At 53.9% G+C, this 56,945-nt stretch carries 56 protein-coding genes (1 of these 56 running past the window's edge); 37 read left to right on the top strand and 19 right to left on the bottom strand.

The window, feature by feature from the left end; genetic code table 11:
• Window positions 1-144, bottom strand: the start of a protein-coding gene (coaBC, locus tag INT19_RS05305; protein ID WP_193059985.1) for a bifunctional phosphopantothenoylcysteine decarboxylase/phosphopantothenate--cysteine ligase CoaBC. It extends 1,149 nt beyond the left edge of the window; only the first 144 of its 1,293 coding nucleotides appear in the window; its start codon is at window positions 142-144; the stop codon falls past the left edge of the window.
• A 153-nt stretch (window positions 145-297) separates the two neighbouring features.
• Between coaBC and radC the strand changes: the two genes are divergently transcribed.
• The 7 genes from radC (at window position 298) to ald (ending at window position 5,814) form a co-directional block, all read left to right on the top strand.
• Complete coding sequence (gene radC, locus INT19_RS05300; protein ID WP_193060001.1) at window positions 298-972, top strand: RadC family protein; 675 nt, start codon at window positions 298-300, stop codon at window positions 970-972.
• A gap of 250 nt (window positions 973-1,222) precedes the next feature.
• Window positions 1,223-1,459, top strand: a complete 237-nt coding sequence (gene rpmB, locus INT19_RS05295) for a 50S ribosomal protein L28 (protein ID WP_038481085.1) — start codon at window positions 1,223-1,225, stop codon at window positions 1,457-1,459.
• A gap of 25 nt (window positions 1,460-1,484) precedes the next feature.
• Window positions 1,485-1,640, top strand: a complete 156-nt coding sequence (gene rpmG / locus INT19_RS05290) for a 50S ribosomal protein L33 (RefSeq protein ID WP_009098622.1) — start codon at window positions 1,485-1,487, stop codon at window positions 1,638-1,640.
• Between the two features lie 186 nt (window positions 1,641-1,826).
• Entirely contained in the window at window positions 1,827-2,654 is an 828-nt protein-coding gene (mutM, locus tag INT19_RS05285) for a bifunctional DNA-formamidopyrimidine glycosylase/DNA-(apurinic or apyrimidinic site) lyase (RefSeq protein WP_193059983.1), read from the top strand.
• A gap of 81 nt (window positions 2,655-2,735) precedes the next feature.
• A complete protein-coding gene (locus tag INT19_RS05280; RefSeq protein ID WP_193059981.1) occupies window positions 2,736-3,926 on the top strand; it encodes a class I SAM-dependent rRNA methyltransferase in 1,191 nt (396 codons plus the stop codon).
• A 74-nt stretch (window positions 3,927-4,000) separates the two neighbouring features.
• Window positions 4,001-4,435, top strand: a complete 435-nt coding sequence (locus INT19_RS05275; RefSeq protein WP_193059979.1) for an acyl-CoA thioesterase — start codon at window positions 4,001-4,003, stop codon at window positions 4,433-4,435.
• Window positions 4,436-4,698: 263 nt separating this feature from the next.
• Window positions 4,699-5,814: an alanine dehydrogenase gene (gene ald, locus INT19_RS05270; RefSeq protein WP_193059977.1), complete on the top strand. Its 1,116-nt coding sequence runs from the start codon at window positions 4,699-4,701 to the stop codon at window positions 5,812-5,814.
• A gap of 66 nt (window positions 5,815-5,880) precedes the next feature.
• Here ald and INT19_RS05265 read toward each other — a convergent pair whose 3' ends face one another.
• A complete protein-coding gene (locus tag INT19_RS05265; RefSeq protein ID WP_038481102.1) occupies window positions 5,881-6,129 on the bottom strand; it encodes a SlyX family protein in 249 nt (82 codons plus the stop codon).
• Between the two features lie 110 nt (window positions 6,130-6,239).
• Here INT19_RS05265 and INT19_RS19385 point away from each other — a divergent pair, with 110 nt between their 5' ends.
• Window positions 6,240-6,782: a cold-shock protein gene (locus INT19_RS19385; RefSeq protein ID WP_226924484.1), complete on the top strand. Its 543-nt coding sequence runs from the start codon at window positions 6,240-6,242 to the stop codon at window positions 6,780-6,782.
• Between the two features lie 83 nt (window positions 6,783-6,865).
• Here INT19_RS19385 and INT19_RS05255 read toward each other — a convergent pair whose 3' ends face one another.
• The 7 genes from INT19_RS05255 to map all read right to left on the bottom strand — a co-directional run bounded on the left by INT19_RS05255 (window position 6,866) and on the right by map (window position 14,660).
• Window positions 6,866-7,255: a hypothetical protein gene (locus INT19_RS05255; RefSeq protein ID WP_089039234.1), complete on the bottom strand. Its 390-nt coding sequence runs from the start codon at window positions 7,253-7,255 to the stop codon at window positions 6,866-6,868.
• Window positions 7,252-8,424, bottom strand: coding sequence for a succinyl-diaminopimelate desuccinylase (gene dapE, locus INT19_RS05250; protein WP_193059975.1), 1,173 nt, complete (start codon window positions 8,422-8,424; stop codon window positions 7,252-7,254). The genes INT19_RS05255 and dapE overlap by 4 nt, the downstream gene beginning before the upstream one ends.
• Window positions 8,411-9,436 carry a 2,3,4,5-tetrahydropyridine-2,6-dicarboxylate N-succinyltransferase gene (dapD, locus tag INT19_RS05245; protein WP_193059973.1) on the bottom strand — a complete coding sequence of 342 codons (1,026 nt, stop codon included), beginning with the start codon at window positions 9,434-9,436 and terminating at the stop codon, window positions 8,411-8,413. Before dapD ends, dapE begins: the two co-directional genes overlap by 14 nt.
• A 57-nt stretch (window positions 9,437-9,493) precedes the next feature.
• Window positions 9,494-9,841: a Spx/MgsR family RNA polymerase-binding regulatory protein gene (locus tag INT19_RS05240; RefSeq protein ID WP_038481117.1), complete on the bottom strand. Its 348-nt coding sequence runs from the start codon at window positions 9,839-9,841 to the stop codon at window positions 9,494-9,496.
• Window positions 9,842-9,869: 28 nt separating this feature from the next.
• Complete coding sequence (gene dapC, locus INT19_RS05235) at window positions 9,870-11,066, bottom strand: succinyldiaminopimelate transaminase (RefSeq protein ID WP_193059971.1); 1,197 nt, start codon at window positions 11,064-11,066, stop codon at window positions 9,870-9,872.
• Window positions 11,067-11,193: 127 nt separating this feature from the next.
• Entirely contained in the window at window positions 11,194-13,869 is a 2,676-nt protein-coding gene (locus INT19_RS05230) for a [protein-PII] uridylyltransferase (RefSeq protein ID WP_193059970.1), read from the bottom strand.
• Window positions 13,869-14,660 carry a type I methionyl aminopeptidase gene (map, locus tag INT19_RS05225; protein ID WP_089039230.1) on the bottom strand — a complete coding sequence of 264 codons (792 nt, stop codon included), beginning with the start codon at window positions 14,658-14,660 and terminating at the stop codon, window positions 13,869-13,871. Before map ends, INT19_RS05230 begins: the two co-directional genes overlap by 1 nt.
• Window positions 14,661-14,994: 334 nt before the next feature.
• Here map and rpsB point away from each other — a divergent pair, with 334 nt between their 5' ends.
• From rpsB to tilS, 18 genes are all read left to right on the top strand, one after another.
• A complete protein-coding gene (gene rpsB / locus INT19_RS05220) occupies window positions 14,995-15,744 on the top strand; it encodes a 30S ribosomal protein S2 (protein WP_038481130.1) in 750 nt (249 codons plus the stop codon).
• A 218-nt stretch (window positions 15,745-15,962) separates the two neighbouring features.
• Window positions 15,963-16,832: a translation elongation factor Ts gene (tsf, locus tag INT19_RS05215; protein WP_193059969.1), complete on the top strand. Its 870-nt coding sequence runs from the start codon at window positions 15,963-15,965 to the stop codon at window positions 16,830-16,832.
• Window positions 16,833-16,954: 122 nt separating this feature from the next.
• Window positions 16,955-17,728 (top strand): UMP kinase, encoded by a 774-nt coding sequence (pyrH, locus tag INT19_RS05210; RefSeq protein ID WP_089039229.1) that lies wholly within the window; start codon window positions 16,955-16,957, stop codon window positions 17,726-17,728.
• 4 nt (window positions 17,729-17,732) lie between these two features.
• Window positions 17,733-18,290 (top strand): ribosome recycling factor, encoded by a 558-nt coding sequence (frr, locus tag INT19_RS05205; RefSeq protein ID WP_089039228.1) that lies wholly within the window; start codon window positions 17,733-17,735, stop codon window positions 18,288-18,290.
• A gap of 106 nt (window positions 18,291-18,396) precedes the next feature.
• On the top strand, window positions 18,397-19,182 hold the full coding sequence (gene uppS / locus INT19_RS05200) for a polyprenyl diphosphate synthase (RefSeq protein ID WP_089039227.1): 786 nt from the start codon (window positions 18,397-18,399) through the stop codon (window positions 19,180-19,182).
• Entirely contained in the window at window positions 19,175-19,996 is an 822-nt protein-coding gene (locus tag INT19_RS05195; protein WP_193059968.1) for a phosphatidate cytidylyltransferase, read from the top strand. The genes uppS and INT19_RS05195 overlap by 8 nt, the downstream gene beginning before the upstream one ends.
• Window positions 19,993-21,180: a 1-deoxy-D-xylulose-5-phosphate reductoisomerase gene (gene ispC, locus INT19_RS05190; RefSeq protein ID WP_193059967.1), complete on the top strand. Its 1,188-nt coding sequence runs from the start codon at window positions 19,993-19,995 to the stop codon at window positions 21,178-21,180. Before INT19_RS05195 ends, ispC begins: the two co-directional genes overlap by 4 nt.
• A 52-nt stretch (window positions 21,181-21,232) precedes the next feature.
• Window positions 21,233-22,591: a sigma E protease regulator RseP gene (gene rseP / locus INT19_RS05185; protein ID WP_193059966.1), complete on the top strand. Its 1,359-nt coding sequence runs from the start codon at window positions 21,233-21,235 to the stop codon at window positions 22,589-22,591.
• Window positions 22,592-22,691: 100 nt separating this feature from the next.
• On the top strand, window positions 22,692-25,043 hold the full coding sequence (gene bamA, locus INT19_RS05180; protein WP_442311561.1) for an outer membrane protein assembly factor BamA: 2,352 nt from the start codon (window positions 22,692-22,694) through the stop codon (window positions 25,041-25,043).
• 47 nt (window positions 25,044-25,090) lie between these two features.
• The gene (locus INT19_RS05175) at window positions 25,091-25,597 is read left to right on the top strand and encodes an OmpH family outer membrane protein (protein ID WP_089039223.1); all 507 of its coding nucleotides are present in this window, start codon (window positions 25,091-25,093) and stop codon (window positions 25,595-25,597) included.
• Window positions 25,598-25,648: 51 nt separating this feature from the next.
• Entirely contained in the window at window positions 25,649-26,686 is a 1,038-nt protein-coding gene (gene lpxD, locus INT19_RS05170; RefSeq protein WP_089040909.1) for a UDP-3-O-(3-hydroxymyristoyl)glucosamine N-acyltransferase, read from the top strand.
• Between the two features lie 137 nt (window positions 26,687-26,823).
• Complete coding sequence (gene fabZ / locus INT19_RS05165) at window positions 26,824-27,267, top strand: 3-hydroxyacyl-ACP dehydratase FabZ (protein WP_089039222.1); 444 nt, start codon at window positions 26,824-26,826, stop codon at window positions 27,265-27,267.
• Window positions 27,264-28,031, top strand: a complete 768-nt coding sequence (gene lpxA, locus INT19_RS05160; protein WP_089039221.1) for an acyl-ACP--UDP-N-acetylglucosamine O-acyltransferase — start codon at window positions 27,264-27,266, stop codon at window positions 28,029-28,031. The genes fabZ and lpxA overlap by 4 nt, the downstream gene beginning before the upstream one ends.
• Window positions 28,032-28,092: 61 nt before the next feature.
• Window positions 28,093-29,292, top strand: coding sequence for a lipid-A-disaccharide synthase (lpxB, locus tag INT19_RS05155; protein WP_193059999.1), 1,200 nt, complete (start codon window positions 28,093-28,095; stop codon window positions 29,290-29,292).
• Entirely contained in the window at window positions 29,282-29,899 is a 618-nt protein-coding gene (rnhB, locus tag INT19_RS05150) for a ribonuclease HII (protein ID WP_193059964.1), read from the top strand. Before lpxB ends, rnhB begins: the two co-directional genes overlap by 11 nt.
• Before the next feature lie 38 nt (window positions 29,900-29,937).
• Window positions 29,938-33,441: a DNA polymerase III subunit alpha gene (gene dnaE / locus INT19_RS05145; protein ID WP_193059962.1), complete on the top strand. Its 3,504-nt coding sequence runs from the start codon at window positions 29,938-29,940 to the stop codon at window positions 33,439-33,441.
• 172 nt (window positions 33,442-33,613) lie between these two features.
• Window positions 33,614-34,570, top strand: a complete 957-nt coding sequence (locus INT19_RS05140; protein ID WP_038486504.1) for an acetyl-CoA carboxylase carboxyltransferase subunit alpha — start codon at window positions 33,614-33,616, stop codon at window positions 34,568-34,570.
• On the top strand, window positions 34,551-35,843 hold the full coding sequence (gene tilS, locus INT19_RS05135) for a tRNA lysidine(34) synthetase TilS (RefSeq protein ID WP_193059961.1): 1,293 nt from the start codon (window positions 34,551-34,553) through the stop codon (window positions 35,841-35,843). The genes INT19_RS05140 and tilS overlap by 20 nt, the downstream gene beginning before the upstream one ends.
• On the opposite strand, the gene ppx is transcribed toward tilS, so the two are convergent.
• On the bottom strand, window positions 35,824-37,359 hold the full coding sequence (ppx, locus tag INT19_RS05130; RefSeq protein ID WP_089039216.1) for an exopolyphosphatase: 1,536 nt from the start codon (window positions 37,357-37,359) through the stop codon (window positions 35,824-35,826). The genes tilS and ppx overlap by 20 nt on opposite strands.
• Before the next feature lie 465 nt (window positions 37,360-37,824).
• Between ppx and rho the strand changes: the two genes are divergently transcribed.
• The 8 genes from rho (at window position 37,825) to INT19_RS05095 (ending at window position 44,799) form a co-directional block, all read left to right on the top strand.
• Window positions 37,825-39,084, top strand: a complete 1,260-nt coding sequence (gene rho, locus INT19_RS05125; RefSeq protein WP_038481222.1) for a transcription termination factor Rho — start codon at window positions 37,825-37,827, stop codon at window positions 39,082-39,084.
• Window positions 39,085-39,153: 69 nt separating this feature from the next.
• Window positions 39,154-40,647 (top strand): 4-hydroxy-3-polyprenylbenzoate decarboxylase, encoded by a 1,494-nt coding sequence (ubiD, locus tag INT19_RS05120; protein WP_193059960.1) that lies wholly within the window; start codon window positions 39,154-39,156, stop codon window positions 40,645-40,647.
• A 42-nt stretch (window positions 40,648-40,689) separates the two neighbouring features.
• On the top strand, window positions 40,690-41,469 hold the full coding sequence (locus INT19_RS05115; RefSeq protein WP_193059959.1) for an NAD(P)H-flavin reductase: 780 nt from the start codon (window positions 40,690-40,692) through the stop codon (window positions 41,467-41,469).
• Between the two features lie 67 nt (window positions 41,470-41,536).
• The gene (locus tag INT19_RS19585; protein WP_264298868.1) at window positions 41,537-41,665 is read left to right on the top strand and encodes a hypothetical protein; all 129 of its coding nucleotides are present in this window, start codon (window positions 41,537-41,539) and stop codon (window positions 41,663-41,665) included.
• Between the two features lie 376 nt (window positions 41,666-42,041).
• Window positions 42,042-42,218, top strand: coding sequence for a hypothetical protein (locus tag INT19_RS05110; protein WP_193059958.1), 177 nt, complete (start codon window positions 42,042-42,044; stop codon window positions 42,216-42,218).
• Window positions 42,219-42,221: 3 nt separating this feature from the next.
• The gene (locus tag INT19_RS05105) at window positions 42,222-43,301 is read left to right on the top strand and encodes a 3-deoxy-7-phosphoheptulonate synthase (RefSeq protein WP_226924481.1); all 1,080 of its coding nucleotides are present in this window, start codon (window positions 42,222-42,224) and stop codon (window positions 43,299-43,301) included.
• Window positions 43,302-43,390: 89 nt separating this feature from the next.
• Window positions 43,391-43,903 (top strand): DUF3087 family protein, encoded by a 513-nt coding sequence (locus INT19_RS05100; protein WP_193059957.1) that lies wholly within the window; start codon window positions 43,391-43,393, stop codon window positions 43,901-43,903.
• Between the two features lie 155 nt (window positions 43,904-44,058).
• The gene (locus INT19_RS05095; protein WP_193059956.1) at window positions 44,059-44,799 is read left to right on the top strand and encodes an MliC family protein; all 741 of its coding nucleotides are present in this window, start codon (window positions 44,059-44,061) and stop codon (window positions 44,797-44,799) included.
• Window positions 44,800-44,829: 30 nt separating this feature from the next.
• On the opposite strand, the gene INT19_RS05090 is transcribed toward INT19_RS05095, so the two are convergent.
• Window positions 44,830-45,900 carry a metal-dependent hydrolase gene (locus INT19_RS05090; RefSeq protein WP_193059955.1) on the bottom strand — a complete coding sequence of 357 codons (1,071 nt, stop codon included), beginning with the start codon at window positions 45,898-45,900 and terminating at the stop codon, window positions 44,830-44,832.
• 76 nt (window positions 45,901-45,976) lie between these two features.
• Between INT19_RS05090 and INT19_RS05085 the strand changes: the two genes are divergently transcribed.
• Genes INT19_RS05085 through INT19_RS05075 form a run of 3 tightly spaced genes read left to right on the top strand, consistent with a single transcriptional unit; the run spans window position 45,977 to window position 47,362 of the window.
• Window positions 45,977-46,426, top strand: coding sequence for a DUF411 domain-containing protein (locus tag INT19_RS05085; RefSeq protein ID WP_193059954.1), 450 nt, complete (start codon window positions 45,977-45,979; stop codon window positions 46,424-46,426).
• Between the two features lie 18 nt (window positions 46,427-46,444).
• Complete coding sequence (gene gloA / locus INT19_RS05080; RefSeq protein WP_193059953.1) at window positions 46,445-46,885, top strand: lactoylglutathione lyase; 441 nt, start codon at window positions 46,445-46,447, stop codon at window positions 46,883-46,885.
• A 45-nt stretch (window positions 46,886-46,930) separates the two neighbouring features.
• Entirely contained in the window at window positions 46,931-47,362 is a 432-nt protein-coding gene (locus INT19_RS05075; protein ID WP_193059995.1) for an META domain-containing protein, read from the top strand.
• Between the two features lie 29 nt (window positions 47,363-47,391).
• Here INT19_RS05075 and INT19_RS05070 read toward each other — a convergent pair whose 3' ends face one another.
• The 8 genes from INT19_RS05070 to INT19_RS05035 form a co-directional block, all read right to left on the bottom strand.
• Window positions 47,392-48,582 carry an FAD-dependent oxidoreductase gene (locus INT19_RS05070; RefSeq protein ID WP_193059952.1) on the bottom strand — a complete coding sequence of 397 codons (1,191 nt, stop codon included), beginning with the start codon at window positions 48,580-48,582 and terminating at the stop codon, window positions 47,392-47,394.
• A complete protein-coding gene (locus INT19_RS05065; RefSeq protein ID WP_193059951.1) occupies window positions 48,579-50,723 on the bottom strand; it encodes an FAD-dependent oxidoreductase in 2,145 nt (714 codons plus the stop codon). The genes INT19_RS05070 and INT19_RS05065 overlap by 4 nt, the downstream gene beginning before the upstream one ends.
• A 76-nt stretch (window positions 50,724-50,799) precedes the next feature.
• Complete coding sequence (locus tag INT19_RS05060; RefSeq protein WP_193059950.1) at window positions 50,800-51,432, bottom strand: TIGR04282 family arsenosugar biosynthesis glycosyltransferase; 633 nt, start codon at window positions 51,430-51,432, stop codon at window positions 50,800-50,802.
• Window positions 51,422-52,150: a TIGR04283 family arsenosugar biosynthesis glycosyltransferase gene (locus tag INT19_RS05055; RefSeq protein ID WP_193059993.1), complete on the bottom strand. Its 729-nt coding sequence runs from the start codon at window positions 52,148-52,150 to the stop codon at window positions 51,422-51,424. The genes INT19_RS05060 and INT19_RS05055 overlap by 11 nt, the downstream gene beginning before the upstream one ends.
• Window positions 52,116-52,751 (bottom strand): ATP-binding cassette domain-containing protein, encoded by a 636-nt coding sequence (locus INT19_RS05050; RefSeq protein ID WP_193059949.1) that lies wholly within the window; start codon window positions 52,749-52,751, stop codon window positions 52,116-52,118. Before INT19_RS05050 ends, INT19_RS05055 begins: the two co-directional genes overlap by 35 nt.
• Window positions 52,748-54,430 (bottom strand): ABC transporter permease, encoded by a 1,683-nt coding sequence (locus tag INT19_RS05045; RefSeq protein WP_193059948.1) that lies wholly within the window; start codon window positions 54,428-54,430, stop codon window positions 52,748-52,750. Before INT19_RS05045 ends, INT19_RS05050 begins: the two co-directional genes overlap by 4 nt.
• Entirely contained in the window at window positions 54,431-55,648 is a 1,218-nt protein-coding gene (locus INT19_RS05040) for an ABC transporter substrate-binding protein (protein WP_193059947.1), read from the bottom strand.
• A 24-nt stretch (window positions 55,649-55,672) separates the two neighbouring features.
• Entirely contained in the window at window positions 55,673-56,707 is a 1,035-nt protein-coding gene (locus INT19_RS05035) for a phosphotransferase family protein (protein ID WP_193059946.1), read from the bottom strand.
• Window positions 56,708-56,945 lie beyond the last annotated feature (238 nt).

Raw genomic sequence — 56,945 nt, 5'->3', positions numbered from 1 at the left:
CATTACCACGCGAACCTCACAGCCAGCTTGCTTGAGTAACCGAACAATCAGCGCGCTTTTATAAGCCGCAATGCCGGCGCTAATGCCAAGCAGCAGGCGCTTTCCAGCAAGTGGCGTTAGCGGGGATGGCGATAATAAGGCCATGATGGGTAGTCCCATGTAGCGTTTGTTAAAGGTGAGTACCATACCATTTGACGGGTTATTTTGGCATGCTCAAGCAGCAGTTGGAAAAGCCAGTTTGGGTGGGCGCAGTAGCAAATGCTGATGGTGCTATCAGGGGTGGGCAAGGAGGCGGCGATGGGGATTAATCACTGGCCGGAAGGTGAGCGGCCACGCGAGAAGTTATTGAATATGGGAGTGCAGACGCTTTCAGACGCCGAGCTACTGGCCATTTTTTTGCGAGTAGGCGTGCAGGGGCGCTCTGCGGTGGATCTGGCACGGGACCTGTTGGCCAGTTTTGGTGGTTTGAGGCAGCTTTTGGAGGCGGATCAGGATCAGTTTTGTGCGGCTCGAGGGCTTGGTAGTGCGAAATTTGCCCAGCTTCAAGCGACCCTGGAGCTTTCTAGACGTCATTTGGCGAGCCAGCTTGCCCGTGGCAATGCGCTCACATCGCCGTCGCTTGTGCGTCATTACTTAAGCTCCCAGCTTCGTCATCTGGGTCATGAAGAGTTTGCCGTGCTTTTTTTAGATACACAGCATCGAATTATTCGCTATGAATCCCTATTTCGCGGTACCCTAGATAGCGCATCCGTTTACCCCCGCGAAGTAGCCAAGCGTGCGCTTGAATTACACGCTGGTGCTGTCATCCTGGCTCACAACCACCCATCGGGTGTTGCTGAACCAAGCGATGCTGATCGACGTATTACTGAACGTCTAAAAGATGCCCTTGCACTCTTCGATGTGCGAGTGCTTGATCATTTCGTGGTGGGGGACGGTAACGTGGTTTCGTTTGCCGAGCGCGGTTGGCTATAGCAATTAATGAAAAGGGTGCGACGACAAAATCTCGTCGTTTACCTAAGTAAATTGTCCAAAAGATGCCTTTTTTGGCATTTTGGGGCGTTTTTGCTTGCTGGTAGCCGGGTGCTCTGGTATAAAGTGCCACCTTTAAACTTGGGTTGAATAACGGATTTGGGTACAGCTAGGCAGTTCACTGCGTCGACTCCCTCCCTGCTCCGGTTTGCCCGACAGTTTTGAACAACTCGCCAAGCGGTTGGAGGCTCTCATGTCCAAAGTATGTCAGGTTACCGGCAAGCGTCCGGTAACTGGTAATAACGTTTCTCACTCCCAGCGTAAGACACGTCGTCGTTTCTTGCCGAACCTGCACACCCATCGTTTTTGGGTTGAATCTGAAAACCGCTTCGTCAAGCTGCGCGTTTCCTCTAAAGGAATGCGTATCATCGACAAGAAAGGTATCGAAACGGTTCTGGCTGATATCCGCAAACGCGGCGACGCCATCTAAGCTAGCATTTTGGGAGAGTTAAACCATGCGCGATAAGATCAAGCTGGTGTCTAGTGCCGGTACAGGCCACTTCTACACCACTGATAAGAACAAGCGGAATACACCGGATAAGTTCGAATTCAAGAAATACGACCCGGTCGTCCGTAAGCACGTTATCTACAAGGAAGCTAAGATCAAGTAATTGCGATTACAATGATCGGCTTTCACCGCAGGCGAGCGCCTGTTGAAAAACCCGGCCCTAAGCCGGGTTTTTGCATGCCCGGTATTTAGCCGCTTACTTTGTAGGTTGGCGGTATCTGTCCCTACGCTTCGGCACCGCTTAGGCGACAGAGTGGTTGTCACGGTGCTGTCATCATAGACTTTCATCATGCCCGAATTGCCTGAAGTTGAAACGACGCGACGCGGCATTGCCCCCTATTTAGAAGGGCAAGAGATTACCGAGGTGCTGGTGCGCCAGACTCGGTTGCGCGTGCCGGTGCCCGAAGATCTAGCCGAGCGGCTAGTAGGAGCTCGGGTTGGCGTATTAAAGCGCCGCGCTAAGTACCTCCAAATTCCCGTGGCGACTTTCGAAGGTGAGGCCACGCTGTTGTGGCATCTAGGCATGTCGGGCAGCCTAAGGATTGCAAACGTCGGCGATTTGCCTAAAAAGCATGATCATGTTGACGTGGTGACGGCCAAGGGGCATGTGCTGCGCTACCATGACCCGCGCCGCTTTGGTTTTGTTGACTGGCAGCAGGGCGATGGCAGTTTGGATACGCGCCTTGCGCACCTTGGTCCTGAGCCGTTGGATGACTCGTTTAACGGTCGCTGGCTCTATAACGCATCGCGTAATAAACGCGTTGCGGTAAAGCCTTTTTTAATGGATAACCGCGTGGTGGTCGGTGCAGGTAATATTTACGCTGCCGAAGCGCTATTTATGGCGGGTATTGATCCCCGACGTGCCGCTGGGAAAATTTCCCTGGCCCGTTATCAGCAGCTAGCCGAGGCGGTTAAAGAGGTGCTGGCGGCAGCGATTACCCAAGGTGGCACGACGCTGCGGGATTTTGTCAGTGGGCAGGGCGAGCCAGGTTACTTTGCCCAGCAGCTGAATGTATATGGGCGCCATGGGCAGCCTTGTCTGCGCTGTGGCGTTGAGCTGCGTCGTATTACTCTAGGCCAGCGGGCCAGCGTGTTTTGCCCTGGTTGCCAGCGTTAGCGGCCGCTCTTTGATATTAACTGTTTTGCCTATGCTTTCAGAGTCTATGTGCTTTGTAAGATTGCTCTTTTGGAGATTGTTGTGACTCAACGCCTGCGCCTGAATAAAAATGCCGATCGCCGCCTGAAAGCGGGCCATCTGTGGATCTACTCCAATGAGGTAGATATCAAAGAGACGCCACTAAAAAACTTTGCTGCTGGTGAGCCTGCGTTAGTTGAGGCTTCCAATGGCAAGACCCTTGGCGTCGCCTACATTAATCCGCACTCGCTGATTTGTGGTCGGGTAATGTCGCGTGACCCAGAAATGCGTCTAGATCGCTCGTTATTCGTACACCGCTTCAACCAAGCGCTAGCGCTGCGTGAGCGTCTGTTCGATAAACCTTTTTACCGTTTGATTCACGGTGAAGGCGACCTGTTACCGGGCTTGGTGATTGACCGCTTCGGCGATGTGCTGGTGGTACAGCTGAATACCGCAGGTATGCAAGCGTTGGCGGAAGATATTGTCGATGCGCTGGAAAAAGTCGTTAAGCCCAGTGCCATCGTGTTCCGCAATGATACGGGCGGCCGTCGCCAGGAAGGTCTAGAAGCCCACGTCGAAGTGGTAAAGGGTACTCTTCCTGATGAGGTTCTGCTGGAAGAGAATGGGGTTACCTTTGCCGTGCCTGTGCTGAATGGCCAAAAGACAGGGTGGTTCTACGACCATCGCGTCAATCGCGCATGGCTGAACAGCCAAGTGGCGGGTAAGCGCGTGCTGGATGTATTCAGTTACGTGGGCGGTTGGGGTGTTCAGGCGGCTGCGAGCGGTGCCTCAGAAGTGTTGTGTGTCGATGCTTCTGCCCCAGCGCTGGATCAGGTGGCACGCAATGCTGAGCTAAATGGTGTGCAGGAGCAAGTAGCGGTAGCCGAAGGCGATGCCTTTGAAGCGTTAGCAGCATTGAAAGCTGACGGCGAGCAGTTCGATGTGATTATTCTTGATCCGCCTGCGTTTATCAAAAAGCGCAAGGATATCCCTAATGGTGAGCGCGCTTACGCACGACTAAACCGTGAAGCGATGCGGCTATTGGGCCGCGATGGCTTGCTGTTGTCGGCCTCGTGTTCTATGCACCTCGCGCCTGAGCGTTTGGTGGATGTGGTTCGTGGTGCCGTTCGCCATCAAGACCGTCATGGCCAGGTGATTTTTCAGGGGCATCAGGGCTCCGATCACCCCGTTCATCCGGCTATCCCGGAAACCTCGTATCTGAAGGCACTGGGCGTGCGGGTATTCCGCGACTAAGCCAAGGACGCTGCTTGACGAACATTGGCAAGACAAAAAAATAGCATCAAGGAGTAACCACAAGGAGTTGCATTATGGAGTGGGCACTACCAGATCCTTTTGTGATCAACCTTCAGGTGACGCCGGAGGCCATTGACGCTTACCGGCATGTCAATAACAGCGAGTATTTACGCTGGGTTGAGCAGATCAGTTGGGCCCACTCTGAAGCCTTGGGGCTATCCCTTGAGCGCTATCAGTCCCTTGACCGTGCCATGGTCGTCCATCGGCATGAGTTGGACTATCTGGCTCCCGCCTTTGTCGATGATAAGTTGCAACTGGCGACGTGGATTGTTGCCTGCGATGGCCGTTTTAGTTTGACCCGCCGGTTTCAGCTTAAGCGTGCGGAGAATGGCAAAACACTGCTAAATGCCCGCACCAGGTTTGCCTGTGTGGCGCTTAGCAGTGGGCGGCCCACGCGGCTGCCTGATGAGTACCAGCGCATTTACGGTGGTGCGGTGGTGGCGGAGTAGCTAATGCTGAAATGCCGTCGATTTTTTTGCTGATTTTCGTTAAACGCTAGATTATTCTCCCAAAAAACGCCTTAGCCGGCGTTTTTTTTGTTTTTCTTGCTTGGGGTGGTGGTTAGTGCCAGCTGTGCTGTAATTTGCTTAATAGCGCTTATTGATGGCCTGGCTCTAACGGCTAGGTGGTAAAGATAGGTAGTAAAGATGAGGCTCTGACGATTTAGCAGTTGAGATTTAGCACTAACAATCAATAGAGAAGGAAAACGCTAATGAAAATCGCCGTCCCAAAAGAGATCAAAAACCATGAGTATCGGGTGGCACTCACTCCGACAGGCGCGCGGGAGCTAGTAGGGCGTGGCCACTCGGTAAGCGTGCAGGCAGCTGCAGGAGAAGGAGCCGGATTTAGTGACAGTGACTATGAAGCCGCAGGCGCCCAGGTGGAAGCTAATGTAGATGCGTTGTGGCAAAACGCCGAGCTGATTCTCAAGGTAAAAGAGCCTCAGGCCGAAGAAGTGGCGCGTCTAACCGCCAACCAAACGCTGTTTACCTATTTGCACTTGGCCGCTGAGGAAAAATTAACCCAAGGGCTGATGGCCAGCGGTGCTACCTGCATTGCCTATGAAACCATCATCGATGCAAAAGGTGGGCTACCGCTGCTCGCACCGATGAGCACGGTCGCTGGGCGCATGGCCGTTCAAGCGGGCGCGCATAGTCTGGAAAAAGCCCAGGGTGGCTCCGGCGTGCTATTGCCCGGTGTGCCAGGCGTTGCGCCGGGTAAAGTTACCGTGATTGGTGGTGGTGTGGTCGGCGAAAACGCCGCCCGTATGGCGTTAGGGTTGGGGGCCGAGGTGACCATTCTGGACAAGTCGATTGCTCGTTTAGAGGTGCTGGACGACCGTTACCAGGGGCGCATCAAAACTGTCTACTCAACGGCGGACGCCCTTGATCAGGCAGCTAAAGAGTCCGATATGATCATTGGCGCCGTACTTATCCCCGGAGCCGCCGCTCCCAAGTTGATTACCCGTGCCATGCTGGCCGATATGAAGCCGGGCAGTGTATTGGTAGACGTAGCCATTGATCAGGGCGGCTGCTTTGAAACCAGCAAGCCTACGACGCATGCCGAGCCGACCTATATTGTGGATGGCATCGTTCATTACTGTGTGGCCAATATGCCTGGCGCGGTAGCGCGGACATCTACTTTGGGTCTTACCAATGCCACCTTGCCGTTTGTACTGGCGCTGGCTGATAAAGGCTGGCAACAGGCGCTTAAAGACGACCCACACTTCCTGCCCGGGCTCAACGTCCATAATGGTCAAGTGACTTATCAGGCTGTTGCCGATGCTTTTGGACTCAAGAGCATCGACCCAGCGAGTGCAGTGGCATGATAATCGGTACGTCAATTAGTAGTAGGTGATACTACTGTTACCCGGGTGGTGCTGCTAGTGGTGGTGCTAATAGTGAGGAGGCACTTCGTCTTCTGGGCGGGTATCACCCTGTGAGTCACCCGCCTGGAGCGCCTGATACTGCTCGCGCAAGCGGTCACGCATCAGCGTGCTCAGTTGCTCCAGCTTTTCTAGCCGACGCTCTTGCTGAGCAACCGCTTGGTCAAGGGTGTCTAGCCAATGCTCTTGGTAAGCCAGTCGACTCTCTAAAGATTCAAGAAGTTGAGTTAGCTCTGCAGGCGATAATTCGTTTGTCATGATAACATCGTGACCTTGTGTAGTATGCTCGGTACTGTTAGGAATGGGCCTAGTTGGCCGAGTATTGTCCTTCGTCTGTTACCCATACAACAAGAGAGCTTTTATCATCTATGAATCCAAAAGTTGTTTTTCGCTGTTTCTTCATCAGTGTTTTACTTGCCGCCCCCACGCCACTTCTTCTGGCGGGGATTGTTCATTTAACGAATGCACCGCTTGCTGAGCAGTGGCTGGCTGAGCTTGCCATCAGCGGGGTAAGTGGTGTGTATATTGCCGCTGCTCTGGGATGTTTTATTGCGTTATTTATAGGTACTTTAGCCGCTGCTGCTCTGGCGCCGCCTATGGTAGTGAAAGCTGATGTTTCTCGAACTAAATCTGCGCCGCGTCAGCCTCAAACGGTACCTGAAGTGGAAGATGATGAAGAGGAAGATATCATCGACCCCAATGATGGTCGCGAAGAGGGCGAAGTAAAGTGGTTTAACACCAATAAAGGTTACGGCTTTATTACCCGGGATAATGGCGAGGATGTGTTTGTTCACTTTCGTGCTATTCGTGGTCGTGGCCCGCGTATGCTTGCTGAAGGACAGATTGTTCGCTATCACGTGATTAAGAATGACCGTGGCCTTCAGGCAGACGACGTTAGTATTATTGAGTAGCTTCGATTGAATCGCTTTTATTGAATCGCGCTAGCATCCCAACTGCTGAAAAACAAGACCCCGCTAAGCGGGGTTTTGTGCGTTTAACGGCCTGAATCAGGCCATTCAATGGCTTTTTCCTGTCCCCCTGGCAATACCTGCCAGAAGCGGTCAGGGTCATCGCCGGGGTGCCAGCCACCTAGCGAGCAGCGAACCTCAGTCTGTAAAGCTTCGGCGGCGTGCTGAGCGCACTCTTGGTCGGTGTGCCACGGGGTGTGGTGGCTATCAAACCACAAGCTGGCAAAACCATCGGCCGCTTTGTCCACCAATAGTACGGGTACAGCTTCACCTTGATGGTGGCCGCGAGTCTTCCATTTGCCCTTGCCGGCTGGGCTAAGGGGCGGTGCATCGAGAGCTTCGCTTAGCCACGCATTGAGCTTATCTATCGCTACGCTGGCAAGGTATACCTCGATATCCGGAAACCGCTCCATCATACGCTCACCTCGTCGTCCGTTAACAAGGCTTGAAGCGTTGCCTCATAAATGCGGCTTAGTTCATCCAAGTCACTGGCGCGCACGCGCTCATTCACTTTATGAATAGTGTCGTTAAGCGGACCAAGCTCGACCACTTGGGCGCCAAGTGTGGCGATGAAGCGACCATCCGAGGTACCGCCGCTGGTCGAAAGTGCAGGGCGCTCGCCGGTAACGGCTTCTACACCGCGAATGGCAGCATCGACTAATTCGCCTTCTGCGGTCAGGAATGGTTCGCCGTTGAGCGTCCAATCAATATGGTACTCAAGGCCATGCTTATCCAAAATCGACTCGGTGCGGCTTCTTAGCATCTCGTGGGTAACTTCCGTGGAATAGCGGAAGTTAAACACGACTTCTACTTCACCTGGAATGACGTTAGTGGCCCCGGTGCCCGCGCGAAAATTAGATATCTGGAAGCTGGTGGCAGGGAAAAAGTCATTGCCTGCGTCCCAGTGCTCGTTAACCAACGCATCCAGTGCGGGCATCGCTTGGTGAATAGGGTTGCGCGCAAGGTGTGGGTAGGCCACATGACCCTGAATCCCTTTGAGATGTAGAACGCCGCCCAATGACCCGCGGCGTCCGTTTTTAATCATATCGCCCAGTCGTGAGGTCGACGAGGGTTCACCGACAATGCAGTAGTCCAAGCGCTCGTTGCGTTCGCGTAAATGCTCAACCACTGCGCTGGTGCCATCGATGGCTGGGCCTTCCTCATCGGATGTGATTAAAAACGCTATCCGGCCATCGTGCTCTGGATGAGTAGCCACAAAGCGCTCAACAGCAGTGAGCATCGCCGCTAGGCTGCCCTTCATATCTGCTGCGCCTCGCCCACAGAGCATGCCGTGCTCATCAATACACGGCTCAAACGGTGGGAATTCCCAGTTCGTGTGGGGGCCGCTGGGCACAACGTCGGTGTGGCCAGCAAAGGCCAATACGGGGCCATGATGGCCTCTTATTGCCCAGAAGTTTTTGACATCGCCAAACGGTAGTTGCTCGATATGAAAACCGAGCGCCGTTAAGCGCTCGATCATGAGTTCCTGGCAGCCTTCGTCATCCGGCGTTACTGACGCCCGGCTAAGTAGCTCAAACGCGAGCTGCAACGTGGGCGACAGCGTTTCAGGCTCAGTTATGGGCATGCAGTGCCTCGTTCAGCGCAATGGCGCTTTTATTCGTCAGGCACTCAATACGGCCATTTTGTGAATTGCGACGCAGTAATAAGTCATCTTGGCCTGCTAACTCGCGTGCTGCCACGGTGTTAACTTCTTGTTTCTGATCGTCGAGCAGGGTAACTTTCGAACCCGCGGTAATATACAAGCCCGCTTCTACGGTGCAGCGGTCACCTAGCGGAATACCGATGCCTGCATTAGCGCCAATCAGGCAGCCTTCGCCTACCTTGATAATGATATTGCCGCCGCCAGAAAGTGTTCCCATGGTGGAGCAGCCGCCGCCCAGGTCGGAGCCTTTGCCGACCATGACGCCAGCAGAAATGCGCCCTTCAATCATGCCGGGGCCTTCAGTACCTGCGTTGAAGTTGACGAAGCCTTCATGCATTACCGTGGTGCCTTCACCCAGGTAAGCGCCCAGGCGCACGCGAGCAGTGTCGCCAATGCGGATGCCGGTGGGTACCACGTAATCGGTCATTTTGGGGAATTTATCGACGCAGTCGACTGACAGCGCGCGACCCGCTAAACGCGCTTTAAGACGGCGGGCGGGCAGCTCTTCGATATCAATCGCGCCTTCGTTGGTCCAGGCGATGTTGCGCAGCAGGCCAAACATTCCCGTCAGATCCAAGCCATGGGGCTTCACTAAGCGGTGAGAGAGCAAGTGCAGCTTTAAGTAAACTTCAGGAACGGTTTGCGGTGCCTGATCGCTTTCTAAAAACATCGCGACCAGGGGGCGATGACTGGCGGCGAATGATTCGGCGAGTGCTGCCTGCTCAGAGTGGCCAGCAGCTTCCAACGCTTTGGCCAAGCGCGTGCAATCTTCGGGCAGGAAGCTGATTGCCGTATTGCCAGCGGGGGCGTCTAACGCCTCTTTGGCTGCGGCTACCAAGCTGTCTGCAGGATTAAACAGGGGTGCTGGGTAGTAGATTTCTAACCAGTTGCCCTGGGTGTTTTGGGTGCCGATTCCAAGCGCGAAGCTCAGCATAACGCGTCTTCCTTTAAAGTTTTGAATAACAATCAGTTGTTAGGATTCAGTGGCGTGTTAGCCGCTGAGAGAGTCGTAATCGCCGTCGCGGTAGCCCACTAAAATAGTATCGTCATCAACTTCTAGCAGTGGCCTTTTGAGCAGCGTGGGCTGTTCAAGCACTAGCCTGCGGGCAGACGTAGCATCCAGGCTGTCTTTTTCTTCCTGGGGTAAGTCACGCCATGTTTTGCTGCGCTTATTAAGCGCTTCTAATAGCGGTACGCGCTCAAGAATGTGCTCAAGTAAGCCGGCTGAAAGACCATCTTTACGCAGATCATGGGTCTTGAAAGGGATACCTTTCTCTTCAAGTACGTTGCGTGCTTTGCGGCAGGTGTCGCATGTGTTGATGATATAGAGTGTCAGCATATAACCTCCTTAAACAAGTCTACGGTGTCTAGCCGCGCTCAAGCAGTTGACGAAGTCGCTCAGCTGCTTCGAGGGTGGGCGCAAGCTCCGCCACTAATGCTAAACGTAGTCGACCCGAGCCGGGGTTATGGCCATTTTCCCCTGGGCGACCCATGAGGCTGCCAGGTAACACGCTGACGTGTTGCTCACTAAATAGCCGCTGAGTAAAGGCGATGTCATCGCCGTCGGGCACTGCTGGCCACAGGTAAAAGCTCGCTTCCGGCGTAGGGAAGTCCATTACGGGTGCCAGAACGTTGGTGACAGCGCTAAATTTTTCGCGGTAAGCGTCCCGGTTGGCACGTACGTGGGTTTCATCCTGCCAAGCGGCGATAGAGGCGTGCTGAAGCGGCAGCGACATTGCACAGCCGTGATAGGTGCGGTAGCGCTTAAACGGCGCGAGAAGGTTCGCGTCACCTGCTATAAAGCCGGAGCGTAGCCCGGGTAGGTTAGAGCGCTTAGATAGCGAATGAAACACTACGCAGCGTTGATAATCGTCGCGTCCAAGCTCTGCACAGGCTTGCAGCAGGCCGGGAGGGGGCGTGCTTTCATCCAGGTATAGCTCTGAGTAGCACTCATCGGAGGCGATGATAAAGTCGTGTTCATCGGCCAGTGCGATGAGCTCCTTGAATTCAGAAAGTGGCGTGACGGCCCCTGTGGGGTTGCCAGGTGAGCAAATGAATACCATTTGTACATCGCGCCAGGTTGCCGCGCTCACGGCCGAAAAATCAGGGCGAAAACCGTTGTCAGCCGTGCAATCCAAATAGAGCGGCTCGCCACCTGCCAGTAGTGTGGCCCCTTCATAAATTTGGTAGAAGGGATTAGGGACAGCCACCTTAGCGGGGCGCTGGCGATCCAAGGCGGCTTGCACAAAGGCAAAAATTGCTTCGCGGGTGCCGTTAACGGGGAGTACTTGCTGTTCGGCATCTAGCCCGGCAAGCGAAAAGCGTTGGATTGCCCAGTGGGCAATGGTTTCGCGTAGGGCGGGTAGGCCGTTGGTTGCCGGGTAGCGAGCCATCTCTAATTGATGGGCAACCAGCGCCTCTAACGCCCCTGCGTAAGGGGCGTGTTGAGGCTCCCCAATAGTGAGGGGAATATGTTCAAGCCCCACCGGTGGCACAAGCGCTGCCTTTAGGGCGGCTAGCTTTTCAAACGGATAGGGGTGCAGAAGGTTTAGATCAGGATTCATGGCATGTCCGTTGATAGCCTAAAGGCGGTGCTGGATGTCTGTAAAAACGGCCAACTAAACCGCCGATTATAGGCAACCCCTGGTGCCACCTCAAACTTAACCACCAAGGCGTCGCTCATTTAAGCGCTTACACGCCTAATACTTCGATAAGCCGTTCGCGAAGCTGCTGTTGCCGTTCTGGATCAGTGAGCGGCTCGCCCGCTTTCGTGGTGATAAAGAAAACGTCTTCAACCCGTTCCCCCAGCGTGGCAATTTTCGCAGCCGATAAGGCAATATCCTGTTCCATAAAAATACGCCCGACACGAGCCAGCAGACCAGGGCGGTCTGGGGCAGTTAGCTCTAGCAGCGTACGTTCGTTGGCTGGGTCCTGCTCAATGACCACCTCGGTGGGTACTTTGAAGTGCTTAAGCTGGCGCGGTGTGTGGCGCGTGACGATCTCTGGATAGTCATCCGGATCGTCCAGCTCTTCGACGAGGTGCCGACGCATCTCCTCAATATGCTCAGGGTCACGGATAGGCTGGCCGTAATGATCTAGCACAATAAACGTATTTAGCGTCCAGTCGTTGTGCGAGGTGGCGATGCGGGCGTCATGGATAGATAGACCAAGCTGCTCCATGGCGGCGGCGGTCGCGGCAAATAGGTCGTCTACCGAGCGGGTATGGATAAAGACCTTGGTGCCGCCTTCGGCCATATCGGCGGTGGGTGCGCTAATTAAGACCAGCGGCAAAACAGACGGCTGGTGAGCAAGAATACCTTGGGTCTGCCAGACAATTTCGCTGGGTGCGTACTGAAGGAAATAGTCTTCGCCGAGGGACTCCCACAGTTGATCAATCTGAGCGCTGTCTACGCCGACTGTTTGCAGTAACGAGCGGGCTTCAGTACGGGTTTCGCGCACCCAGTCATCTCGGTCAGGCGGGTTTTTTAGCCCTCGTCTCAGTGCCCGCTTGGTTTCAGCATGAAGCTGGCGCAACAGCGACGCACGCCAGCCGTTCCACAGGGTGGGGTTGGTCGCATTGATATCGGCAACGGTGAGCACGTAGAGATAGTCTAAGCGGATCTCGTCGCGCACCGTTAGGGCGAAGTCGCGAATCACGTCGGGATCACTAATGTCGCGCTTCTGGGCGGTCATAGACATCAATAGGTGATGCTCCACCAGCCAGCGCAGTAAGTTAGTGTCGTGTTGGGAGACGTGGTGACGATGACAGAATTGCTCAACATCACGCGCACCAATCTCAGAATGATCGCCGCCGCGGCCCTTGCCAACATCGTGAAACAGCCCGGCAATCCACAGCAGATCCATTTTAGGCAGTTGATGAATCAGCGTGGCTGCGACGGGAAAGTCATCTTTGGCATCCGGTTTGCGAAAGCCGTGTAAAAACTTCAGTAAGCGCAGGGTGTGGGCGTCTACCGTGTAAATGTGGAATAGGTCGTGTTGCATCAACCCGACCGCGCGACCAAATTCTGGCAGATACTTGCCTAAGATGCCGTAACGGTTCATGCGCCTTAGCTGGCGAGGGACATTGCCGGGAGCCCGCAAAATGGACATGAATAGCCGCTGATGGCGAGGGTCTTCGCGGTAGTGGTCATCAATTTGATGGCGATGATCGCGGATCAGGCGAATGGTGTCGGCGCGTACCCCTTCTATTTCCGGGTGCTTTGCCATCAGCAGAAACAGTTCCAGCATGGCCGCCGGTCGCTCACGAAACAGATTACGTGAGCGCGCTTGGATGTAGCCGCCTTTGGTTTCGAAGCGCTCGTTCAGCTTAACGGTTTCCAAAGCTTCTTTGCCGCGTAGGATAACCTCATCAAAGTGCTGTAACAGCATGTCGTTAAGCCCGGCCAAGGCGGTTACATGCCGATAGTAGCGCTTCATGAACTGTTCAACTGCTAAGCGCTCAGGGGTATCCCTAAAGCCAAACATTTCGGCAATGGTACGTTGGTGATCAAACAGCAATCGATCTTCGGCGCGGCCTGTTAGCATGTGCAGGGCATAACGCACCTGCCATAAAAAGGCTTGGCCCTGGCTTAGAATGCGCAGTTCGGCATCATTCATAAAGCCATTCGCGACAATGTCAGCATAGTGCTCAGTGTCGAAATGGCGTTTAGCTACCCAGCCAATCATTTGAATATCACGTAGGCCGCCAGGGGAGCTTTTTAGGTTTGGCTCTAGGTGGTATTCCGAGTTGTTGTAGCGATAGTGGCGGGCAATTTGTTCTTGCCACTTGGCTTCGAAAAAACGGTCAGCAGGCCAAATATGCTCGGCGCTCAGGCGTTCACGCATCTTTTGGCGAAGATGTTCGGGGCCAGCAATGAGTCGCGATTCCAAGAGGTTGGTCATCACGGTGACATCAGCTTCAGCTTCCCGCTCGCAGTCATTAAGCGAGCGCACGCTATGGCCGATCTCAAGACCGATATCCCATAAGAAGGTAATGAAAGCGCTTAACGACTCGCGATAAGGGGTGTCATCATCATGCGCCAGTAGCAGCAGGAGGTCGATGTCTGAGTGCGGATGTAGCTCGCCTCGGCCGTAACCACCCACTGCCACCAGGGCAACGCCATCGTCAGGCCAGTCGTGCTGCGCCCAGGCGATGGCTAGCAGCTGATCCAGATACCACGCTCGCCCGCGGACTAGGTCGCGTATATCAGCCCCGGAACGAAACTGCTCATCCAGCTTGGCTTGTAGCTCCCGAAGCGCCGCTTTAAACGGCGCAATAGGAGAGCGTGATCCGGCGAGTTCGGTGCGAAACATAGCGAGATCGTACAGCGTGGTGTCCGGCTCGAACCGGTAGTGATGAAGAAGCATCAGCGATTTAGAAAACTGAAGTCTTCGTCGCTGCGTGCAGTCAGCACGTCAACACCGGTTTCTGTGACCAGCAACGTGTGCTCCCACTGGGCAGATAAGCTTCGATCCTTAGTGACCGCTGTCCAACCATCGCGTAGCACCTTGGTTTTATAGCCGCCTACGTTAATCATTGGTTCGATAGTAAAACACATGCCAGCTTCCAGCGGGATGTCGGCATCGGGTGCATAGCCATCATAGTGAAGAAACTGCGGATCTTCGTGGAAATCGGCGCCGATGCCGTGGCCGCAGAAGTCGCGCACTACGGAGTAGCCGTGTGCTTCAGCATGTTGCTGGATAACGCGGGCAAGTTCCGAAAGGTGTACGCCTGGCTTTACTAGCTCAATGCTTTTGTACAAGCACTCTTGAGTGATACGGCATAAGCGCTCGCCCTGGATTGTATCGCCGATGACGAACATCACGCTGGAATCACCGTGGTAGCCGTCAGTTGTTTTGACGGTGATATCCAAATTCATGATATCGCCGTTCTTCAATTTTTTGGCATCATCAGGAATGCCATGGCAGACCACGTGATTGATTGATGTACAGGTTGCTTTCGGAAAACCGTGGTAGTTCAGCGGGGCAGGTGTAGAGCCCAAATTGTTAACAATAAAATCGTGGCACAGGCGATCAATTTCACCCGTAGAGATCCCCGCCTTGATGTGGGGGGTGATCATTTCAATGACGCTGGCGGCTTGGCGCCCGGCTTCACGCATTTTCTCGATTTCAGAAGGCGTCTTGATAGGAACGTTCATGAATTCTCGATGTGGGTTCTAAAGTAAGTGGTGAACGGCAATGGTGAGCGGTAAATTAAGACCGTTACATGCGCTGTGACTTCATCTTGGTAATGATCTATGGTATAAAGCCGCGCGCTTTCCTGCAATCGCCATCCGATGCTTCTTTGTCGGTTGGTCATCTGCAGAAAGGCTATTTAAACGTAATGCAGAAATCTGTGTTACTAAACAGCAAGCCTTGAAAACACACATGCACCGGCACATGGTCCCGGGTGCCGCTGGCAGCGTCTGACGATGCCACTGGTCGGATCCATGGGGTGCGTGGAGGCCTAACCCGAGTTTCAGGAGTTTTATCATGTCTCACGTTAATATGCGTGACCTGCTGAAAGCAGGTGCTCACTTCGGTCACCAAACCAAGTACTGGAATCCGAAGATGGGTAAATTCATCTTCGGCGCGCGCAACAAGATTCATATCATCAACCTCGAGCACACTTTGCCGGCGCTGAACGAAGCGATCGACGTGGTTGAGAAGATGGCGGCATCCAACAACAAAATTTTGTTTGTTGGCACCAAGCGCAGCGCTAGCAAGATCATCAAAGAAGAAGCAAACCGCGTTAACCAGCCGTTCGTCAACCATCGCTGGTTGGGTGGTATGCTGACTAACTTCAAGACCATTCGTCAGTCCATCAAGCGTCTGCGTGATCTTGAAACCATGCGCGAAGACGGCACGTTCGAGAAGCTGACCAAGAAAGAAGTCTTGATGGCAACTCGCGAGCAAGAGAAGCTTGAGCGTTCTATCGGCGGTATCAAGAACATGGGCGGCCTTCCTGACGCGCTGTTCGTTATCGATGTTGACCACGAGCGCATCGCGATCAACGAAGCCAACAAACTGGGTATCCCGGTTATTGGTGTGGTAGATACCAACTCAAACCCAGATGGCGTTGATTACGTTATCCCGGGTAACGACGACTCCATCCGCGCTATTCAGATCTACGTGAAAGCAATTGCTGACGCGTGTGGTCGTGCAAAAGAAGGTCGTCCGGAAGAGTTTGTTGAAGTGACTGAAGAAGCCGCTTCTGCCGACACTGACGCTGCTGCCGAGTAACGGTTGCAGTGGTGCGGCGGCCAGATAAGCCGCATCATGTTTAAGAGGGGGCCTTATGCCCCCTTTTTCCCGCTTTGAGTTCGCTCAAGTGGGCCGATTATGCCGGACGCTTAATGCCGGCGAATGCTCTACAAAGTGATACGCAACGGTCATCTACCGAGCCTATACTCTGTAGCGCGTTTAACTTTCAGCTAGAACCATTTCCGAGGTGAAAACTCATGGCTGCTATCAGCGCCTCTCAGGTTAAGGAACTGCGCGAACGTACCGGTCTTGGCATGATGGAGTGTAAAAAAGCACTTACTGAAGCCGACGGTGATATCGAAGTTGCAATCGAGAACCTGCGTAAAAGCTCTGGCCTTAAAGCCGCGAAAAAAGCGGGCCGTACCGCTGCAGAAGGTGCCGTTGTTACTCGCGTAGCAGAAGACGGCAGCTACGGCGTAATGGTCGAGATCAACTCCGAAACTGATTTCGTTGCCCGTGACGACAACTTCATCGCTTTCACCAACAAGATCGCGGATGCGTTCTTTGCGGCAAAAAATGAAGACGTTGCAGCGGTAATGGCTGGCGACCTCGAGTCTACTCGTGAGCAGCTGGTACAGAAAATCGGCGAGAATATCGGTGTGCGTCGTGCCGTTGTTGTGAACGCTGTTGAAGGTGGCCTTGTAGGCGAATACGTTCACGGCGGCCGTATCGGCGTCTTGACCGTTCTGAAAGGTGGTAGCACGGAAGCTGCTAAAGACGTTGCTATGCACGTAGCAGCGATCAATCCGTCGGTTGCGCACCCCGAAGATATGCCGCAGGAAGAGCTAGACAAAGAAAAAGCGATTATTCTGGCCCAGCCGGACATGGCCGGTAAGCCTGAGCAGATCGCTGAGAAAATGGTTCAAGGCCGTCTGAAAAAGTACTTGGCCGAGAACAGTCTGACCGAACAGCCGTTCGTTAAAGACCCGAACCAATCCGTTGCCGAGTTCGTGAAAGCGGCGGGTGGCGAAGTGGTTAGCTTCACTCGCTTTGAAGTGGGCGAAGGCATCGAGAAAGAAGAAGTCGACTTTGCTAAAGAAGTTATGGAACAGGCTGGCCGTCGCTAAGGTCAGAGGTTTCAGAAAGAAGATGGCGTGCGCGCGAGCGCACGCTTTTGTGTATCCGGCCCCTGTGAAAAACAGGGGTCGTCTCGCCCGCCTGTGTTCAGGTCTGCCTCAGGAGAGATGCCATGTCACGTGAAGTTCAAGAGTCCGCCCCCGCAGTTGCTGCCAGTAAGACTGAAAAGTCGAAATCAAAATACAAACGTATTTTGCTGAAGTTGTCTGGCGAAGCGCTAATGGGTGAGCACGATTTTGGTATTGATCCGAAAGTGCTGGATCGTATGGCGTTAGAGATCGGCCAATTGGTTGGTATTGGCGTTCAGGTGGGGATCGTGATTGGTGGTGGAAACCTATTTCGTGGCGCGGCGCTTAATGAAGCCGGCATGGATCGGGTGACGGGTGACCACATGGGAATGCTGGCAACCGTGATGAATGCGCTAGCAATGCGAGATGCGCTTGAGCGTTCCAATATTCGCTCGCGGGTAATGTCAGCGATTCCCATGAGTGGTGTGGTAGAGCATTACGACCGCCGCACCGCCATCCGCTACTTAACGTCGGGAGACGTGGTGCTGTTTTCAGCGGGAACGGGTAATCCTTTCTTTACGACCGACTCTGCAGCCTGCTTACGTGGTATTGAAGTAGATGTTGACGTGGTGATCAAGGCCACCAAAGTAGACGGCGTGTACAATAAAGATCCGGTTAAACATCCCGATGCCGTGAAGTATGACCAGCTCTCTTACGACGATGCCCTAGACCAAAAATTGGGCGTTATGGATTTGACCGCAATCTGCCTGGTACGTGACCATAATATGCCGGTGCGGGTATTTGATATGAATAAGCCTGGTGCCCTGCTGAATTTGGTAGTAGGGGGCAAGGAAGGCACGCTGATAGACAGAGGGTAATATCGTGATCAATGACATCAAGAAAGATGCAGAATCTCGCATGAAGAAAAGCGTTGAAGCGCTGCACAGCAACTTCAACAAAATCCGTACGGGGCGTGCTCATCCCAGTATTCTCGACGCTGTTACCGTTGATTATTACGGTGGTCAGGTGCCGCTAAATCAAGTGGCTTCTGTTAACGTGGAAGATGCTCGTACGCTGACAGTGGCGCCTTGGGAGCAGGGCATGGTGCCCAAGATTGAAAAGGCAATTATGACCTCTGATCTGGGGCTCAATCCTGCCAGCGCCGGCAATGTCATTCGCGTGCCGATGCCGATGTTGACCGAAGAAACGCGCAAAGGTTACATCAAGCAGGCGCGTAGCGAAGCTGAACATGCGCGCGTGGCGGTGCGTAACGTACGTCGTGATGCCAACGGTGATTTTAAGTCTTTGTTGAAGGATAAAGAAATTACTGAAGACGATCAGCGCCAGGGTGAAGACGAAATCCAGAAGTTGACGGATAAGTATATTGCTGAGGTCGATAAAGCGCTTGCCGCAAAAGAACAAGATCTCATGCAGGTATAGTTATTAGTCTAAAAATAGCTACCTGCTTTCAATCAACCACGGGGGGCTTGGCTGCCCGTGGGTCATCGCTTGGCTTTACTATGACTGATCTTTGGTGCGAGAACCCATGACGTCTCCGCAGCTTCCCCAAGCGCAGCAGGATGGCGCGACGCCTTCTCGGTCCGAGGAGGCGCCGCCAGCCCATGTTGCTATTATTATGGATGGTAATAACCGCTGGGCGCGGGCACGTGGGCTTTCCGGAGTGCGCGGTCACCGAGCCGGTGTCGAAGCCGTTCGAGCGGTTATTGAACGCGCTGCGCAGCGCGGCGTTCAGACACTGAGTCTTTTTGCTTTTTCAAGTGAAAACTGGAAGCGCCCAGCGGCTGAGGTGAATGCCTTGATGGAGCTTTTTTTGATGGCGCTTAAGCGCGAGGTCAAAAAGCTCCATGAGCGTAATATTCGCCTGTCAATTATTGGCGAACAGCGTGGTTTTTCCCATGCGATCCAAAAGCATATTCAGCGTGCCGAGTCGTTAACCGCAGAGAATACCGGTATGCATCTGGTGATTGCGGCCAACTACGGTGGTCAATGGGACCTTGCGCGAGCGGCTAGACAGTTGGCGGAGCAAGTCGCCGCAGGTGAGTTAGCGGCTTCCGATATTGATGAGGCGCGTCTTGATGCGGCGATGAATACGCACAATGTACCGCCGGTAGATTTATGCATCCGCACCAGCGGAGAGCAGCGGCTATCTAACTTTATGTTATGGCAGTTAGCTTACGCAGAACTGCATTTTTCGCCACTGCTCTGGCCAGATTTTAACGGGGCGGCACTTGATGAGGCGCTTGACGATTTTTGCCTACGTCGCCGTCGTTTTGGTATGACCGACGCACAAATAGAGGCGCAAGGTGCTTAAACAGCGGATGATTACAGCAGCTTGGTTAGCGCCCCTGACGCTGACTGGCTTGTTCGGACTACAAGGTGGAGCCTTTGCACTGTTTACAGCGCTAATTGTGCTGCTAGGTGCTTGGGAGTGGACCAACTTGGCCGGTGTCGCCCGTCAGGGAGCGCGAATTGCCCTGGTAGCTGTTATGGCAGTGTTAATGCTGGCAATGTGGCTAGGTGGAGCAGCGTTTGCCGCTTGGCCGCTTTGGCTGGCTGCTGTGGGGTGGGGGATTAATCTTTATTGGGTGACCCACTACCCTGATACTGCCAACCAATGGCAAGCCACTTCTCGGCGGTTGCTCATGGGTGTGTGGGTGCTGCTGCCGTGCTGGGTAGGATTCAATGTGCTCCGCGATAGTGGCGCTGTATGGCTGCTGTTTGTGCTGTTGTTAGTCTGGACCGCTGATATTGGCGCCTACTTTGCTGGCAGGCGTTGGGGAAAAAATAAGCTTGCTCCAAAAGTGAGCCCAGGTAAGTCCTGGGAAGGTGTTTATGGCGGCCTTGCGGCCACGCTATTGCTAGCAATTGTGTTCGCTGTGTGGCAGCCCATTAACCTTATAGGCGGTGTCGCACTGGTAGTGATTACCGGTTTAGTGACGCTGGTTTCAGTGCTTGGTGACCTTCTCGAAAGTATGCTTAAACGCTATCGGGGCATCAAAGATTCAAGTCAGCTCTTGCCAGGCCATGGCGGTGTACTGGATCGTATTGATAGCCTGACGGCAGCAGTGCCTATTTTTGCGCTGTTCTATTTGCAGGTGATCCATCTCCAGGTGAGCGCCCTATGAGCCAACCAGCTGTTCAGCGTATTACAGTGCTTGGTTCAACAGGCTCAATTGGTAAAAGCACCCTTGATGTCATTGCTCAATATCCAGACCGCTATCGCGTTTATGCCTTAACGGCCCATACCTCAAAAGAAGTGCTCTTAGCGCAATGCCGCTTTCATCACCCAGAAGTCGCTGTATTACATGACCCTGAGGATGCGGCCTGGTTGCAGCAAGCACTTTTAACGTCAGGGCTCTCTACTAAGGTTCTTTCAGGAGCTATGGCGCTTTGCCAGGTGGCGCGAGAAAGGCAAGTGGATACCGTGATGGCCGCTATTGTTGGCGCAGCGGGCCTGTTACCTGCGCTAGCAGCTGCCGAGTCAGGTAAGCGCGTACTGTTGGCCAATAAAGAAGCTCTAGTGATGAGTGGCGCGCTGTTTATGGACGCTGTTGCGCGCTCAGGTGCAACCTTATTGCCGATTGATTCCGAACATAATGCTATTTACCAATGTCTACCTACCGAGCATAGAGGTGGACTGCGTCAGCACGGTGTTCGCCAGCTGCTGCTCACCGCCTCTGGCGGCCCTTTTCGTGGCTGGCAGGCAGAAGATATCGCTAAGGTGACCCCTGAGCAGGCTTGTCATCATCCTAACTGGTCAATGGGGCGCAAAATCTCCGTCGATAGCGCGACGTTGATGAATAAAGGCTTAGAGCTTATTGAAGCGTGCTGGCTATTTGATGCAACGCCTGATCAGATACAGGTAGTGGTTCATCCGCAAAGCGTTATTCACTCGATGGTTGCCTATGATGATGGCTCGGTGATTGCGCAGCTGGGTAATCCTGATATGCGTACGCCTATTGCTTATGGATTGGCATGGCCGGAACGGATTGATGCGGGTGTTGAGACGCTGGATCTTTTTCAGGTGGCGCGTCTGGATTTCGAAGCCCCCGATGAAGCGCTTTTCCCCTGCTTGTCGCTCGCCCGTGATGCTATGCACAAGGGCGGCGCTGCACCGGCGATTTTGAATGCGGCGAATGAGGTCGCCGTGGAGGCTTTTCTGGAAGGACAGCTTGGCTTCAGCGCGATTGCTGACGTAGTGGCAAAAGTGATGGCTCTACCGTTTGAAGGGCGTGCCGACACGCTTGAGCGGATATTATCTGCAGATCAGTGGGCACGGGAGCAGGCGGCGCTAATAGTATGCCAGTAGTTCGCTTAGCATCAGCCATCGTTGATCAGCGAGTCGTGTAAAGGAGCGAAGAGTGAGCCTGATACAGAACATATTAGCGGTGATCGTGGTACTGGGGTTGTTGGTAACCTTTCACGAGTTTGGCCATTTTTGGGTGGCGCGGCGCTGCGGTGTAAAGGTGCTACGTTTCTCAGTCGGCTTTGGTAAGCCGCTATGGTCGACCGTTGATCGTCACGGCACAGAGTTCGCGGTGGCGGCCATACCGCTAGGCGGCTACGTAAAAATGCTCGACGAGCGCGAAGCGCCTGTACCTGAAGAGCAATTAGATCAGGCGTTTAACCGCAAGACCGTATGGCAGCGTATCGCTATTGTTGCCGCTGGCCCGATTGCAAATTTTTTACTTGCGATTGTAGCTTACTGGGCGCTATTCGTTGCAGGCACTACAACCGTTGCTCCTATTGTTGGCGATGTTGCTCCTAACTCTCCTGCGGCAGAGGCAGGGCTTTCTCACGGCGCAGAAATTACCTCTATCCAGGGAGATGCTATGCGCTCCTGGGAAGAGATTAATTTAAAGCTTGTCTCTATGATCGGGTTTAATGGCGACCTGGTGCTTGAGGCACAGCCTGAAGGGTCCAATGCCTCTCGGGTTTATCAGCTTCCTGTTGCCAACTACATGGTTCGCCAGGACCCGCCCCAGCCAATGCAGAGTTTGGGCATTACACCTTGGCGCCCGAACGTACCCGCAGTGCTAGGCCAAGTGATTGATGGCCAGGCGGCTGCACAAGCTGGCCTGCGAGCGGGTGATCGTATTGTGTCTCTGGATGGCGAGCCAATTGACGACTGGATGCAGTTTGTCTCGGTTATTCGTGAGAATGCAGGCCAAACCTTAGAGGTGGGTTACCAGCGTGGTGATGAGCAGGGTAGCCTTTCCTTAACCCCTGGACGTAATACGCTGGAGAGTGGCGTCGAGGTTGGGTACATTGGTGCCGGAGCGCAGCAGGTAACATGGCCTGAAGAGTTTCAACGTGAAATTCGTTACGGGCCTGTAGAAGCGGTAGGTCAAGCGTTATCACGTACAGGTGAGATGACGCTGCTGACAGTAGATGCTATCCGTAAGATGCTGGTGGGGCTTATTTCACCGTCGAACCTTTCGGGGCCGATTACCATCGCGCAGATATCAGGTGACTCTGCTCGTGCGGGGATGGAAGCGTTCGTAGGCTTTCTAGCGTATCTTTCTATCAGCCTTGGCGTGCTTAATCTACTGCCAATACCCGTGCTCGATGGTGGGCATTTACTTTATTATTTTATAGAGGTCGTGCGTGGGCGGCCGGTCTCTGAGCAAACGCAAGCAGTAGGGTTGCGTATTGGGCTTGCCATGGTAGGCACCCTAATGTTGATGGCTCTCTATTTTGATCTGATGCGCCTGTGGTAATGACGCGTGTAGGGCGCTGGATGCCTTGTCATCTGCCTGCACAAATGTATATGGTGCCTATCTGGAATGATGGGCAGACCAACGCGAGCGAACTGACTGCATGAAAATCAAGACCCTTGGAATGGCGGCATTGTTGTTGGTAGGTACCAGCACTGCCCAAGCACAATCCTTTGATGTTTCCGACATTCGTGTGGAAGGACTGCAGCGGGTATCTGCCGCCTCGGTCTTTAATGCGTTTCCCGTCAATGCCAATGATCGCGTTAGCGAACAGCAGCTTGCTGCCGCTGCGCGAGATTTGTTTGCCACAGGTTTGTTTGAAGATGTTTCCCTCGCGCGCGAAGGAGATGTGTTGATTATCCAGGTGGTTGAGCGCCCGACGATCGCGCGCTTGAACATCGAAGGGAATCAGCAGATTTCTGATGAGGATCTGCGCAACGGTCTGCGCGAATCAGGTCTTTCTGAGGGGCAGGTGCTCCAACTTTCCACGTTGGAAGAGATTCAGCGTGAGCTTGAAGGGGTTTATCAAGCTCAGGGGCGCTACAGCGCCGGTATCGATGTTGAAGTTGACGAAATTGATGAAGGCCGTGTTCAGGTTAATATCAATGTTAACGAAGGTGAAGTCGCTAAAATCCGCCAGATCAACATCGTGGGCAATGAAGCGTTCGACGATGACACGCTGCGCGACGTATTTGAGCTAAATGATCGGCCAGGGCGTGTTTTTGGTTGGTTCTCTAAAGATGAGTATTCCCGCGAAGCGTTGGCAGGGGACATTGAGCGGTTACGCTCCTTTTACTTGGATCGTGGTTACGTCAATTTTGATGTCACCTCAACACAGGTTTCCATTGGTCCTGAAAAGTCAGAGATCTTCATCACGTTAAATATTGATGAGGGCAACCAGTTCCAAGTAGGCGACATTCGTTTTGCAGGTGACCTGCAAATTAGCGAAAACGAAGCGAACGAGCTACTGACTATTAACCGTGGTGATACGTTCTCTCGTGGGGATCTCAACGCGTCTACCGAGGCGCTTCGTCAGCGTCTTGGGGCGGAAGGCTTTGCGTTTGCTGAAGTTCAAGGTATCCCTGAAATGGCCGGTGATGGTGAAACGGTTGATTTAGTGATCGCGGTCAACCCTGGTCAGCGAACTTATGTACGTCGTATTGAGTTTTACGGCAATACCACAACGCAAGACGAAGTATTGCGTCGAGAAATGATCCAGTTAGAGGGGGCGCCTGCCTCGACTGAGTCGATTACTCAGTCGCGTCAACGCTTGGAGCGTCTTGGCTTTTTCAGCCAGGTAGAGGTTGATACGCAACCGGTTCCGGGGCAGCCCGACTTGCTAGACGTAACGTATAACGTCGAAGAGCAACCGTCTGGCTCGGTATCTGCCAGTGTCGGCTTCTCGCAAAGTGCAGGGGTAATTTATGGTGTCGGTTTGGCGCAAAATAACTTCCTAGGTACCGGTAACCGCGTCAACGTAGGTGCGCAACGTAGTGATACGTTTACCAGCGTTAACTTTGCATTTACGGATCCCTACTGGACACTGGATGGTATTTCGCGCGGTTATAACCTGTTTTATCGGGAAACGGATTACGGCGACTCCGATATTTCGACGTTCTCCACCGATGCTTACGGTGCTGGTATTAACTTCGGTTACCCCATCAGCGAGCTTTCCCGTCTGAACTTTGGCGCCAGTATTGAAGAACTCACGATTAAAACCTATGACGACTCTGCCTCAGAAATCATTCGTTACGTCGAAGATCAAGGCGATGACGCACAAAGCCTGAAGCTAACGGCAAGCTGGACACGTAATAACTTGAACCGTGGCATTATGCCAACAGCGGGTAACTATCAGCGTGTCTCGCTAGAAACAGGTGTCCCTGGTAGTGATGCGGAATACTACAAGCTGCGTGCTCGTGCCCAGCAGCTGTTCCCGATCAACGATGACCAGACTTGGGCGTTGAAGTTTACCGGTAATCTAGGCTATGCCGACACGCTGGGTAGCAATGATCCTTATCCGTTCTATGAGAACTTTTATGCGGGTGGCTTAGGTTCAGTGCGTGGTTTTACATCGAATACCCTGGGACAGCGTACAACACCGACTCGAGATGGCGGACGTGACCGTACGTTGGGCGGTAATATCTTGGTAGAAGGGTCGGCAGAAGTGCTCTTCCCAATGCCCTTTGTGGAAGACCAGCGTGCGATTCAACCGTCGCTCTTCCTCGACGCGGGTAATACCTTCTTGAGTTCTTGCTATGATGTGCAGGAAGCAGATATTGGGCGCCAGCAATGTAGTTCTGGAGTCGACCTGGGTGACTTGCGTTACAGCGTTGGTATCGGCCTTTCGTGGCTAACGCCGGTAGGCCCGTTGACCTTCAGCGTTGCAGAACCGTTAAGCGATAAAAGCGGTGACGATACCCAGTTCTTCCAGTTCTCGCTGGGCCAAACGTTCTAACATGGTGGGATACGTTGGTACCTACCTAATAAAAAGGAGTTAACACGATGCGTAAACTGACAGCAGCTGTGTGCCTATTTGGCGCCATGACGCTTCCCGCCTACGCCATTGCCGCTGAAGTGGCAGTGCTTGATTGGCGTGCTGCGTTGATGAATACACAGTCGGCTCAGTCATCGTTGAGCCAACTGGAAGGCCAAATCGGTAACCAGCAGCGCGAGGCTCAAGCGTTAGGAGAAGAGCTTCAACGCATACAAGAGCGTTTACAGCGTGAAGGTGAGACAATGTCTCAGTCTCAGCGAGATCCGCTAATTGCTGAACTTCAGCAGAAGGGTAGCCGCTTTGAGCAGCTGCGCCGTGAAGTGCTCCAAGCGCAGCAAGCGTCTGAGCAGCGGTTCCTTGAAGGCGCTGAGCCCAAGCTGGAACAAGCGGTAGAGCAGGTGTTAGAGCGTCACAACATTGATGTTCTGGTAGAGCCTCAAGGGGTGTTGCACTCATCAACTGACCTGCCTAATGTGACTAATGAGGTCACACAGATTTTTGATTCGCTAAACTAATTTTAGGACTGTTGGTGCGGCTAGTCCGCACCCATGTTTCTCTGGGCTCCCATGACGCACGCTCCTCATCACCTTACCCTTGCGCAGATTGCACGTCACTTGGACGTCGATTTTGAAGGCGACGCCGAACAGCCGATTCGGGGTCTCGCAACGCTTAAAGAGGCAGCGCCTGATCAAGTCGCATTTCTCGCTAATCGTGCGTATTTAAAAGATCTAGCAACCACAAAAGCAGCGGCAGTGTTGCTTCATCCTGAGCATGGCAAGAATTGCCCTGTTCCGCGTTTAGAGATGGCGAATCCTTATTTAGGTTACGCAAAGCTTTCCCAGCTATTCGATCCGTTACCTGCTCGGGATGTGACTGGTATTCACCCCACAGCGGTTGTAGCGGATGACGCTATGTTGGGCAACGGTGTGTCTGTTCAAGCGCATGCGGTGATTGAAGCCGGCGTCGTGTTAGGTGAGCGTGTGGTTGTTGGTGCTGGCAGTGTGATTGGTGCCGATAGCGTGATTGGCGACGATACGCGGCTACACGCCAACGTTACTGTTTGCCACGGTGTTGTTGTGGGCAAGCGAGTGATTTTGCAAAGCGGCTGTGTGATCGGTGGTGATGGTTTCGGCTTTGCCCATGACGGGGCCGGATGGCACAAAATCGCTCAATTAGGCGGGGTTGTGCTAGGCGATGATGTTGAAGTCGGTAGCTGCTCAAGCATTGACCGTGGCGCGTTGGGAGACACTGTCATTGGCAACGATGTAAAAATCGATAGCCAGGTACAGATTGCGCATAACGTGATCATTGGTGATCACAGCGCATTAGCGGGATGTGTTGGCATTGCTGGCTCCACGACAGTGGGTAAGCACTGTATGCTCGGAGGGGGCGTTGGACTGTCCGGACACCTTTCTATTTGTGACGGTGTGCAGGTAACGGGGATGAGTCTAGTGACCAATTCGATTCATGAACCAGGTGTCTATTCATCGGGTACTGGTGCCATGAATAATACCCAATGGCGCAAGAATGCGGTGCGATTTAAACAGCTAGATGAAATAGCCAAGCGTTTATCTCGTTTAGAGAAAAGCCATCGCAGCAAGTAGAGTTTTGGCAGCAATATAGCTACAGCTAGCTTGAGGCTGCATAGCAGCAGGTTATAATTCACTGCTTTTTAACCAGCAACTTTGCTGGTGCGTGCCTGATATGATTCGGGCCTTTTGTCATTTTAGAGGTCGTTACGATGGTTATGGATATTAACGAAATTCGCGAATACTTGCCTCATCGCTACCCGTTTTTGCTGGTGGACCGAGTAACGCAATTAACCGTGGGTGAATCCATCGTTGCGTACAAAAATGTCAGTATTAATGAACCGTTTTTTAATGGCCATTTCCCGCACCATCCCATTATGCCAGGTGTTTTAGTCTTAGAGGCGCTGGCTCAGGTGTGCGGTATTTTAGGCTTTAAAACGGTCAATAAGCTGCCCGCTGACGGCTATGTGTACTATCTAGTAGGAAGCGATAATGTGCGCTTCAAGCGCCCTGTTATGCCGGGGGACCAGTTAGTCCTGGAAGCCAATGTCATCCGTGGGAAACGTGGTATTTGGAAGTTCGCCTGCCGTGCCACGGTTGATGGTGAATTAGCCTGCGAGGCGGAAATTATTTGTGCTGAGAGGAAGGTCGCTTGATACATCCTACTGCACTGGTTGATCCCAAAGCGCAGCTTGCTGACGACGTTGAGGTTGGCCCGTTTAGTGTTATTGGGCCAGACGTCACGATTGGCGCTGGCTCTGTGATAGGCCCCCATGTGGTGATTAAAGGGCCTACCGTTCTCGGTGAACGTACGCGAATTTTTCAGTTTGCTTCGGTAGGAGAAGACTGCCAAGACAAAAAATACGCCGGCGAGCCAACGCGCTTGGTAATGGGGGATGATAACGTTGTTCGTGAAGGCGTTACTCTCCACCGTGGTACCGTGCAGGATCGCGGCGAAACCACTATTGGCTCGCGTAACCTATTCATGGCGTATGTTCATGTCGGTCATGACTGTGTGATTGGCAACGACTGTATCCTAGCTAACCAAGTCACTTTGGCAGGTCATGTTGTTCTCGGTGATCACGCTATTTTGGGTGGCCTTGCGGCTGTTCACCAGTTTTGTCACTTTGGTGAACATGCGATGGCCGGAGGCGGGTCGATTATTACCAAAGACACGCCCGCCTATGTGATGATCAATGGCAACCCTGCTGAAGCGCGAGGCCTTAATCTTGTTGGCTTGAAGCGCCGTGGCTTTAGTCGAGACGCGATCAATGCATTAAGCAGTGCCTACAAACTGGTATACCGCCAGGGCTTAACTGTCGAGCAGGCGGTTAGCGAAATGCGCAGCCGATTCGACCTGCCCGAAGTCACCACGTTTGCCGACTCTATTGAGCGGTCAACGCGCGGTATCGTCCGCTAATGACATTGATGTCTAGCCGACATCAACGATGGATTCAAATGCCACTACTTCTCCCGTCATCATGACACTTCAGCGCGTCTACATTGTTGCAGGCGAACTCTCCGGGGATATCCTTGGGGCAGGGTTGATGCACGAGCTGAAGCTGCGCCACCCCAACATTGAGTTTCGTGGGCTGGGCGGGCCTCGCATGGAAGCGCAGGGTCTGACGAGCCGCTTTCCCCTTGAAACATTATCGGTGATGGGGCTTGTTGAAGTCATCAAGCACTTGCCAGAGCTCATTCGCGTGCGCCGGATTCTGCGTGAAGAAGCGCTCGCCTGGCAGCCGGATATTATGATTGGCATTGACGCGCCTGACTTCAATATTGGTCTTGAAAAACAGCTGCGTGCCGCCGGATTAAAGACAGCTCACTATGTCAGCCCTTCGGTATGGGCATGGCGGCAAGGGCGGGTGAAAAAGATCGCCAAGGCGGTTGATGGCATGCTGACGCTACTGCCGTTTGAGGCTGACTTTTACCATCAGCACCAGGTGCCGGTCGCCTTTGTTGGTCATCCATTAGCGGATGAATTACCGCTTGAGAATGATCGCCAAGCGGCTCGCCAGATACTCGCATTGCCTGCTCAAGCCCCTGTTCTGGCAATACTGCCTGGTTCGCGGGGTAATGAAATACGCTTTCTTGGTGATACGTTTTTACGCGCTGCTGAGCTGCTCTGTCAGCGTAATGAATCACTGCATGTGGTCATTCCCGCAGCGACCCGCCAGCGTTATCAAGAAATTACCCAGCTCCTGGCAAACTACCCCACGTTAAGCGAGCGTGTCATGCTCTTGGAAGGGCAGGCTCGCGAGGCGATGGTAGCCAGCGATGCTGTGTTGCTGGCCTCGGGCACCGCCGCGCTAGAAGCCATGCTATGTCATCGGTCAATGCTGGTGGCTTATAAAATGGCGCCGATAACTCATTGGCTGGCAAAGCGCTTGGTGAAAACAGCATGGATTTCACTACCCAATTTGATTGCTCAAGAGGGCGTTGTGCCCGAGCTGATCCAGGACGCCGCCTCACCAGAAACGATCGCTGATCGGCTCGACGAAATGCTTAATAATGCCCAAGCACGTAACGCCCTGGAGGCACGCTTTGCCGATATGCATCGTGCGTTACAGCGCAATGCCAGCCAACGAGCGGCACAAGCAATTACCTCTCTGGCGGCGGGCCAGCCATTGGCTAGCGACGAAATAGTTTCCTACGAAGAGGGTCATCATGGCCGTTAAGCCGACTGATTATCCCCCCTTAGTGATCGACTATCGTGGTGACTTCTTAGCGGGCGTTGACGAAGTTGGGCGTGGGCCTCTGATTGGCAGTGTTGTGGCATCGGCGGTGATTCTTGATCTTAGTCGCCCTATTGAGGGGCTGACGGATTCAAAAAAGCTCACTGCTAAAAAACGCGAAGCGCTGGATGTGCTGATTCGCGAACGTGCGTTAGCGTTTGCTGTGGCCGAGGCCAGTGCTGCTGAGGTTGATCAGCTAAATATCTACCATGCCACTCATCTTGCTATGCGGCGTGCCATTGATGCTTTAACACCCGTGGCTGAATATTTATTGGTCGATGGTAATCGGTTGCCTGGGCACGAGCTTCCTGGGCAAGCGGTGGTAAAAGGCGATGCCCGTCATCCTGCGATCGCCGCTGCGTCAATTTTAGCCAAGGTGGCCAGAGATGCTCAGATGGCTGAGCTTGATCTGCGCTATCCTGATTATGGCTTTGCCCGCCATAAAGGTTATCCAACGAAAGAACATTTAGCGGCACTGTCTGCCCACGGGCCGCTTGCCGAACACCGCCGGAGCTTTGCGCCGGTTCAGCGTCAGTTAGCGCTGCTGTAAGCATTTTCTATTTATCTAGCTTTGTTGCTGAGAGTCCCATGACGGTTCCGTTTGTTCATCTACGTTTGCACAGTGAATACTCCCTGGTTGATGGCTTGGTAAAACTCAAGTCACTGGTCAGTACCACCGCTGAGCGCGGGATGCCGGCTCTGGCCTTAACCGATGAAGCTAACTTGTTTGGTTTGGTTAAGTTCTACAAAGCGGCGCAGGGCGCTGGCCTGAAGCCCATCATCGGTAGCGACTTATGGTTGTACAACCCCCATGATGAGGCCCATCCGTATCGCATTACGCTGCTGGCGATGAACGATGTGGGTTACCGCAATCTCACTGAATTGATTTCTAAAGGGTGGACCGATGGCCAGCGCCAAGGGCGAGCCATTCTGGACAAACAGTGGGTGCTAGCGCAAAGCGAAGGACTGATTGCGCTATCAGGCGGGCGTGAAGGCGAGATAGGTCGTCACTTGCTGTCTGATCATGAGCGCGAAGCCCGAGAGCTGTTGGAAGAGTGGCAGCGCGCCTTTCCAGACCGTTTTTATTTGGAGTTAATCCGTACCGGGCGGCCACTTGAAGAAGACTGCGTTCACGCGAGTGTGAAGCTTGCGATTGAGTCGAATACCCCAGTGGTAGCGACCAATGACGTGCGCTTTTTAGAGCGGGAGGACTTTTGGGCGCACGAAACCCGCGTTGCCATCGGTGAAGGCAAGGCCTTGGATGATCCGCGCCGTGAACGACGCTACACCGAAGAGCAGTACCTAAAAAGTCCTGAGGAGATGGCAGCACTGTTTGCTGATATTCCTGAGGCGCTTGAGAACAGCGTTATGATCGCCGAGCGGTGTAGCGTTGATGTACGGTTGGGCGAAATTTTCCTACCTGAGTTCGAAATTCCCGAAGGGATGACGCAGGATGAGTTTTTCCGCAAAGTCTCCCATGACGGCCTCACTGAACGGTTAGATTTTCTGTTCCCTGTTGAACAGTACCCCCGCGATAGCGATTCATATCGCGAGATTGATCAACGTTACCGTGACAGGCTTGAGTTTGAGCTGAACGTTATTATCCAGATGGGGTTTCCTGGTTACTTCCTGATCGTGATGGACTTTATCCAGTGGGCCAAGGATAACAACGTGCCAGTCGGCCCAGGGCGTGGTTCCGGTGCGGGCTCATTAGTGGCTTACGCGCAAAAAATTACCGATCTTGATCCCATTGGCTACGATCTGCTGTTCGAACGCTTTCTTAATCCTGAGCGTGTCTCCATGCCCGACTTTGACGTCGACTTTTGCATGGAAAAGCGCGACAAAGTGATTGAATATGTAGCTAATCGTTACGGCCGCAATGCGGTATCTCAGATTGTCACCTTTGGCACCATGGCTGCAAAAGCGGTGGTGCGCGACGTGGCGCGCGCTCAGGGGCGGCCTTACTCCTTAGGCGATAAGCTCTCTAAGCTGATCCCCTTTGAAGTGGGTATGACGCTTGCCAAAGCGATAGAGCAAGAACCGGCACTGAAAGAGTTTATCGGCAACGACGACGAAGCCGAAGAGATCTGGGAAATGGCCCTCAAGCTAGAGGGCACCACCCGGGGTACCGGTAAGCACGCGGGGGGCGTCGTCATTGCGCCCACCAAACTGACCGATTTCTCGCCGCTGCTGTGCGATGAAGATGGCTCTGGCCTGGTGGTGCAGTTCGATAAAAACGACATCGAAGACGCTGGGCTAGTAAAGTTCGACTTTTTGGGCTTGCGGACGCTGACGATTATCGACTGGGCGCTGGAAATGGTCGATAAAGTGCGGGGGGTAAACGGTCAAGCGCCACTTAACATCGACGCTATCCCGCTGGACGACAGCAAAACGTTTGAGATGCTTAAACGCGCGGAAACCACCGCCGTTTTCCAGTTGGAATCTCGTGGTATGAAGGAGCTGATTAAGCGCCTGCTGCCAGACTCCCTCGACGATATGATCGCTCTGGTGGCGCTATTCCGCCCAGGCCCGCTGCAGTCCGGCATGGTTGATGACTTTATCAATCGTAAGCACGGCCGTGCCGAAGTCTCTTACCCCCACCCAGATTATCAGCATGACCTGTTAAAGCCGGTACTCAGCCCGACATACGGCATTATTTTGTACCAAGAGCAGGTCATGCAGATTGCTCAGGTAATGGCCGGCTATTCACTGGGGCAGGCAGACATGCTGCGCCGCGCCATGGGTAAGAAAAAGCCCGAAGAGATGGCCAAGCAGCGTTCAGGCTTTATGGAAGGCTGTGCCGCCAACGGTATCGATAAAGACCTTGCTGGCAATATCTTTGATCTTGTTGAGAAATTCGCCGGTTATGGTTTTAACAAATCGCACTCTGCCGCTTACGCCTTGGTGTCTTATCAAACCGCCTGGTTGAAAGCGCACTATCCTGGCCCGTTTATGGCCGCCGTTATGTCAACGGAAATGGATAACCTGGACAAGGTAGTGCCGCTAATTGAGGAGTGCCGCCACCTCAAGCTTACCGTCACACCGCCGGATGTTAATGTCGGTGGCTACAAGTTCACCGTTGATACGGAAGGGCGCGTGGTTTACGGCCTGGGTGCCATTCGCGGTGTCGGTGAAGGCCCAATTGGTGCGATTGTTGAAGCCCGTAGCACCGATGGTCCATTTAAAGATCTGTTCGATTTTTGTCGCCGCCTTGATCCAAAACGGATGAACAAGCGAACGCTGGAAGCGCTGATTCGCTCTGGCGCACTGGATAATCTTGGCCCTAACCGGGCGGTGCTTTCCGCCGCGATGGAAGACGCCTTGAAAGCGGCTGCTCAAAACCATGCCAACCAAAATCTGGGTATGCTGGATATGTTTGGCGATGCGTTTACTGCGGAAGAGGAAGAAACGGACCCTTACGCTGAGTATCAGAGCGCCCGTGAATGGACAGATCGTGAGCGCCTTTCTGGTGAAAAAGATACGCTGGGTCTCTATCTGACCGGCCATCCCATTGATGAATATGAGCGTGAGCTAAAGCGCTTTGTCTCTACTCGCATTAGTGATTTGAAGGCCTCTCGTGAGCCGCAGCGGGTGGCTGGCTTAGTGGTAGCCATGCGCACTATGAAGTCCAAGCGTGGCGATACCATGGCGTTTATCACGCTGGATGATCGCACCGGGCGTATCGAAGCTTCCCTGTTTGGCGAACTATTTGAGCAACTGCGGGGCCAAATCGAATCTGACCAAGTGATTATCGTTGAAGGCGAAGTATCCAACGATGACTTCTCCGGCGGTTTGCGTTTGCGGGGTAAAGACGTTACGCCGATGGTGACCGCACGGATTCGCTATGGCGAAGCGGTAGAACTTGCATTGGATGCTGAACAGATCAACGGGCGTTTAGTCGATAGCCTGCGTGAGAGTCTTACGCCATACCGCGATACCGGCGGGTTGCCGGTGCGGCTGCAGTATCGCCACTCAGCAGCGGTTGGCTGGCTGGCGCTGGCCGATGAATGGAAAGTAGCTCCCAGCGACGACTTGTTGTTGGCCCTTCGTGATGTGCAGGGGCAGGTTGGCGTTCAGCTACGCTACCGCTAACAAACGCTATAAACATGCGCGTGCCACCGTCAAATTGAGTGCTAAATGGCGGTGCAGCACGCTAATTGAAAGGGTACTGCCTTGCGTGGCAGGTTCAGGGTGCGATAATGCCCCCATACATGCCCGTTTCGACAAGGCTTCTTTTTTTATAGGCAGCTTACAGGCAGAGCCGATGAATCCTAACTATCTCGATTTTGAACAGCCCATTGCCGAGCTTCAGGCAAAAATTGAGGAGCTGCGTTTGGTCAGCTCCGATAGCCAGGTTAATCTCTCCGATGAGATATCTCGGCTGGAAGAAAAAAGCCGTAAGTTAACCGAATCGATCTTCAAAGATTTAACCCCCTGGCAGGTTTCCCAAATATCTCGCCATCCGCAGCGCCCTTATACGCTGGATTATCTTGAGCATATTTTTACTGACTTTGATGAGCTTCACGGCGACCGCAACTTTGCCGATGATGCAGCCCTTGTCGGAGGCGTTGCGCGTTTGAATGATCAGCCGGTGATGGTCATTGGGCATCAAAAAGGACGCGATGTTAAAGAGAAAGTACGTCGCAACTTTGGCATGCCGCGCCCAGAAGGCTACCGTAAAGCCTGCCGCCTAATGGAAATGGCCGAACGCTTTAAAATGCCCATCCTAACCTTTATCGATACGCCTGGGGCTTACCCAGGGATCGATGCGGAAGAGCGCGGGCAATCGGAAGCCATTGCGTATAATTTGGCGGTGATGTCACGCCTGAAAACACCGATTATCTCCACCGTAGTGGGGGAAGGTGGTTCTGGTGGCGCGCTGGCGATTGGTGTGTGCGACGAGCTGCATATGCTGCAGTACTCCACCTATTCGGTTATTTCTCCGGAAGGTTGTGCGTCTATTCTTTGGAAGAGCGCTGAAAAAGCATCTGACGCCGCTCAAGCCATGGGGATCACTGCTGAGCGCCTCAAAGAGCTTGGCTTTGTTGATGAGCTAATTAAAGAGCCGCTGGGTGGTGCTCATCGCCATCCACTGACGACGGCTGAGCGCGTTAAAGAGGCTTTGGCTAATAGTCTGGAGCGTCTGCAAAGCTTTGATAGCGATGCGCTACTAGAGCGCCGCTATAAACGGTTGATGAGCTATGGCGCCCCAGCCGCTTAAGCCGCTGTTACGTTTACTGAATGACGCCCTGGCGGAGACCCCGCCGGGGCGTACTATTTGGGTCGCGCTTTCCGGTGGGCTAGACTCTTCGCTGCTGCTAACGTTGGCCGCTCAGGTTTGCCGGGACGCACGTCGTCCGCTGCGGGCGATGCATATTAACCATGGCCTACAGGCGGCAGCCAGCGCCTTTGAAGCGCATTGTCAAACGCTGTGCGATACGCTTGGTGTATCACTAGTGACGGCCAACGTTGCTGTGGACGCTCAGGGCGAGGGCATCGAGGGGGCGGCGCGGCGAGCGCGCTACCAAGCGTTTATGGCGCATATTCCCACTGGCGATACGCTATGGCTAGCCCAGCACCAAGATGACCAAGCAGAGACGCTACTGCTGGCCGCGTTGCGTGGCAGTGGTGTGCGTGGCTTGGCGGGTATGCCTTTTCGCCGCGAGTGGCAGGGGCTCACTCTGCTGCGCCCCTGGTTGAGTGTCAGCAGACAGACGTTGGCTGATGCGGCGCATGGATTATCAATTAGTTGGTGCGAAGACCCAACAAACCGAGACATCGCGTTTGATCGCAATCGTTTACGCCATCAGGTGATGCCAGCATTACAGCTACGTTGGCCTGGTGCTGCACGAGCCCTTGCCAATAGCGCCCAGCATGCCGGTGAGGCAGACCAGCTGTTGGCGGCCTATGCCGCGGAAGAACTGGCAACGCTGATGCGCGGAGAGCACTGCATGGATGCTACGCTGCTTAGTCAACGCTCCTTACCTCGCCAGCGGCTGCTGGTGCGTACGCTTTGTAAGCAGCTAGCGCTCCCAACCCCCCCGCAAAAACGCCTTGAAAGCCTGCTAGCGCAGTTAGGCGCAGTGAACGACGCCCAGGTGAAGGTTGAATGGCCAGGAGTAGACGCACGGATTTGGCAACGCCGTCTCTATCTCATGGCACCGCTTAAGCCACTGCCTAAGTGGGAAGTCGAGTGGGAAGGCGCGCCAGGGCAACTAACCCCTTTGGGCGTGCTGGAAGTATCGCTGGCACCGCCGCGCCGCGTAACGTTGCGTTGGCGACGTGGTGGTGAAGTGGTGGCGTTAAAAGAGCGTGGACGGCGTGACGTTAAACGCTTGCTCCAAGAGCGGGGAGTGCCGCCCTGGGAACGTGAGCGTTTGATTGTAGTAATGGAAGGTGAGTCATGCCTGGGCGTTATTCAGCCGCCTGCCGACGTATTGTGGCAGGCTGAAGGCGTTGCTCTTGCCTCTACCTCTACGCAACCGAAAACGTAAATCCAGCCGCTGTCATATAGGCCTGTTCCTGCTCCATATCGGTACTTAACAGCGTCGGTTCGTCGCTGGCTGGTAGCGTCATCAGCAGCGCTTCACCCTCTGCGTTAATCTCTGGTAGCGGCGGGGGATTTTCAGACCGGGAGTGATTAATAAGCACGGCAAGGCGCAGCAGGCGAGCAAGTTTGGCACAGCCTTCTTGGTGTGAGGCGGGCAGCGCCTGCCACTCTTTAGTCGGAAACTTGCGTCGATGGGCGCGCACTAAAAACGCCAGTAGACGCTGCTCAGGGCGTGAAAAGCCAGCCAGGTCGGAATGTTCTAGCAAATAGGCGCCGTGGCGATGGAATTGACTATGAGAGATAGCCAAGCCAATTTCATGTACATGACTTGCCCAGACAAGATAATGGCCTTGCTCTTGGGTTAGCCCCCAGGCTTTTTTTACTTTATTGAATAAGCGAAGGGCCGTGTCGGCGACATTTTCTGCCTGCCGAGAATCAACATCATAAATCCGCTTCAATGCATCTAGGCTTTTAGAACGGGTATCTTCCGCACTATTCCGTCCTGCCATGTCATAAAGCACTCCTTCGCGCAGGGCGCCGTCTGCAAAGCGCATTTGGGAAAGATTAAAGGCTTCAAAAATAGCGTTTAAAATGGCGATACCTGCTGGAAAGACTTTTGCTCGGTCAGGCTTTAGACCATCTAGCTCAACTTTCTCCAGCTGTTTGCATTTTAGTAGGCGTTCACGCAGCTTTTTCAATCCACTACGGGTGATAACACCTTCTTGGGGCGAATCGCCGTAAGCATATAACACGCTCGCGGCAGCCTTTATCGTTCCGCTAGAGCCCACGGGGTCATCCCAGCCAAGGCGTAGGTAGGGACGCTGAATGTTGGCCAGTTCTGACAGGGCAGACAGCTCAGCACGACGCATACGCTTTTCACTAATTTCGCCATCAGGAAAAAAGCGGCTGCTGAAGGTGACGCAGCCCATGCGTAAGCTCTCAAGTGCTTTGGGCTCGAAGGCTTCGCCAATGATAAATTCCGTCGATCCGCCGCCGATATCAACAATTAAGCGGCGGCCATTTTCGGCTAGCGCGTGGGCGGCGCCTAAATAAATAAGCCGGGCCTCTTCGCGGCCAGCAATAATTTCGATAGCGTGGCCAAGCTGCGCTTCGGCACGCTCGATAAACGCTTGGCTGTTATAGGCATCGCGCAACGCATTCGTACCGACAATGCGCAGATTGGCATCCTCAATGTCGTTGAGAAAGGGTGCAAAACGGCCTAGACAGTCCAACGCGCGCTGCATGGCTGCCTCGTTTAAATAGCCGTTCTCGTCTAGCCCAGCGGCTAACTGAACCTTTTCACCCATCCTGGCAACGACTTGAAGGCGCTCGTTTTGATAGTTAGCGACCAGCAGGTGGAAGCTGTTAGAACCCAGGTCGATGGCGGCTAAGCGCTGTGGTTCAGTGTTATCCAGTTCAGCCGACGGCGCGGTGAGAGGGAGTGAAATTTCCTTGGGCATGGGCGTTCCTTCCTAGTGGCTATGCCAAGGTTGCGGTGCCTTATTAGTATTGTCAATTGTCAAAGACTTGCGTTTATCGCGGGCCTTGACTACCATCGAACTACTGGCTTGATCCGAGTTAACTTGTTTGCCTATTAAACAGGCGTATTACTCGGGTATTCCGAGCAGTACGTATCCAATGGCATCAGCCAGATGTCCAAGTCGTCAGATAACCCGCTGAAACAGCATTTTCTGTGCCGATCAGATTAACTAGTTTATTAGCACCCTCACGTTAAGCAGTCGTTGATGCCGTTACTCCTTTATTGGCATTTACTTCAAGACTGCCTAGCTTTCAGTATCTGAGTGTGTGCCTAGATGGGGTTCTGAACGCATCACTCGGCGCTTAGCCCTACTTTTAGGTCACGCCTCCTGTCTTATTCCCGGCGCTTGTCGCCCAGCTTTCATGAGCAACTTTCTAACACACCGATGAATCTCACTGAACTCAAGCAAAAAACCGTTCCCGAGCTGCTCGATATCGCCCGCGAGATGGGTATCGACAACTTAGCCCGTTCGCGCAAGCAGGACATCATTTTCGCCATCCTCAAAAAGCATGCTAAAAGTGGAGAGGATATTTATGGCGATGGTGTGCTGGAAATCCTTCAGGATGGCTTCGGCTTCCTGCGTAGCGCTGACAGCTCGTACCTCGCTGGACCGGATGATATCTACGTATCGCCGTCTCAGATCCGTCGTTTCAATCTGCGTAAAGGCGACTCCATTTCCGGCAAAATCCGCCCGCCTAAAGAAGGTGAGCGCTACTTTGCCCTGCTCAAAGTTAGCCAGATCAACTTTGATCGTCCGGAAAATGCCAAGCATAAGATTCTCTTTGAGAACTTAACGCCGCTGTTCCCAGACGACCGGCTGCGCATGGAGATTGGTAATGGCTCTACCGAAGATCTTACCGCGCGCATCATTGACCTGACTGCGCCGATTGGTAAAGGTCAGCGTGGTCTGCTGGTGTCACCGCCTAAAGCGGGTAAGACACTGATGCTACAGAACATCGCGACGTCCATTACGCGCAACAATCCTGAGTGCCATCTGATTGTATTGCTGATCGATGAGCGTCCTGAGGAAGTGACCGAAATGTCACGCACCGTGCGTGGCGAAGTGGTCGCCTCGACCTTCGATGAACCACCCGCCCGCCACGTGCAGGTTGCAGAAATGGTTATCGAAAAAGCCAAGCGTCTGGTAGAGCACAAGAAGGACGTGGTGATTCTGCTCGACTCCATCACCCGTCTGGCGCGTGCCTACAACACCGTAGTGCCCAGCTCCGGCAAAGTGCTAACTGGTGGTGTGGACGCTCATGCCCTCGAGAAGCCGAAACGCTTCTTCGGTGCTGCACGTAATATCGAAGAGGGCGGTAGCCTGACGATTATTGCCACTGCACTGGTCGATACTGGCTCGAAAATGGACGAAGTCATCTTCGAAGAGTTCAAGGGCACCGGCAACATGGAAGCGCACCTTGACCGCAAGCTGGCTGAGAAACGCGTATTCCCCGCGATCAATATCCGTCGCAGCGGTACTCGGCGTGAAGACCTACTGGCGTCTGAAGATGAAATGCAGCGCATGTGGATTCTTCGCAAGCTGCTCAACCCAATGGAAGACACGGCTGCTACAGAGTTCCTGATTGACCGTCTGAAGGATACCAAGACGAATCTGGAGTTCTTTGAAGCGATGAAGCGCCGCTAGGCGCTGCATTACGGCCAAGCATTAGCGATAAATGTCTGACAGCCGGGGAAGTGCCTTGGGGAGAGTGCCTTGAAGTACCACGACTTGCGCGATTTTATTGCGGCACTTGAAGCGCAGGGTGAACTTAAGCGAATTAAAGCAGAAGTTGATCCTTATCTGGAAATTACCGAAATTTGTGACCGGACATTGCGTGCTGGTGGCCCCGCACTGCTGTTTGAGAATGTGAAGGGGCATGACATGCCGCTGCTGGGCAACCTGTTTGGTACGCCTAAACGGGTTGCGCTGGGCATGGGGCAGGATTCGGTAGAGGCGCTGCGCGAAGTGGGTAAGCTACTGGCGTTTCTAAAAGAGCCCGATCCGCCCAAAGGGCTAAAAGACGCCTGGGACAAGCTGCCGATTTTCAAGCAAGTGCTAAGCATGGGGCCAAAAGTCGTTAAGCGGGCCCCGGTACAAGAGCTATCGTTTGAAGGCGATGAGGTTGACTTAGATCGTTTACCGATCCAGCACTGCTGGCCTGGCGATGCGGCGCCGCTAGTGACTTGGCCATTGGTGATTACCAAAGGCCCGCATAAAAAGCGTCAAAACCTCGGTATTTACCGCCAACAGAAAATTGCTAAAAACCGTCTGATTATGCGTTGGCTCTCCCATCGAGGCGGTGCGCTGGATTTTCTTGAGTTTCAAAAAGCGCATCCCGGTGAGCCATTTCCTGTGGCGGTGGCACTGGGGGCCGACCCTGCAACGATTTTAGGCGCCGTCACACCGGTACCCGACTCTCTCTCCGAGTATGCGTTCGCTGGGCTTCTGCGCGGTTCACGCACAGAACTTGTCAGGTGCGGACATGCGGACCTGGAAGTGCCAGCATCTGCAGAAATCATGCTTGAAGGGTTTATTTACCCCGACGATATGGCAGCGGAAGGGCCATTTGGTGATCACACCGGTTATTACAACGAAGTCGATCACTTCCCCGTTTTTACCGTCACGCGGATGACCATGCGACGGGACGCGATATACCACTCCACGTATACCGGCCGCCCACCCGATGAGCCAGCTATTCTAGGCGTTGCGCTTAACGAGGTATTTGTGCCGATCCTGTGTAAGCAGTTCCCGGAGATTGTTGACTTCTACCTGCCGCCGGAAGGGTGCTCCTATCGGATGGCCGTCGTGACCATGAAAAAGCAGTACCCAGGTCACGCCAAGCGCGTCATGATGGGGGTTTGGAGCTTTCTGCGTCAGTTTATGTACACCAAGTTTGTCATTGTACTGGATGACGATGTCGACGCGCGTAACTGGGAAGACGTGATGTGGGCAATTACCACGCGTATGGACCCAGCGCGGGATACCGTGATGGTGGAAAATACCCCCATTGATTACCTCGACTTTGCGTCTCCGGTGTCCGGGTTGGGTTCTAAAATGGGGCTCGACGCCACCAATAAATGGCCAGGAGAAACGGATCGAGAGTGGGGGACTCCCATCGTGATGGACGATTCGATAAAGACCCGCGTTGACGAGCGTTGGGACGAGCTGGGTATTGATATCCCGTTACCCACACCTCGCCACGGCTAACCCAGTGGCGCAGGTCGGACGATTCTTCATAAAGAGGCTTTCATGAGCGCAAGCACGTCAACTTGCAAGACGTTAACCTGCCAGGTAACCGCCGTTGAGGATTTAAATCCCGACGTCTTTGGGGTGACCCTGGAAGGGCGGCCAGAAGCCATGCAGCATGCGCCTGGCCAGTATTTAGAGCTGAAACTAGACGATAACACCTGGGTGCCGTTTTCAATTGCCAGCGCTGAACGTGGCGATGGCATTATCGAATTGCATATTCAGCACTGGCCTGAACGGGATAACTCTGCTCGCCTGAGAGAGTTGTTGCAGGTGGCCAACCAGTTGACCGTACGCTTACCCAGTGGTGACTGTGTGCTGGACGCCGAAAGCGAGCGCCCGCTACTGCTGGTTGCGGCAGGCACCGGTTTTGCACAGATGAAAGCCATTGTAGAAGCGACGCTACGGCAGCAGCCCGCTCGGCCTATCTCGCTATGGTGGGCAAACCGCGAGCACCGCGATCTGTATGCCGAAGACTTGGCCTGCGAATGGGCACAACAGTATGCCAATGTTGCTTTTCAAGCCGTAACAGAGTTTCCGCTTACCGAGCCGCTGGCGGTTGGTGAACGAATATCACACCATCAAGGACGCATTGACCTAGTGCTGGAAAGTGCCCTTGAGAGCGAACTTACAAAGGCTCAGTTGACGCTCAGCGATTGTGATATCTTCCTATCAGGCTCGCCGGGGATGGTTTATGCCTGTGCTGATGTGTTCGAGCGAAAAAACATCAGTAGTGAGAGAATGTTCTCGGATGTATTTGCCTACGCTCCTCGCCCTCACTAAAATGATTGGCCGATAACTGACGCACGGCATGTGCCGATAACCGATACCGATAAAAAAGGAGGCTTTCATGGCCCACCATGACGACAACTTCAAAGACGAATCAGGTTTACTTTCTATTGTGCTCGGTGTTGTGGTCCTGGTTAGCATGAGTGCACTGCCCGCAACGATTGGTTGGGTACAAGCGTTTGGCGGTTGATGGTTGCCATTTTGTTCCTATGCAGGCAGGATTGAACACTCAGATGTCATCGTTCTCGATGAGCAACGTGAATTAGACTTGTAAATTAGGATGTAGCCATGCACACAGCACAATGCACATGCCACACACAAGCAAGGCCGGTATCGGCGACTAGTGCTTGGGCGTGCGTTGCTGCATTCTTTTATGCTGCCTATTGGTTTAGCCACGGTGTGCCCCTGGCCGACCAGTAGCGTCGCGCCATCAGGCACACCGACTAGGTTGCCTGCCGCATGCAAAGAAGCCTCGGTTGGTAGCCCAACCGAGGCTTCTTTTGTTTTCACTGTTTATTTAGCTTAACTAGTCAGGTTTCACAGATATTTCATCAAGGAGCTGCATCATGATGTACCGCGCAAACTCTCTCGCTAATCTGCTCGCCAATATTGCCAACTATATCGGTTATGGCTATGGCTGGCGATTTAGCGACGCGCGGTCGGTGCAAGCTGCCACCTCCGACCGTGCAAGCCTGGGTGGCAAGTTATTGTTATCACGATGTCACACGCTTCCGGAGAGTTAAGTTATGAATGCCCATGTCAGCCCAGCTTGCACAACCTTGTCAAACCTAGCGTCATTAACGAACGGCCCCTCAAGCTCATCGCAGCCATTGCCTTTGCCGGCAGAGCTACGCCGCAGTGTCGCTATCAATAGCCAACTGGGTGAGCAAATTGCCCACCAGCGTCAAGCGGTTCAGCGTATCCTGAATGGTCAAGATAAGCGCTTATTAGTGGTTGTCGGCCCCTGTTCCGTCCACGATCCAGAGGCAGCGTTAGAGTATGCCGATCGGTTGGCTGCGCTAAGCGAAGAAGTTAGCGAGCAACTATTACCGGTAATGCGTGTTTACGTAGAAAAGCCGCGTACCACCGTTGGTTGGAAAGGTTTGGCATACGACCCTGGGCTAGATGGCAGTGGTGATATGTCAAAAGGCATCACCCTATCTCGTGAGCTTATGCACGCGGTTGCCACGCGGGGGCTGCCGGTGGCCACAGAGCTTCTACAGCCAATGCTAGCCCCCTACTTAGATGATCTGCTGAGCTGGGTCGCTATTGGTGCTCGTACCACTGAGTCGCAGTTACACCGAGAGCTGGCAAGTGATCTTGCGGCAGCAGTGGGGTTCAAAAATGCGACGAGCGGCGACGTTCAGGTTGCCATTGATGCCATGCAGGCAGCGGCTCATTCCCACCAGCGTTTCGCCATGGATAATGAAGGACGCCCGATCATGCAGGAAACGGCTGGTAACCCCAATACGCATGTGGTGTTACGAGGTGGTCATGGCGAGCCAAACTACCAGGCGAATCATGTGCGAGCGGCGGTGAATACCTTACGAGATGCCGGACAGAACCCTCGCTTAATGGTGGACTGCAGCCACGCCAATGCGCGAAAAGATCACCGACGCCAAAGCGAAGTGCTGCTCGACGTGTTGGCGCAGCGCAAGGCAGGCGATGCCAACTTGGTGGCGCTAATGCTCGAAAGTCACCTGTTTGAAGGTAAGCAAGCGTTGTCGCCTAACGCGATGCGCTACGGCGTATCGGTGACCGATGCCTGTGTTAGTTGGGAAACCACGGAACGATTGCTAAAAACCGCTGCTGAGCGAATGAGTTAACCCAGTCATCTTCCAGCAGCTTGATAATCTCTTGTTTGCCCTGGCCAGCCCCGTATCATAAGAGACTACTTTTTATGATGAGGTTGGCCATGGTTTTCACCCTTGAGCAGCATAATCCCAGTAGTTACCAGCGCAAGGCACGAATGATCAGTATTGCCATGGCAGGGCAATTAATTGTCTTCGGGTTACTGTTTTCGATGCTTTTAACTTCCGCTTTTGGCAGCACTTTATGGCTCAATGGGTTGGGGGTCTTCCTTGGCTTATTGGCCACCAGCGTACTGTTTGCGGTGCTTAAGGATCGCCCATGGATGGTTGAAATGCGCTATGTATGGCAGCTCAAGCACCACCTTTCTCAGATTAGTGGCTACCTGCAGCCACTGCGCCGCGGCGTGGAGGAAGATAATCGTGTAGCGCTGGATATTGTGACATTTTACCATCAAGGCATGACGCAGCTCGCTGAACTTAACGGCCGTACTACCGATGATGATTCTGAACGCCTAGCTGAAAAAATGCAGATAAAGTTAAAGCGCGAAGAGCTGGGGCTGCCAGCCCAGGTTGACAGTTTTGACCCGCAGGACTTAAAAGCATTTAAGCGTCGCTAATTGAAGTGAAATTTATTTATTAAGAAGAGCGACGCCGAGCGTTAACTAGACGCCATTGACGGTGCCTATGATGATCAAAGGCATAACATCGATAGTGGTAACGATTGTGATAGCGGTAACGGTAACAACAGTGATGACAACAGGGAGCAGAATGCATGACTTACTCACCTAATCGGTTAACCGGTTTGATTGCGCTAACGGCCACGGTTGCATTGACGGGCTGTGCAAATACTGGGACAACGCCTGCTAATTCTGCTGCTGGAGTGTCCAAAACAACCGTACACAGCAGTGCACCGCTACTGCCCGCTACGCTATTCCCAGGCAGCGCGGCTCATTTTGACGCTTGGGAGTGTCAGCCCGCAAACCAGAACTTGGTCACCGCGGTGAACGACGATAACCTGCGTCTTTGGTCACTACATGGTGCCTGGCGTTTACCGGAAGCGATTGTGGCAAGCGGTGCGCGCTATCAAGATGGTGAGATCAGCTTCTGGAATCGTGGCGATCAAGCGCAGGTTGAAACACCGCGTGGTCAGTTGCAATGCCAACAGGGGCAGCGCCGAGCCGCAGCAACCCGCGCTGACCATCCTGGTGTGATGTTTCTAGGGCGTGGTAATGAGCCGGGCTGGTCGATTGAGCTAGCTCATGACGCACCGATGATGACCTGGACAACGGGCTATGGCAGCGAGACGCAAATCATGCCCTATATGGTAAGCGTCATGGACAATGAGGCGGGCAGAGTGGTGATTGAAAATGCCAACGCAGAGGAGTTTTTCCGTGTACGCATTGAGTCGGGAGCCTGTTTTGATGACATGAAAGGCCAGCCGTATCCCGCTCGAGTCACATTGACCATCGGCGGGCAGCAGTACAAAGGCTGTGGTCAGGGCATCGCTCCTTAGTTGGCACGGTCTTTTGAGTCCACTGATGTGTCAGCAATGGTAAAGCGAAGGCTCGGCACGCCATTGTGCTTCAATAAAGTCGCTGGCACACAGTGCGGTGTTATCACCGATAGCCCTGGCAGCGAGCCTTGAAAGTATTTCCAGTCTAGGCTCTCGGGAGGTTTCTAGTTGCTCGCTTATGTCGGCAGGGTGCCAAGAACCATCTCTCCACGTTGCCAGGGTAAAACTGAACGGATGAAAGCCTGGAAAGCCAAGGCGAATATCGGTGGCGATTAGCGTTTCCTGACCATCGATCAACAGCGTGTCATAGCGTAGAAAGGGGCCAGTAAACCATGTCAGCCGTTGGCCAAGTGGGCTGGCTAGCACGCTTTTCTCAAGTGCGACGTTGCGCTTTATAGGTTCAAGCGTTGGTGCGTCCTGATTATCAAATACGCTGATCAAACTCTCAAAATAGCGATCTCCGTCAATAACCGTCGCGCGCCACAGTGCAATATTAAACGGCGTCGGTTGAATCAATACCGGTGCTGCCTGTAAGCCAGCGTCCGCCAGTGCTGGGGCTAAGCGTTGCTCAACGCTCCATTTCGCGCCTGCCGCCAGTAGTAAATACATGCTGGATACGACTAATCCGATCGTACAAGCCCTACGCACTTTTTTGGCGGCAATAGCGATGGTTAACGCAACCAGCAGCGGTAGGGTGTAAAAAGGATCGATAATAAACACGATAGGCCACGCTATGGGTGGCATATCCAGTGGCCAGAACAGCTGAGTGCCGTAAGTAGTAAATGAATCAAGTACCGGGTGGGTTGTCAGACAGAGAACGAAAAAACACCACCATCTCCCCAGGCTGATATCACGCGCAGGTATGAAACGCTGGCACAGTAGCGCCACTATCGTGGCTAAGCCAGTCAGCACAAATAGGGAGTGGCTAAAACCGCGGTGCTCAGTCACATTAGCCACTGCATCGCCATAATCAAGCATCACGTCTAGATCGGGCAGCGTGCCGAGCACTGCACCCATTATTATGGCTTTGCGACCCAGTCGTTTACCTAATATTGCACCACCTATGGCGGCCCCAAGGGCTGCTTGTGTGACTGAATCCACGTAGGTCTCCTTGGGGCGGCCCCGTATTCCAAGTAAGCTAGGTATTATTGTACATGTCGGTGAAGAGGGTTTTTAAATGTCACGAAATCGTCTAATTAAAGGTCTAGTGGGCAGCCTTCTTGCTGCCTATTCGCTAAGCGCTTTGGCAGCGCCTACGATTGATGTGCACAGCGATCCTAACTGTGGCTGCTGTAGTGCATGGGTAAGCCATCTTGAAGAAGCCGGGTTTACTGTAAACCATCACCGTGACGGCGATCTTCGGTCAGTCAAAGTAGCCAATAACGTTCCTGCAGAACTAGCATCTTGCCACACAGCCATCGTTGATGGTTACGTGATAGAAGGCCATGTACCCGCCGCAGATATTAAGCGACTGCTAGAAGAACAGCCAAACGTTATCGGGTTAACTGTGCCAGGTATGCCGCATGGTTCTCCGGGCATGGAAACCGGGCGGGTGGATGATTACGCTGTTCTCAGCTGGACCCGCAACGACAGCACCCCCGCTATCTTTAGCGAATATACTCAGTAATGATGGAGGGAGAATGACATGCAGTTTTTGCACACTATGGTAAGGGTAAGCGACTTAGATGCATCGTTGAATTTTTACTGCGATCTTTTAGGGTTGAAAGAAGTGCGTCGCAAAGAAAATGAAAAGGGCCGTTTTACGCTGGTCTTTCTCGTCGCGCCGGAAGATGAAGCGCGCTCCGAACGCTTAGCGGCACCAGAGCTTGAGTTGACCTATAACTGGGATCCAGAAGAGCTCTCCGGCGGGCGTAACTTCGGGCATTTGGCCTATCGCGTTGACGATATTTACGCGCTATGCAAAAAGCTTCAAGATAACGGCGTTACCATTAACCGCCCGCCGCGGGATGGGCATATGGCGTTCGTGAAGTCGCCCGACGGTATTTCTGTCGAGCTACTGCAAAAAGGCGATGCGTTGCCCTCTCAGGAGCCATGGGCGTCAATGGAAAACAGCGGAAGCTGGTAATTTGTCAATAAGGAGCATGAGACAGTGACGGTCAAATTTGGAGCAATGCTAGCCGGTGTCGCTACCGCACTATTAATCAGTGCGTGTAGCAGTACACCAGAGCAAGAGAGCACGGCAGCGCCGGAAAACGTGTCGCTGTCAGGCCCGATAGTCGATCAGCGTTGGAATTTACTGCTCGTAGGTACCGATGAGCGGGTATCGTTACCCAATACGCCATTCTTTCAAATTGGACGCGACGGCAGCGTGAGCGGTTCGGATGGTTGTAACCGATTTACCGGCAGTGTGGAGTTGGGTGAAAATCAACGTATCGAGTTTAGCCAGCTCGCCTCGACACGCATGGCTTGCCCCAATATGGAAGACGCCAAGCAGGTAACAGATATGCTCGATACGGCCTATCGCTACCTCATCGACCATGATCGGCTGGTGTTTTTTGGACCAGATAGCCGCGTATTAGGCGGCTGGCGCGAAGCTAACTAAGCCTTCAGTTAGCATCTGATCGCAGTTATCTAGTGCTTAAAAGGCGGGTTGAAGCGGGCAATAAAGCGCGCATCAATCCGCTTTTTCCATTCCCATACCCAGCGGCCTGAGAAACCGATGGCGCCTCTACTGGCAATCGCATGGCCGTCGCCAGTGCCAATTAGAGCCAGGACACGTTTTGGTGGCTTCCACTCGGCCAGCGGTTCATTGTGACAGGCGGCGCGCAGGTTCTCCGCCAGCACTGGTCCCTGGCGCACGGCGTAAACTCCGGCCTTGGGTAGTAGAGAAGAGCGCAGTGGAGAAGAATGCCGTGGTTGATTGAACGCTGCACAGTCACCCGCGGCAAAAAGCCCCGGCTGGCCCGTTACCTCAAGTGTCTTATTCACCTGGATGAATCCCCGCTTCTCCAGCGGCAGCGGGGTGTCTTGCAGCCAAGGTTGGCCAACGGCACCGGTAGCCCACAGCACGATATCCGCGTCAATCAGTTCGCCTTTAGAGGTTTGGACGCCACCTGCTATTAGCGCCTGGCCGCGGACACCGTGCAACACCGTAACGCCTGCTCGACGCAGAGCGCGTTGGGTTAGCCAGCGGGGCAGCCAACCTACGTCGGGTAGCAGTGTTGTTGATGCGCTGACAAGCGCGCCTTGCCAAGTAATATCTGAACGCTGTTGGCGCAGCTGCGCCAGCACACTCATTAAGGTTTCACAGCCTGCCGCGCCGCCGCCTACGCTTACCACCCGCTGTGTAGACCCCCGGGGAAGCTGGTCGACTTTCTCTCTTAGCGCTTGCCAGCGGTAATGCAGTGAACTAAGCGGTCGCATCGCCAACAAGTAGGGGCTTTGTTCGTCATGCTTGTCGAGAAACGACTGTTCGGGCAGCCTTAACGTAGAGCCCACGTTAAATGAGGCCACATCAAAATGGATTGCCTCGCCGTTAGCTAGCGTTAGCTGGCGCTTAGTGGGATCGAGAGCCATTGCAGGCGAGGTGATTAAGAGAGCGCCTGCCCGTTGAGATAGCGCCGCTACATCAATTTGTGTTTCGCGTAGCGTGCATTCCCCTGCCAGCCACGCTGGCACGCTGCCAGAATAGGCTGACAGCGCACTGTCGCTAACCACGGTGATAGCGATTGACGGATCTGGGTGCTGAGCAAAGGCTTCCAACACGAAGGCATGGGCATGGCCCGCGCCAATCAGTACGAGATCTTTCATGGAGGGTGTCATTTTTCCGCGCCACGCCGCCAGCGGAAATAACGCTCCAACAAGGTGAGAATACGCTCGGGTTTATGGGCATTTTTCCACATGCCAGCAGTGGCCTTGGCAGCTTCACCAAGGGTGGGATAGGGGTGAATGGTGCCCAGTAGCTTGTTAAGCCCCAGGCCATGCTTCATGGCGATGGTGAACTCTCCTAGCCATTCTCCGGCGTTTTCCGCCACGATGGTCGCGCCAAGGATTTTGTCTTTACCGGGCACGGTAAGCACCTTGATAAATCCTTCGGTCGCGCCTTCGGCAATGGCGCGGTCGCTTTCACTCATGGCATAGCGGGTGACTTCAAATGCCACACCCTTAGCGGTGGCCTCTTTTTCGTTGAGCCCGACCCGCGCTACTTCCGGCTGAATATAGGTGACAGCAGGCATAAAGCGATAATCTACAGCGAAGCTTTTTAATTCACCAAACAGTGCATTGACGGCTGCGTGCCACGCCTGATGGGCAGCGGCATGCGTGAGTTGGTAGGGGCCTGCTAGGTCGCCGCAAGCCCAAATGTTAGGCAGCCGAGTTTGCAGGCGCTCGTTGAGTTCCAGCGTGCCAGTGTTGGTGGTGGTGATTCCCAACGCTTCCAGACCCAGTCCTTCAATATTAGCTTGGCGGCCAACGCTGACGAGCAAATAATCAAATTCGATGGTGATGCGCTGGCCATTGTGCTCTACCACCAGTTGATGTCCGAGGCCATCTTGGCTTACTTCCAAGGCGTTGGCGCCGGTCATTACGTTAACGCCCTCCTGGGTAAGCGTGCGCTCAACGTGTTCGCCTACGTCTTGGTCTTCTCGGCCTAGCAACTGTGGAATACCCTCCACCAACGTGACCTGACTGCCCAGACGGGCAAAACTCTGGCTGAGCTCGCAGCCAATTGCTCCGCCGCCGAGTACGACCAAGCGTTTAGGCAGTTCCGTGAGTGACCACAGGTTTTCTGAGGTGAGCAGTGGTGCATGCTCGATACCTGGAAGCGATGGCACGTGGGGGCGTGCGCCAGTGGCTAGCACAATATGGCGGGCGGTCAGGGTTTTATCACCGACCTTAACTTCCCAAGGAGACGTCAGAGTGGCGTGCTCCTGATACACCTCAACGCCCAGTTTAGTGTAACGCTCGACACTATCGTGGGGTTCAATATCAGTAATGGCTTGGTGTACGTGCTTCATCACCTTGGCAAAATCAATCTCCGGCTCGCCAGCGTTAACGCCAAAGCGATGTGCTGTACGCACGTCGTGAGCAGCACGGGCGGCGCGGATTAGCGCCTTTGAAGGTACACAACCGGTATTCAGGCAGTCACCGCCCATCTTATGCTTTTCTACCAACGCTACTTTAGCTTTTACGGCGCTGCCGATGTAGCTAGTGACGAGACCCGCCGAGCCGCCGCCGATGACCACAATGTCGTAATCAAACCGGGATGGACGCTTAAAACCACGATAGGCATTGCGTTTTTGCACCTGTAGCGCAATACGGCGAGCTATCCAAGGGAATATGGCCAGCAGCGCAAACGAGGCCAAAAGCCCAGGAGAAATAATCCCGCCCAGGCTTTCAAGTTCACCCAATTGGCCGCCCGCATTTACGTAAACCACCGTGCCGGGCAGCATGCCTAGCTGGCTTACCCAATAAAAGGTGACTGTTTTAAGCCGCGTTAAGCCCATCACCAGATTGATCATAAAGAAAGGGAATATCGGCACTAAGCGAAGGGTGAAGAGATAAAACGCACCATCTTTATCAACGCCACGATTCACCGTATCGAACTGGCGCGGAAAACGCTTTTCAATCGGCTGTCGAAACAGGAACCGTGAGAGTAAAAAGGCTAGCGTTGCGCCGATGGTGCTGGCAAAGGAGATAATTAACAGCCCCCAACCGAGGCCAAACAGCGCGCCACCCAGCAGAGTGAGGAGTGTCGCGCCGGGTAGCGATAGTGTCGTCATGACCACATACAGCGCAAAGAAAATGCCCGCAACCTGCCAAGGGGATTGCTGAAATGCAGCCTGGAAATCGCTGCGATAAGCTTGCAGGGTTTCCAAGGTGAAAAACGTATGGGCACCGCTCACGTAAAAGCCCAGCACGGCCAGTAGCAGCAGGGTGATAATCAGCAGGCGCTGGCGGTTCATGGCAGGCTCCGTTGGGGCAAGGTGGTGTTAGCAGCAGAACATTCGTTCAGTAACAGTGACGTAAAGGGCGGAATCCTTACAGACTGTTTGCGTGCTTCAGCGTTTGTTGCCAGCGCTGCCAGTCTTCTGGGCGGTCAATATCCCACATGGTGTCGGGAAAGATGGCCTCTAATGTCAGCGCGGCAAGCCGCTGACGAGTGACCTGGAGCACTTGCTCGGTTCCCCAAGGGATATCCTCAAAGAGGCTAGGATGATCGTCATGAGTGCCGATCAACCCATAGCCGCCGTCTTCGGCAGGTAAAATCACCACGGGCACGTTTTTAAGCGCCGCACTGCACCGCCTAAGCATGGCAACGGTGATGCTAGGGCAATCAGTGCCCATCACCATCGATGGACCTTGTGTGCTATTCAGTGCATGCCGGACGCGCATTCCCACATCGCCCTGCCGTTGAGTGGCGAGCGAAATGCCGTAGTGAGACTGCAGCTCCACAAACAACGGATGCTGATGCTCTAAGGAGGTCCATAGCGTGACGTGTTGCGATCCCAGTGCTTGGCAGGCGGTGGCAACGCAGTGGCGAACCATGGTGGCATGGGCTTGTGCCGCACCTTCTGGCCCTAGGCAAGGAATTAAGCGCGTTTTCGCCTGCCCTGGCAGTGGCGCTTTGGCCAGTAGATGTAAATGGGGCAGCACCGGTGACTTAACGGGCATTGCGATACTCCTTGGCCAGTTGGGTGGCGCTGACGCCGCGCCAGTAGCGATAACGTAGTCGCCACATCAGGCAAATCGTTTTCCAGGCGCCGAACTGATCCCAGCGCCTGCCTGAGCTTATCACTTTGGCACGTAGGCAGGCGGGGCGAGAAACTGCCTTTAGCCGCTTGCTTAGCTCAATATCTTCCATTAACGGTTGTTCGGGAAAGCCGCCGACCGCTTCAAAAGACGCTCGGCGTAGGAACATGCCCTGGTCGCCGGTGGCGATACCGCTCAGCCGTGAGCGTAGGTTCATCAGAAGGCTAACGAGCGGCAGCCAGCGGCTTTTTCCCTCAAGGTGAATATCAAACCGCCCCCAGCAATTCGTGTTCAGCGATTGGAAGATCAGCTTGCAGGCCCCTTCGGGGAGCCGGGTGTCAGCATGTAAAAATAGCAGCGCTGTTGAGCGCGCGTGTTCTGCGCCCAGGTTCATCTGCTGTGCCCGGCCAGGGGCGCTCGTCAGTAGCGTATCCGCTAGCGGAGTGGCTAACGCCATGCTGTCATCGGTACTTCCCCCATCGACCACAATGATTTCCGTGCCTGCTTCTCTCAGCACTTGCAGAGGCGCCAGGGCAGCTTGAATGCCGTCTGCTTCATTGAGCATAGGGATAATGATACTGAGTTGCGGCGTTTCAGCGCCAGGGTTAACCAAGGGCAATGATTGGCCCTCCGGCGGCATTGGCATCGGCTTCATCATGGGTAACCAGCAGTGTAGGCAGGCCCGCTTCGCGAAGCTGGCCGAACACTAGCGTACGCATTTCCTGGCGCAGTGCGGTGTCCAGTTTGGAAAACGGCTCATCCAGCAGCACGGCACGGGGCTGTGAAAGCAGCAGGCGCATCAGCGCCACCCTAGCTTGCTGGCCGCCGGAAAGGGTCGCCGGATCGCGGTTTTCAAAGCCCTCCAGCCCCACTTGATTCAACGCTTGGGCAACTTGCTGGCGTTTGTCGTTGGCATGGTGTGGCAGGCCAAAGCGTAAATTCCCAGCCACGCTTAAATGGGGAAATAGCATCGGATCCTGAAACAGCAGGCCAATGCCACGCTGTTCGGCGGGCAGGGTATCCAGGCGTTTATCGCCCAGATAGAGTTGACCTTGAGCCTGAAAGGCAGGCGACAAAAAGCCCGCCAGATAGGCCAGCAAGGTAGACTTGCCTGAGCCGGAAGGGCCCATCACGGTTAATACTTCGCCAGGCGCTATGTCACGGTGCATTGCCAGCAGCGTTTCGCCTGCCAGCGTGATCGTCATCTGTTTGATGTGCAGCGGTTGAAGATTTTGGGTCATGCAACTCCTCGCATTTGGCGGCGTTTTGCCCATACAAGGCGGGGAATCATGAGTGCCAGACTAAAGCCAATAAACGGCAGTAGCGCCTGCAACAGCGCTAATACCGCCACTAGTCTTCGATTGCCGCCAGAAGCCATGGCAACAGCTTCGGTAGTGATGGTGGGTACGCGACCACCACCCAGCAGCAGTGTTGGCAAATACTGGCCAATACTGACGGCTAAGCTGACTGCGCAGGCGGTAAGTAGCGGGGCCAATAACAGTGGCAGACGCACTTGCCAGAAAGCTCGCCAGGGTGGAACACCCAGCGACAGTGCCACCTGAACCCAGCGTGAGTCCAGCCGCCGGTAGGACTCTGACAGCGATAAATAGAGATACGGCACCACAAACAACAAATGAACGGCCACCACCAAGGCGTGCTGAGGGCGGATGGCAACGCTCTCAGCGGCGACCACTAAGCCAAACAGAAAGGCCACTTGAGGCACAATTAGCGGTAAATAAAGTAGCCATTGAGCACGCCATGCAGGCAAGTGATGGCGCGCTGCATGCTCCAATGTTGCCACGACCAGTACCGCGGCGATAAGCGTCGCGGTTAGCCCTACACTCAGCGTATTGATCAGCGGTGTTGCTACGCTGGGCAGAATGCGCTGCCAATGATCCAGTGTGAATGTACCCGGTAGCGCATCCGGAAAGCGCCAAAAGCCCGCTACTGAAAACAGTGCCAACCCGGCCAGCGCACTGATCGCTAGCAAAGTGGCAGCTAGCAGCAACGCACGGCCGCCAAACGCAATCGCCGTTGCCCCTGATGCCCGCGAGCCGTTGGCCAACCAGCGTTGGCAGAGACGTTTGATTCCTTGTTCGCCAAGCCACCAAGTCAGTAGTGCCGCTAGGGTAACGCCGAACTGCAGCACAGCACCGGCAGACGCCATAAAGCGGCGGCTTAAATCGGGGTCATTAAACCAGGTGAGCACCGAAACGCTCAACGTTGGTGGCAGAGTGGGGCCAAGAATCAACGCCATATCCACCACCGAAGTGGCGTAGGCAATAACGGCATAAACCGGCAAGCGAATCAGTGGGTAGAGCGCTGGGAAAACGCACTTCAGCCAAGCAATGCCGGGCGCGTAGCCCAGCGAGCGCGCAAGAGTGACACGTTGTTCAGGACGTAACTGAGGTAACGCAGCTAAACTCATCAACAGCAAAAAGGGCACTTCTTTGAGTATCAGGCCCGCCATTAGCGCCAGCCCAAACCGGTCGTTGACGATCAGCAGATCAGGTGGGCGCTCCCACCCAGTGAGCCCAGGAGACGCCCAGCGCACCAGCAACCCTGAAGGCGCAATCAAAAAAGCTAAGCCAAAGGCCACGGCTGCATGGGGAATGGCCAGTAGTGGTGAGACCATTCGCCGAATGGCACGGTCAATCCAGGTGCCTTGGCTAGCCGCCAGAAACAGCACCACGATAAATAGTACCACCAAGGCGGTGATCAGACCGCTAAAATAGCTCAGCAGTACGGAGCGGTGGAGACCAGCGTGCGCCCATAGGTCTTGCCATGCTTCCAGATGAAACGTGTCCGCCCCGAGCACCGGTAAATAGCCAAAGGCAGGCAACAACACCATGCCAAGCCCCGCACTTACTGGAATAACCAAAAGTGCAATAAGCAGTATAGAGGCTAGCCGCAGGATCAATTAATTAACGCCATAACGCTTAAGCCACGCATCCTGTAGCGCCGTCATCCAACTGGGGTGAGGTTCGGCCAGGGTATTGGAAAGTGCATCGGCAGGCAGCGCAGATGGATGGCTTTCACCTTGTTCGAAGAGTGCCTTGTCGTTTTCATCTAACCGACTGACTGCCAATACGGTGCGATCGCCCCACATACTAAGCGACTGCTTTTGGGCTTGCGCTTCAGGTGAAAGCAGAAAGTTGGCCAGTGCCATCGCGCCTGCTTTATGGGGAGAATTATAGGGAATAGCGACAAAGTGAACGTTTCCTAGGGTGCCGCCTTCCAGCACATAGCTGCGCACACTCTCTGGAAGTTCATACTCCATCACCGCGACGGCGGCATCTGTCGAGTAGAAGGAGAAAGCTAAGCTGAGCTCGCCATCGCTCATTAATGCGCGCAGGTTAGGGCCCGATTCCGGGAAGCTGCGGCCGCTGCGCCACAGGTAAGGGTGTAACTCATCCAGATAATCCCACAATGGTGCGGTGATCTCCGCAAACTCCGCTTCAACCACTGGCGCATAAAGGGCGTCATCTTGATTTGATAATTCAATTAACGCCTGTTTTAAAAAGGTGCTACCGGTGAAATCGGGAATACGTGGATAGCTAAATTGGCCAGGATTATCTTTGGCCCACTCCAGCAAATCCGCAATACTTTGCGGCGGCGTTTCGGTTTGAGCACTGTCGTAGTAGAACGTGATTTGTGCTTTTCCCCAAGGAGACTCATAGCCTTCAGTAGGCAACGTAAAGTCGGTAACCACTTCTGGATTTTCAGCTGGGTGAGTCAAGGCGAAGTTAGGCAGAGATTCGGCAAAGGGGCCAAATAAGAGGTCCTGTTCGCGCATGGCGGCGAAGTTTTCGCCGTTAATCCAGATTAGATCGATGCGGCCATCATCCATGTTACCAGCCTGCTTTTCACCCAGTACTCGAGCAACGGCGCTGCCTGTGTCATCTAACTTTACATGCTCTACATCGACGCCATACGTGGACTGCATTTGCTCGGACACCCAAGCGATATAGCGGTTGGTGCGACTGTCACCGCCCCAGGCGTTCCAGTAAACGGTTTGACCTTCGGCAGCTTGCAGTACGGCATCCCAATCATTGGGATCTGGGGCAGCCATGGCGGGCAGCGCCAGTGACAACATGGCAGTGGCGACAGCGGTCGTTAGGGTGGTGCGTGGTTTCATCGTACACCTTTTAAAATCAGTTGGTTATAGAGATTCTTTTAGGTGGAGAAGTTCATTATGGACATGCTCAATTATCGGCAGTGATAAATAGTGCTCGACCCGGTCGCGGACATGGGCAATGACGTCAGCATCGGTGAGTTCTGCTGACCAATCCTGGCCACGGTACTCGACATCTTTGCGTTGCAAATGCTGGGCTCGCCACTTGGCACACCATGTTAATGACCACAGCCAAGTAGCACGTCGGCAGGCGACCAGTGTTTCCGCGCTGGGTGATTTACCCGCATGCGCTTGCCAACGCTGATAAAAAGCGACGACCTCTTCCAGAGTAAGCACTGCCTGGCTGTTAACGTCCCAGGTGGTCGAGGTGTAAAGCGAGGTGTGGGCTAAATCGATCCCTGGCAGACCGTAGCGGCACTTCTCTAAGTCCACCAACATCGCGCTACCTTCTGCAGTGATCAGAAAATTTCCAGGGTGGGTATCAAAGCTGATCAAGCAGCGCTCGGCATCGGGCAGCGTGGTGGGCAGTGCCTCCAGCTCATCGCGAACACGGGCAATGACATCGGGCTCCAAGTCGGCCTTTTCCAGCCACTTGGCCTGGCGGCTAACTTCCTCACACATGGCCTGCCATGAGTCAGCAGGCGCTAGTAGTGGTTCGGGATGCTCAGGTAGCGGTAAGCGGTGTAGGCTTGCCAGGGTCTCTGCGATACGTGGTAAATCCTGCGGCAGCTGCGCCAACCGTCCCTCAATGGCATCGACCAGCAGCCCGCCACGCGGTAGGGCATCGCTCACGGGCAAGATGTCATGCAAGCGGGGTACTTGGCCTCCCAGGCTGGCGCGTTCGTAGCACGCGGCTTCATATGCCAAGTTTTCGGCCGGGGCCAAGTTCATTTGGCTCTGCTTGGGCAGCCGTGCGACCCAATCATCGCCATCGCGATGTACCCACACATGATCGTGGGCAAGCCCTGTGTCCGCCATCGGTGAAAGCGATTTGTAAGCGATTTTCGTCTGTTGCAGAGTGTTTTCCAGTGCCTGCAAACGCGCCGCTAAAGGTGTTGGCATAGCGTCATCCGTGTCGGTATATGTTTAGCAATGCCAGTTAGTGGCTGTTCTTGTACTAACCTTACATGGTTACGCATAAAAAGAGATGAAGGATAAGGAGAAAAGGGGGATAGGGCGAGCATACCTCAGCCCATTGAGTTAGAGAGGCATGCGTATCGAGTGAAGTTCAAACTTAGAGCAACATGGCGTTGGCTTGTAGACATGATGGATTGACCTGCCCCTCCTCAACTTCGTGGGT

This window comes from Halomonas sp. 3A7M (genome assembly GCF_014897875.1).
GTDB lineage: Bacteria > Pseudomonadota > Gammaproteobacteria > Pseudomonadales > Halomonadaceae > Vreelandella.
The sequence above is the reverse complement of the archived record's forward strand: the minus strand, read 5'-3'. Positions and strand labels throughout refer to the sequence as shown.

Excerpts from the sequence above, each read along its gene's own strand:
- radC (WP_193060001.1), top strand. The coding sequence starts at position 298 with ATGGGGATTAATCACTGGCCGGAAGGTGAGCGGCCACGCGAGAAGTTA.
- rpmB (WP_038481085.1), top strand. The coding sequence starts at position 1,223 with ATGTCCAAAGTATGTCAGGTTACCGGCAAGCGTCCGGTAACTGGTAAT.
- rpmG (WP_009098622.1), top strand. The coding sequence starts at position 1,485 with ATGCGCGATAAGATCAAGCTGGTGTCTAGTGCCGGTACAGGCCACTTC.
- mutM (WP_193059983.1), top strand. The coding sequence starts at position 1,827 with ATGCCCGAATTGCCTGAAGTTGAAACGACGCGACGCGGCATTGCCCCC.
- INT19_RS05275 (WP_193059979.1), top strand. The coding sequence starts at position 4,001 with ATGGAGTGGGCACTACCAGATCCTTTTGTGATCAACCTTCAGGTGACG.
- ald (WP_193059977.1), top strand. The coding sequence starts at position 4,699 with ATGAAAATCGCCGTCCCAAAAGAGATCAAAAACCATGAGTATCGGGTG.
- INT19_RS05265 (WP_038481102.1), bottom strand. The coding sequence starts at position 6,129 with ATGACAAACGAATTATCGCCTGCAGAGCTAACTCAACTTCTTGAATCT.
- INT19_RS19385 (WP_226924484.1), top strand. The coding sequence starts at position 6,240 with ATGAATCCAAAAGTTGTTTTTCGCTGTTTCTTCATCAGTGTTTTACTT.
- INT19_RS05255 (WP_089039234.1), bottom strand. The coding sequence starts at position 7,255 with ATGATGGAGCGGTTTCCGGATATCGAGGTATACCTTGCCAGCGTAGCG.
- dapE (WP_193059975.1), bottom strand. The coding sequence starts at position 8,424 with ATGCCCATAACTGAGCCTGAAACGCTGTCGCCCACGTTGCAGCTCGCG.
- dapD (WP_193059973.1), bottom strand. The coding sequence starts at position 9,436 with ATGCTGAGCTTCGCGCTTGGAATCGGCACCCAAAACACCCAGGGCAAC.
- INT19_RS05240 (WP_038481117.1), bottom strand. The coding sequence starts at position 9,841 with ATGCTGACACTCTATATCATCAACACATGCGACACCTGCCGCAAAGCA.
- dapC (WP_193059971.1), bottom strand. The coding sequence starts at position 11,066 with ATGAATCCTGATCTAAACCTTCTGCACCCCTATCCGTTTGAAAAGCTA.
- INT19_RS05230 (WP_193059970.1), bottom strand. The coding sequence starts at position 13,869 with ATGCTTCTTCATCACTACCGGTTCGAGCCGGACACCACGCTGTACGAT.
- map (WP_089039230.1), bottom strand. The coding sequence starts at position 14,660 with ATGAACGTTCCTATCAAGACGCCTTCTGAAATCGAGAAAATGCGTGAA.
- rpsB (WP_038481130.1), top strand. The coding sequence starts at position 14,995 with ATGTCTCACGTTAATATGCGTGACCTGCTGAAAGCAGGTGCTCACTTC.
- tsf (WP_193059969.1), top strand. The coding sequence starts at position 15,963 with ATGGCTGCTATCAGCGCCTCTCAGGTTAAGGAACTGCGCGAACGTACC.
- pyrH (WP_089039229.1), top strand. The coding sequence starts at position 16,955 with ATGTCACGTGAAGTTCAAGAGTCCGCCCCCGCAGTTGCTGCCAGTAAG.
- uppS (WP_089039227.1), top strand. The coding sequence starts at position 18,397 with ATGACGTCTCCGCAGCTTCCCCAAGCGCAGCAGGATGGCGCGACGCCT.
- ispC (WP_193059967.1), top strand. The coding sequence starts at position 19,993 with ATGAGCCAACCAGCTGTTCAGCGTATTACAGTGCTTGGTTCAACAGGC.
- bamA (WP_442311561.1), top strand. The coding sequence starts at position 22,692 with ATGAAAATCAAGACCCTTGGAATGGCGGCATTGTTGTTGGTAGGTACC.
- INT19_RS05175 (WP_089039223.1), top strand. The coding sequence starts at position 25,091 with ATGCGTAAACTGACAGCAGCTGTGTGCCTATTTGGCGCCATGACGCTT.
- lpxD (WP_089040909.1), top strand. The coding sequence starts at position 25,649 with ATGACGCACGCTCCTCATCACCTTACCCTTGCGCAGATTGCACGTCAC.
- fabZ (WP_089039222.1), top strand. The coding sequence starts at position 26,824 with ATGGTTATGGATATTAACGAAATTCGCGAATACTTGCCTCATCGCTAC.
- lpxB (WP_193059999.1), top strand. The coding sequence starts at position 28,093 with ATGACACTTCAGCGCGTCTACATTGTTGCAGGCGAACTCTCCGGGGAT.
- rnhB (WP_193059964.1), top strand. The coding sequence starts at position 29,282 with ATGGCCGTTAAGCCGACTGATTATCCCCCCTTAGTGATCGACTATCGT.
- dnaE (WP_193059962.1), top strand. The coding sequence starts at position 29,938 with ATGACGGTTCCGTTTGTTCATCTACGTTTGCACAGTGAATACTCCCTG.
- INT19_RS05140 (WP_038486504.1), top strand. The coding sequence starts at position 33,614 with ATGAATCCTAACTATCTCGATTTTGAACAGCCCATTGCCGAGCTTCAG.
- tilS (WP_193059961.1), top strand. The coding sequence starts at position 34,551 with ATGGCGCCCCAGCCGCTTAAGCCGCTGTTACGTTTACTGAATGACGCC.
- ppx (WP_089039216.1), bottom strand. The coding sequence starts at position 37,359 with ATGCCCAAGGAAATTTCACTCCCTCTCACCGCGCCGTCGGCTGAACTG.
- rho (WP_038481222.1), top strand. The coding sequence starts at position 37,825 with ATGAATCTCACTGAACTCAAGCAAAAAACCGTTCCCGAGCTGCTCGAT.
- INT19_RS05115 (WP_193059959.1), top strand. The coding sequence starts at position 40,690 with ATGAGCGCAAGCACGTCAACTTGCAAGACGTTAACCTGCCAGGTAACC.
- INT19_RS19585 (WP_264298868.1), top strand. The coding sequence starts at position 41,537 with ATGGCCCACCATGACGACAACTTCAAAGACGAATCAGGTTTACTTTCT.
- INT19_RS05110 (WP_193059958.1), top strand. The coding sequence starts at position 42,042 with ATGATGTACCGCGCAAACTCTCTCGCTAATCTGCTCGCCAATATTGCC.
- INT19_RS05105 (WP_226924481.1), top strand. The coding sequence starts at position 42,222 with ATGAATGCCCATGTCAGCCCAGCTTGCACAACCTTGTCAAACCTAGCG.
- INT19_RS05100 (WP_193059957.1), top strand. The coding sequence starts at position 43,391 with ATGGTTTTCACCCTTGAGCAGCATAATCCCAGTAGTTACCAGCGCAAG.
- INT19_RS05095 (WP_193059956.1), top strand. The coding sequence starts at position 44,059 with ATGACTTACTCACCTAATCGGTTAACCGGTTTGATTGCGCTAACGGCC.
- INT19_RS05085 (WP_193059954.1), top strand. The coding sequence starts at position 45,977 with ATGTCACGAAATCGTCTAATTAAAGGTCTAGTGGGCAGCCTTCTTGCT.
- gloA (WP_193059953.1), top strand. The coding sequence starts at position 46,445 with ATGCAGTTTTTGCACACTATGGTAAGGGTAAGCGACTTAGATGCATCG.
- INT19_RS05075 (WP_193059995.1), top strand. The coding sequence starts at position 46,931 with ATGCTAGCCGGTGTCGCTACCGCACTATTAATCAGTGCGTGTAGCAGT.
- INT19_RS05070 (WP_193059952.1), bottom strand. The coding sequence starts at position 48,582 with ATGACACCCTCCATGAAAGATCTCGTACTGATTGGCGCGGGCCATGCC.
- INT19_RS05065 (WP_193059951.1), bottom strand. The coding sequence starts at position 50,723 with ATGAACCGCCAGCGCCTGCTGATTATCACCCTGCTGCTACTGGCCGTG.
- INT19_RS05060 (WP_193059950.1), bottom strand. The coding sequence starts at position 51,432 with ATGCCCGTTAAGTCACCGGTGCTGCCCCATTTACATCTACTGGCCAAA.
- INT19_RS05055 (WP_193059993.1), bottom strand. The coding sequence starts at position 52,150 with ATGCCGCCGGAGGGCCAATCATTGCCCTTGGTTAACCCTGGCGCTGAA.
- INT19_RS05050 (WP_193059949.1), bottom strand. The coding sequence starts at position 52,751 with ATGACCCAAAATCTTCAACCGCTGCACATCAAACAGATGACGATCACG.
- INT19_RS05040 (WP_193059947.1), bottom strand. The coding sequence starts at position 55,648 with ATGAAACCACGCACCACCCTAACGACCGCTGTCGCCACTGCCATGTTG.
- INT19_RS05035 (WP_193059946.1), bottom strand. The coding sequence starts at position 56,707 with ATGCCAACACCTTTAGCGGCGCGTTTGCAGGCACTGGAAAACACTCTG.